The 57,671-nt window shown below is 37.7% G+C and carries 52 protein-coding genes (1 of these 52 running past the window's edge); 22 read left to right on the top strand and 30 right to left on the bottom strand.

Annotated features, from left to right (window positions below; all coding sequences use genetic code 11):
* From BMY14_RS14445 to BMY14_RS14470, 6 genes are all read right to left on the bottom strand, one after another.
* A partial coding sequence (locus BMY14_RS14445; protein WP_143063182.1) for a two-partner secretion domain-containing protein occupies positions 1 to 2,063 on the bottom strand: 2,063 nt, incomplete at its 3' end.
* Between the two features lie 50 nt (positions 2,064 to 2,113).
* The gene (locus tag BMY14_RS14450) at positions 2,114 to 3,790 is read right to left on the bottom strand and encodes a ShlB/FhaC/HecB family hemolysin secretion/activation protein (RefSeq protein ID WP_143063183.1); all 1,677 of its coding nucleotides are present in this window, start codon (positions 3,788 to 3,790) and stop codon (positions 2,114 to 2,116) included.
* A 795-nt stretch (positions 3,791 to 4,585) separates the two neighbouring features.
* The gene (locus BMY14_RS14455) at positions 4,586 to 5,098 is read right to left on the bottom strand and encodes an AAA family ATPase (protein WP_091833211.1); all 513 of its coding nucleotides are present in this window, start codon (positions 5,096 to 5,098) and stop codon (positions 4,586 to 4,588) included.
* A 24-nt stretch (positions 5,099 to 5,122) separates the two neighbouring features.
* Entirely contained in the window at positions 5,123 to 6,265 is a 1,143-nt protein-coding gene (locus BMY14_RS14460; protein ID WP_091833214.1) for an amidohydrolase, read from the bottom strand.
* Positions 6,266 to 6,295: 30 nt separating this feature from the next.
* A complete protein-coding gene (locus tag BMY14_RS14465) occupies positions 6,296 to 6,748 on the bottom strand; it encodes a YjiG family protein (RefSeq protein ID WP_019555564.1) in 453 nt (150 codons plus the stop codon).
* A 4-nt stretch (positions 6,749 to 6,752) separates the two neighbouring features.
* On the bottom strand, positions 6,753 to 7,409 hold the full coding sequence (locus BMY14_RS14470; protein ID WP_091833217.1) for a nucleoside recognition domain-containing protein: 657 nt from the start codon (positions 7,407 to 7,409) through the stop codon (positions 6,753 to 6,755).
* Positions 7,410 to 7,710: 301 nt separating this feature from the next.
* Between BMY14_RS14470 and BMY14_RS14475 the strand changes: the two genes are divergently transcribed.
* Genes BMY14_RS14475 through BMY14_RS14485 form a run of 3 tightly spaced genes read left to right on the top strand, consistent with a single transcriptional unit; the run spans position 7,711 to position 9,375 of the window.
* Positions 7,711 to 8,256 carry a PadR family transcriptional regulator gene (locus BMY14_RS14475; RefSeq protein ID WP_091833219.1) on the top strand — a complete coding sequence of 182 codons (546 nt, stop codon included), beginning with the start codon at positions 7,711 to 7,713 and terminating at the stop codon, positions 8,254 to 8,256.
* 4 nt (positions 8,257 to 8,260) lie between these two features.
* Positions 8,261 to 8,992 carry a flavodoxin family protein gene (locus BMY14_RS14480; RefSeq protein WP_091833221.1) on the top strand — a complete coding sequence of 244 codons (732 nt, stop codon included), beginning with the start codon at positions 8,261 to 8,263 and terminating at the stop codon, positions 8,990 to 8,992.
* Positions 8,989 to 9,375: a hypothetical protein gene (locus BMY14_RS14485; RefSeq protein ID WP_091833224.1), complete on the top strand. Its 387-nt coding sequence runs from the start codon at positions 8,989 to 8,991 to the stop codon at positions 9,373 to 9,375. The genes BMY14_RS14480 and BMY14_RS14485 overlap by 4 nt, the downstream gene beginning before the upstream one ends.
* 132 nt (positions 9,376 to 9,507) lie before the next feature.
* Here BMY14_RS14485 and BMY14_RS14490 read toward each other — a convergent pair whose 3' ends face one another.
* A complete protein-coding gene (locus tag BMY14_RS14490; protein ID WP_091833227.1) occupies positions 9,508 to 9,912 on the bottom strand; it encodes a GNAT family N-acetyltransferase in 405 nt (134 codons plus the stop codon).
* A 352-nt stretch (positions 9,913 to 10,264) separates the two neighbouring features.
* On the opposite strand from BMY14_RS14490, the gene dcuC reads away from it, so the two are divergent.
* The 3 genes from dcuC to BMY14_RS14505 all read left to right on the top strand — a co-directional run bounded on the left by dcuC (position 10,265) and on the right by BMY14_RS14505 (position 14,224).
* Positions 10,265 to 11,530 carry a C4-dicarboxylate transporter DcuC gene (gene dcuC / locus BMY14_RS14495; RefSeq protein ID WP_091833230.1) on the top strand — a complete coding sequence of 422 codons (1,266 nt, stop codon included), beginning with the start codon at positions 10,265 to 10,267 and terminating at the stop codon, positions 11,528 to 11,530.
* A 38-nt stretch (positions 11,531 to 11,568) separates the two neighbouring features.
* A complete protein-coding gene (locus BMY14_RS14500) occupies positions 11,569 to 12,873 on the top strand; it encodes an amidohydrolase (RefSeq protein ID WP_091833232.1) in 1,305 nt (434 codons plus the stop codon).
* A gap of 97 nt (positions 12,874 to 12,970) precedes the next feature.
* Positions 12,971 to 14,224, top strand: a complete 1,254-nt coding sequence (locus BMY14_RS14505; RefSeq protein WP_091833234.1) for an S-layer homology domain-containing protein — start codon at positions 12,971 to 12,973, stop codon at positions 14,222 to 14,224.
* Positions 14,225 to 14,279: 55 nt separating this feature from the next.
* On the opposite strand, the gene BMY14_RS14510 is transcribed toward BMY14_RS14505, so the two are convergent.
* A complete protein-coding gene (locus tag BMY14_RS14510; protein ID WP_091833237.1) occupies positions 14,280 to 15,590 on the bottom strand; it encodes a helix-turn-helix domain-containing protein in 1,311 nt (436 codons plus the stop codon).
* A gap of 307 nt (positions 15,591 to 15,897) precedes the next feature.
* Here BMY14_RS14510 and BMY14_RS14515 point away from each other — a divergent pair, with 307 nt between their 5' ends.
* Entirely contained in the window at positions 15,898 to 16,896 is a 999-nt protein-coding gene (locus BMY14_RS14515) for a Gfo/Idh/MocA family protein (RefSeq protein WP_091833240.1), read from the top strand.
* A gap of 192 nt (positions 16,897 to 17,088) precedes the next feature.
* On the opposite strand, the gene BMY14_RS14520 is transcribed toward BMY14_RS14515, so the two are convergent.
* The 10 genes from BMY14_RS14520 to BMY14_RS14565 form a co-directional block, all read right to left on the bottom strand.
* Positions 17,089 to 18,369, bottom strand: a complete 1,281-nt coding sequence (locus BMY14_RS14520) for an L-cysteine desulfidase family protein (protein ID WP_245741431.1) — start codon at positions 18,367 to 18,369, stop codon at positions 17,089 to 17,091.
* A gap of 62 nt (positions 18,370 to 18,431) precedes the next feature.
* Positions 18,432 to 18,758, bottom strand: a complete 327-nt coding sequence (locus BMY14_RS14525; protein WP_019553833.1) for a PTS lactose/cellobiose transporter subunit IIA — start codon at positions 18,756 to 18,758, stop codon at positions 18,432 to 18,434.
* A 149-nt stretch (positions 18,759 to 18,907) separates the two neighbouring features.
* Positions 18,908 to 20,251, bottom strand: a complete 1,344-nt coding sequence (locus BMY14_RS14530; protein WP_091833247.1) for a 6-phospho-beta-glucosidase — start codon at positions 20,249 to 20,251, stop codon at positions 18,908 to 18,910.
* Between the two features lie 42 nt (positions 20,252 to 20,293).
* On the bottom strand, positions 20,294 to 21,685 hold the full coding sequence (locus tag BMY14_RS14535; RefSeq protein WP_091833250.1) for a PTS sugar transporter subunit IIC: 1,392 nt from the start codon (positions 21,683 to 21,685) through the stop codon (positions 20,294 to 20,296).
* Positions 21,682 to 22,005, bottom strand: a complete 324-nt coding sequence (locus BMY14_RS14540) for a PTS sugar transporter subunit IIB (protein WP_091833252.1) — start codon at positions 22,003 to 22,005, stop codon at positions 21,682 to 21,684. The genes BMY14_RS14535 and BMY14_RS14540 overlap by 4 nt, the downstream gene beginning before the upstream one ends.
* Positions 22,006 to 22,187: 182 nt before the next feature.
* Positions 22,188 to 24,923, bottom strand: a complete 2,736-nt coding sequence (locus BMY14_RS14545) for a sigma-54-dependent transcriptional regulator (protein ID WP_177177613.1) — start codon at positions 24,921 to 24,923, stop codon at positions 22,188 to 22,190.
* Between the two features lie 524 nt (positions 24,924 to 25,447).
* Positions 25,448 to 26,029, bottom strand: coding sequence for a helix-turn-helix domain-containing protein (locus BMY14_RS14550; RefSeq protein ID WP_091833258.1), 582 nt, complete (start codon positions 26,027 to 26,029; stop codon positions 25,448 to 25,450).
* A gap of 134 nt (positions 26,030 to 26,163) precedes the next feature.
* Positions 26,164 to 26,631, bottom strand: coding sequence for a YbaK/EbsC family protein (locus tag BMY14_RS14555; RefSeq protein WP_091833261.1), 468 nt, complete (start codon positions 26,629 to 26,631; stop codon positions 26,164 to 26,166).
* Positions 26,632 to 26,684: 53 nt separating this feature from the next.
* The gene (locus BMY14_RS14560) at positions 26,685 to 27,665 is read right to left on the bottom strand and encodes an RDD family protein (protein WP_091833264.1); all 981 of its coding nucleotides are present in this window, start codon (positions 27,663 to 27,665) and stop codon (positions 26,685 to 26,687) included.
* Positions 27,666 to 27,823: 158 nt separating this feature from the next.
* Positions 27,824 to 28,585, bottom strand: a complete 762-nt coding sequence (locus tag BMY14_RS14565) for a 4-hydroxy-tetrahydrodipicolinate reductase (RefSeq protein WP_091833267.1) — start codon at positions 28,583 to 28,585, stop codon at positions 27,824 to 27,826.
* A 289-nt stretch (positions 28,586 to 28,874) separates the two neighbouring features.
* On the opposite strand from BMY14_RS14565, the gene BMY14_RS14570 reads away from it, so the two are divergent.
* The gene (locus BMY14_RS14570; RefSeq protein ID WP_091833270.1) at positions 28,875 to 29,126 is read left to right on the top strand and encodes a hypothetical protein; all 252 of its coding nucleotides are present in this window, start codon (positions 28,875 to 28,877) and stop codon (positions 29,124 to 29,126) included.
* 134 nt (positions 29,127 to 29,260) lie between these two features.
* Here the strand turns inward: BMY14_RS14570 and BMY14_RS14575 are convergent, their stop codons facing one another.
* The 3 genes from BMY14_RS14575 to BMY14_RS14585 form a co-directional block, all read right to left on the bottom strand.
* Entirely contained in the window at positions 29,261 to 30,067 is an 807-nt protein-coding gene (locus BMY14_RS14575; RefSeq protein ID WP_091833273.1) for a purine-nucleoside phosphorylase, read from the bottom strand.
* 144 nt (positions 30,068 to 30,211) lie between these two features.
* Complete coding sequence (locus BMY14_RS14580; protein WP_091833276.1) at positions 30,212 to 31,957, bottom strand: ABC transporter ATP-binding protein; 1,746 nt, start codon at positions 31,955 to 31,957, stop codon at positions 30,212 to 30,214.
* A complete protein-coding gene (locus BMY14_RS14585) occupies positions 31,954 to 33,687 on the bottom strand; it encodes an ABC transporter ATP-binding protein (RefSeq protein ID WP_091833278.1) in 1,734 nt (577 codons plus the stop codon). Before BMY14_RS14585 ends, BMY14_RS14580 begins: the two co-directional genes overlap by 4 nt.
* A gap of 155 nt (positions 33,688 to 33,842) precedes the next feature.
* Here BMY14_RS14585 and BMY14_RS14590 point away from each other — a divergent pair, with 155 nt between their 5' ends.
* The gene (locus BMY14_RS14590; RefSeq protein ID WP_091833281.1) at positions 33,843 to 34,712 is read left to right on the top strand and encodes a LysR family transcriptional regulator; all 870 of its coding nucleotides are present in this window, start codon (positions 33,843 to 33,845) and stop codon (positions 34,710 to 34,712) included.
* A 183-nt stretch (positions 34,713 to 34,895) separates the two neighbouring features.
* The gene (locus tag BMY14_RS14595) at positions 34,896 to 35,651 is read left to right on the top strand and encodes a C1 family peptidase (RefSeq protein WP_245741436.1); all 756 of its coding nucleotides are present in this window, start codon (positions 34,896 to 34,898) and stop codon (positions 35,649 to 35,651) included.
* Positions 35,652 to 35,793: 142 nt separating this feature from the next.
* Here the strand turns inward: BMY14_RS14595 and BMY14_RS14600 are convergent, their stop codons facing one another.
* The 8 genes from BMY14_RS14600 to BMY14_RS14635 form a co-directional block, all read right to left on the bottom strand.
* Positions 35,794 to 36,987, bottom strand: coding sequence for an MFS transporter (locus tag BMY14_RS14600; protein ID WP_245741432.1), 1,194 nt, complete (start codon positions 36,985 to 36,987; stop codon positions 35,794 to 35,796).
* Positions 36,988 to 37,246: 259 nt separating this feature from the next.
* The gene (locus BMY14_RS14605; protein ID WP_091833290.1) at positions 37,247 to 38,239 is read right to left on the bottom strand and encodes an NAD(P)-dependent oxidoreductase; all 993 of its coding nucleotides are present in this window, start codon (positions 38,237 to 38,239) and stop codon (positions 37,247 to 37,249) included.
* 128 nt (positions 38,240 to 38,367) lie between these two features.
* Entirely contained in the window at positions 38,368 to 38,799 is a 432-nt protein-coding gene (locus BMY14_RS14610) for a C-GCAxxG-C-C family protein (RefSeq protein ID WP_091833293.1), read from the bottom strand.
* 43 nt (positions 38,800 to 38,842) lie between these two features.
* The gene (locus BMY14_RS14615; protein ID WP_091833296.1) at positions 38,843 to 39,682 is read right to left on the bottom strand and encodes a pirin family protein; all 840 of its coding nucleotides are present in this window, start codon (positions 39,680 to 39,682) and stop codon (positions 38,843 to 38,845) included.
* Between the two features lie 223 nt (positions 39,683 to 39,905).
* Positions 39,906 to 40,859, bottom strand: coding sequence for a DUF6612 family protein (locus tag BMY14_RS14620; RefSeq protein ID WP_091833299.1), 954 nt, complete (start codon positions 40,857 to 40,859; stop codon positions 39,906 to 39,908).
* Positions 40,860 to 41,014: 155 nt separating this feature from the next.
* Complete coding sequence (locus BMY14_RS14625) at positions 41,015 to 41,659, bottom strand: hypothetical protein (RefSeq protein WP_091833301.1); 645 nt, start codon at positions 41,657 to 41,659, stop codon at positions 41,015 to 41,017.
* Positions 41,660 to 41,870: 211 nt separating this feature from the next.
* Positions 41,871 to 42,515 carry a YidC/Oxa1 family membrane protein insertase gene (locus BMY14_RS14630; protein WP_425438922.1) on the bottom strand — a complete coding sequence of 215 codons (645 nt, stop codon included), beginning with the start codon at positions 42,513 to 42,515 and terminating at the stop codon, positions 41,871 to 41,873.
* 206 nt (positions 42,516 to 42,721) lie between these two features.
* Positions 42,722 to 43,714, bottom strand: coding sequence for an aldo/keto reductase (locus BMY14_RS14635; RefSeq protein ID WP_091833303.1), 993 nt, complete (start codon positions 43,712 to 43,714; stop codon positions 42,722 to 42,724).
* Positions 43,715 to 44,051: 337 nt separating this feature from the next.
* Here BMY14_RS14635 and BMY14_RS14640 point away from each other — a divergent pair, with 337 nt between their 5' ends.
* The 6 genes from BMY14_RS14640 to BMY14_RS14665 all read left to right on the top strand — a co-directional run bounded on the left by BMY14_RS14640 (position 44,052) and on the right by BMY14_RS14665 (position 49,466).
* A complete protein-coding gene (locus BMY14_RS14640; protein ID WP_091833306.1) occupies positions 44,052 to 45,563 on the top strand; it encodes a CoA-acylating methylmalonate-semialdehyde dehydrogenase in 1,512 nt (503 codons plus the stop codon).
* A 197-nt stretch (positions 45,564 to 45,760) separates the two neighbouring features.
* A complete protein-coding gene (locus tag BMY14_RS14645) occupies positions 45,761 to 46,561 on the top strand; it encodes a transporter substrate-binding domain-containing protein (RefSeq protein ID WP_091833309.1) in 801 nt (266 codons plus the stop codon).
* A 70-nt stretch (positions 46,562 to 46,631) separates the two neighbouring features.
* Positions 46,632 to 47,300 carry an amino acid ABC transporter permease gene (locus BMY14_RS14650; protein WP_091833311.1) on the top strand — a complete coding sequence of 223 codons (669 nt, stop codon included), beginning with the start codon at positions 46,632 to 46,634 and terminating at the stop codon, positions 47,298 to 47,300.
* The gene (locus BMY14_RS14655; protein ID WP_177177619.1) at positions 47,284 to 48,024 is read left to right on the top strand and encodes an amino acid ABC transporter ATP-binding protein; all 741 of its coding nucleotides are present in this window, start codon (positions 47,284 to 47,286) and stop codon (positions 48,022 to 48,024) included. Before BMY14_RS14650 ends, BMY14_RS14655 begins: the two co-directional genes overlap by 17 nt.
* A gap of 446 nt (positions 48,025 to 48,470) precedes the next feature.
* Entirely contained in the window at positions 48,471 to 48,758 is a 288-nt protein-coding gene (locus BMY14_RS14660) for a sll1863 family stress response protein (protein WP_019553861.1), read from the top strand.
* Between the two features lie 105 nt (positions 48,759 to 48,863).
* The gene (locus tag BMY14_RS14665; protein WP_091833316.1) at positions 48,864 to 49,466 is read left to right on the top strand and encodes a hypothetical protein; all 603 of its coding nucleotides are present in this window, start codon (positions 48,864 to 48,866) and stop codon (positions 49,464 to 49,466) included.
* Positions 49,467 to 49,551: 85 nt separating this feature from the next.
* Here the strand turns inward: BMY14_RS14665 and BMY14_RS14670 are convergent, their stop codons facing one another.
* Positions 49,552 to 50,292, bottom strand: a complete 741-nt coding sequence (locus tag BMY14_RS14670) for a polysaccharide deacetylase family protein (protein ID WP_245741433.1) — start codon at positions 50,290 to 50,292, stop codon at positions 49,552 to 49,554.
* A 644-nt stretch (positions 50,293 to 50,936) separates the two neighbouring features.
* Here BMY14_RS14670 and BMY14_RS14675 point away from each other — a divergent pair.
* The 6 genes from BMY14_RS14675 to clpX form a co-directional block, all read left to right on the top strand.
* On the top strand, positions 50,937 to 51,944 hold the full coding sequence (locus tag BMY14_RS14675; protein WP_091833321.1) for an ABC transporter substrate-binding protein: 1,008 nt from the start codon (positions 50,937 to 50,939) through the stop codon (positions 51,942 to 51,944).
* An 87-nt stretch (positions 51,945 to 52,031) separates the two neighbouring features.
* On the top strand, positions 52,032 to 52,928 hold the full coding sequence (locus tag BMY14_RS14680) for an ABC transporter permease (protein WP_091833477.1): 897 nt from the start codon (positions 52,032 to 52,034) through the stop codon (positions 52,926 to 52,928).
* A complete protein-coding gene (locus BMY14_RS14685) occupies positions 52,915 to 53,709 on the top strand; it encodes an ABC transporter ATP-binding protein (protein ID WP_091833324.1) in 795 nt (264 codons plus the stop codon). The genes BMY14_RS14680 and BMY14_RS14685 overlap by 14 nt, the downstream gene beginning before the upstream one ends.
* A gap of 135 nt (positions 53,710 to 53,844) precedes the next feature.
* A complete protein-coding gene (locus BMY14_RS14690) occupies positions 53,845 to 54,408 on the top strand; it encodes a stalk domain-containing protein (RefSeq protein WP_177177615.1) in 564 nt (187 codons plus the stop codon).
* A 375-nt stretch (positions 54,409 to 54,783) separates the two neighbouring features.
* The gene (locus BMY14_RS14695) at positions 54,784 to 56,781 is read left to right on the top strand and encodes a methyl-accepting chemotaxis protein (protein WP_091833330.1); all 1,998 of its coding nucleotides are present in this window, start codon (positions 54,784 to 54,786) and stop codon (positions 56,779 to 56,781) included.
* Positions 56,782 to 56,992: 211 nt separating this feature from the next.
* Positions 56,993 to 57,671 carry the 5' portion of an ATP-dependent Clp protease ATP-binding subunit ClpX gene (gene clpX, locus BMY14_RS14700; protein WP_091833333.1) on the top strand. 629 nt of this gene lie beyond the right edge of the window, so 679 of the gene's 1,308 nt are visible here — the first part of the coding sequence; it begins with the start codon at positions 56,993 to 56,995; the stop codon falls past the right edge of the window.

The raw sequence follows: 57,671 nt of genomic DNA on the forward strand, positions 1-57,671 counted from the left end.
TTTCCCCCTGCCAATTTGGCACCACTGGCATTGGTTATTGCAGCTGCTGTCACGGTTACGTTATGAACCCCGGTAATGCTGCCCTCCGAAGTAACGGTATCAGCGACTATTGTTACATTGCGGTTCGCCGCAAAATCTCCGCCTACCAAATGGTGGATCGTTTTACTGGCGGTAAGGTTCATATCTCTTCCTGCCTTGGCACTGCCTCCGCCTTGTATAGTCTGCGCCGTCAGCGTGATATCTTGATTCGCTGCCAGCTTTCCATCTTTGTTATCTATATTACCTGTAACCGCCGCCGTTAAGCTGCCGCCGGAAATTACTTGACCTACTGCATTCTTTAATCCAGTACTGGTCAGGTTGACATTTCCATTGCCGCCGATCGTTCCTGCCGTATTATCGATTGCCTGCGTAGTTTGTACTGTCAAATCGCTGTTGTCCAGGCTAAGCAGACTGCCCTTGGTATTATTAACAGTTTGTGCTGCAACAAACAAATTTTTATCCGCTTGCATACTCCCCTGCTGATTCAGGAATTCGCCCTGAGCTTGTATATTGAGTGCTCCTTTTGTGAGAATCGTGCCCTGCGTATTATCTAAATCAGCCTGTGATGTAATATGAGTGTCATCCGTGCCTGTTTGTACAATCCGGCCCCCATGATTGCTAATATTACCTGCAGCAATACTCATTTGCCGAGCGGTTATTTGACCCGCCATACCATTTATAGCTTGGTCATTGATTAAAGCACCCGTCGTTGTTATGGTGACTTTATTATTGGTCTGCAAAGTACCACCTGTATGATTTATATCTCCTGCACTTGCAAGTAAGCCAATATCAAGACCTGCACTGCTTTTTCCTCCAGCTATATCAAGTGCGGCACCTTGAACCGTAAGATTGCCTGCCGCTATATTTTGTCCATTGATCGAGGCCGTCTTGTTTACCCGTAAGGTAAGGTCACCCGTATTTCCAACACTGCCATCCGTTTGTATCCCCGATCCGATCGTACCGCTCGACTGTGCGGCATCTGCGATAATGTTCATATTTTGTCCGGCAGTAAGTATGCCTGTATTGATCAGCATACCTTGGGCGTTAATCGTGGTGCTTTGCCGACTGCCTAAAGAACCTTGATTCATAATATTGTCATTTGATGTAAGTACCACGTTTCCAATAGCCGACGTACTACCTGCCATAATAATCTTACCGGTCTGATTTATCATCAGATCGTCGTTCAGTGCTGAGATTGTCCCCAGACTATTGACACCTACGCCTTGAGCGGTGCCAATGAGGCTGATTTTACCAGCGTACATGCCTCCTAACTGCCCTACATCTAGCGCTACGGTGGTCTTGGCATCATTTATTTTTTGTACATCTAGATTGTTATAATCTACCTTATTATTTCCTGTAATTACATTGAGTTTTTTCGCCCACATTCCGGCGTTAACCTGTACGGACTGGCTGATTAAATCGACACGGTCTGCACGGCTACCGTCAAGGCCGCTTCCTGCCACAGAAATTTGACCGCCTGTTACACGAAAAGCCTCCAGACTGCCGCTGCCTCCGAAGAGGGGAGTACCGGTGGTAAGTGTTGTGCGACCAGCATTGATAAACCCAAAGCCATTACCGACAATTCCGTTTGGATTGGCAAGGATAAGGTCGGCTTTTGCGCCTGCTATTTCTGTATAGCCGCGCAGATAACTGCGCCCCGTCCCGGTCACTTCATTTAATATCAGTCTCGCACTGCCACCCGAGAGATTGGGGTTGCCTGCAATATATCCTGCCAGCTGTGTTTGTGTAATAACCCTGGCATTATTCAGGATGAGCCCACGTGAATCTACATTAAACTGCTGATAGTAGTTATGGGATATACCTGTTTCCGAGGGTGTTGCAATATGTACAATGGTTATACCATTCGCTGTTTTATCTACAATTGGCTGTTTATTTTTAGCAGCATTTGCATCAGCCACCACGTCAGCAGCGGCTGCCAAACAAGGCTGCAACAAGTAGAGACACAGGGTAAACCATGCCGTGTATTTTTTTAGTTTACGAAACCTATTACGAATATTACTCATAATCGATACCTCCTACCTTGTCTATCTATTAGCCATGACTAAAAGCAACATTAGAGCTGATAGATGAGCTGAAACCCGATAGCCGGGGTGGCTGTCTGTATTTCCTTAGGTTGTTTTAGCGCCCAGGCACAAAAAATTTCATAGTTTACACCTTGGATCTGGCCGCGAAGCCCGATAGTCGTACCAGCCAGTGCCTTGCCAGAAAAAGATGCACTATCCGGTCCATGTACTTCACCATAGTCAAGGCCAACATAAACTTCCTGTTTACCTATAGGAACACTTAGTTCATTGCGCAAAAAGTATCCCTGTTCGGCAGCCAAGGTTTGCTCACCGTCAAAACCACGCACCGTATAACGATTGCCAATACTGAAATAGTCGACTGCATAGAGACGGCTATTGGTATCTTGCACCTGAAGGACTACGCTGTATTTCCCTTCTACCTTGCCAAGCATAACCGGTGTAGTATAATCGACCTCGGCTGTCCATAAGTTATAGCGAGTGGTTGGCGAGTCAGCCGCCGCCGCATCTGTCTGTGCTCCAAGCCAAGGGAGACCTCGTTTATAGGCTAGACGCCAATCGAGTACTTTTTTACCGAAATACTGGCGTCTCGTGATGGCCAGCTCTGCAGCTGTAGTATCCTTATGTTGTACATCAATTTCGGTACCCTCCGCATAGTTCCGGCTTTGTTTTTTAATTAATGAAAACTCTATATGCGTTTTGCTTGTCTGATCCCGATGAATGAGTTTAGCAATTTTAAATTCATTTGTGTAGCTATCCCCACTATAAAGTAAGTTTTGATTAATGGCTGCTATGGTTTGATGATAGTTGTGATGCTGCGTCAATAGCGTAAAGGTCCAGTTGCCACTTGGAAAGGAATAGTAAAGACTATAATCATCCGTTCCACGAAGGTTTTCTGAGCGATCCGCATCTTTATTAAATGACACATTAAACAGGTCATTGGCATTAAATGGATTGTCAAAAGCCATGGATATTGAAGATTGCAGTTTGCCCGTTGCTTTACTGCCTGAATCATCTAGCGAAAGTACATAACGGTTCGGCCTAGATTCTTTCATTTGGATGACAACATCACTTTCCCCCATCCGCTTACCGGGTATCAGCTTAAAGTCAGCATCCTGTGATGGAACTCGTTTTAACTGTTCAAGGCCTTGCTCCAAGTCGCGAAGGTTTAGAATATTTCCTGGTCTTGTCGGAAAAGCATTTTCCCAGTTCCCGCTATGCTGCACCTTGTCAAATCGAATTTGACTTATGATACCAGGAACAAGTACAAGCTGTAGTGTTCCATTGGAAAGGTCTTGTTCTGGAATGGCAACGCGAGTGGTAACATACCCCCGATTAATGAGTTCATTCGTTAATCGTTTGACAATGAGATTAATGCCTTCTTTACCAATCTGCTGATTTTTATATTTGTTTAGCATATCTTGCAGCCAGGGGAACTGTCCATCCCTGTCACCTTCCAGCATCAATGTATGAATAAGAAAACTTGGTGCTTCGGCTGGCAGGCGGTTGTCATTATCTTTAATCTGCTCCTGTTCTAGAAAGACATCCTTCTTTTGCTGCAAGTTTTGTCGTTGTGCCGCTGCTTCCCGCGAACGACGATTTAGTTCTTGATTATCACCAGGATGCGGTATTTCTGCCCAGGCCTGTGTATAAGGCAGCATGCATAGTACCACCAAAATCAAGACGACTTTTATCTTTGATAAGTGCACAAGGATGCTCCCTTCTTTCTTAAATCACTATAATACATTTTTTCCATCGAAACGATTGTTAAAGTTTTCACAATCATATGTATTCCTGTGATTCCTATTTTCTTGTTTCTAGATTGTTCGTTACCTTTCAGCTTACGACAACTCAATTTTTTTGTTGATTCTGCGGGTAAATCTAAAGAATTTCTCTGTTGGGACTGTCATTGCAAAAAAACATGTTTTCCATAACTGTACTCTTTTTTTTCAGCAAAACAATAAGTATGTGTGCGACACGCTATCTTGTTAGCGATAGCTGACCACAAGAAAATGCATTGTTCCATCCTTGGCTTTTCCACTTTCTCACTCCTTTTTTATTGTGTGGGGTATGATGCAGCGACTGATTGTTATCTGTCATCAGCCATGCCTTGATTATGCTATTTGATTCATTCCAATTATTGAAATTATTAAAATTCTACAAATTGGCAAAAAAAAATGACGTTATTTTTTATACCTAGTACTATCTTTCTAAAACCTCCACAAAAGCTGTTCCATGAAACTTAATACCTAGTATATTTCATAAGTCAGAATACAAATATACAATATTTATCTTTATTTATGGATAATAACATAAATCGAATCTGTAGACAATGAGTATTTAATCCTATAATCAATAAATTCAAAATCATCTGCTTATACTATTATTCTCAGAAAGCTGCTTTCAAAGTATCGGCTAAAAAAGCCAATAAATTTTTATATTTATTGGCTTCAAAGTCGAGATATTCTTTGAATATTAAGTATGGTCTTAAACCTAATTCTATTTTAAGAACCAGTTTCAGAAATGATCGTCGCTATTTTATTGGCAGCTTGTTTTGCCGTAATAGCACTGACATCAATTTTGATCGTATCCATGTTTTCGTATAAAGAAATTCTGGGGATACTTCGTTCCAGTACATCCGCGTGCCTTTTTTGATCCACAATATCTTTACCAACCCTTTTAGTCAGTGCTTCTTTCGATACGAGCAAGGAAAATTTATATACAGCAACATCCTTTAAAGATAATCGGCTTAAAATATCATCCATAATAGATTCTTGGTGCATAACCCAACAAAAAATAATATTTTCAAATTCGGAACATGCCAAAAAGTTGTTCAGACTAAAACAAATATTTTTCAAAACCAGCTCTTTTGTTTCTGCGGTGACCGTAAAAGGTTTCATGTTCCAGCACCAATCACCATCTAAAAAAACACCTGGCTGCACAATATTCAAAAGTTCATTACACGTTGCCGTCTTTCCTGCGCCCATCGTTCCATTTACCATGATCAACCGTTTCATTTTGCCGCCTCTTTATCCTATGATTTATTTGTTTATAAATCCCAATATTTTATTCACCATCGTGTTCATGATCTGCACACCATCCGCTAAAGACTCTATGTCAAAAGACATTTGGGGATTATGCAATCCCTCTTTCATATTGCACCCCAAACCCATAAAAGCTGTCTTTAAAGATTTTTTATGCTGCTTATAAAAATGAAAATCATCTACACCCGTCGTTACAATTGGATCGAGTAATCCACCCTCGCCCAAAACTTCTATAATAGCATCTTTCATTTGCTTGGTTAACTTCGCATCATAATCAGCCCCAGCAAAACCTTCTTGCAGTGTAATGTTAGATTTCGCCCCAACGGTAGCAGCTCCATTTTCAATTGCCTGGATTGTTTTATTCATCAGTTCTTCCATTACTTCATTCGTTTGTGCCCTTAAATCAAAAACAATATGTGCGATATTGGGAACTGTATTAACAGCTGATTCCGCCGCACTGATTTGAGTAACTTTTACACTGGACGAAACACCTGGATCAACACGAATGGAATTCACAGCCATAATAGCTGCTGCTGCACCATCGATTGCATTAATCCCTAAGTGAGGTCTTGCTCCATGTGCTGTTTTCCCTTTAATATCAGCCGCAATCGTATAACCTGCACCATGCCATAATGCTGGTGAAGCCTGTCCTTTTCCCGCCTCTTGCAGCGGACGCAGATGCAGCCCCAATAAAATATCAACATCATCGATCGCACCAGCTCTAGCCATACGCTGCGACCCGCTGCCATTTTTCGAAGCAACTTCCTCCGCTGGTTGAAAGATCAATTTCAGTGTCCCTTTTTTTATTTTTTGTTCAGCTGCGAATTTTGCCAAGGCTAAAACAATCGACATATTTGCATCATGTCCGCAGGCATGAATCACACATGGTTTTCCTTCAATAACATAGGGAAGGGCATCGATATCGGCACGAATCGCCAGCACAGGTCCTGGTTCAGCTCCTCGCAAGATACCAATTACGCCCGTTTGAGCACCCGTTGCTTGCTTTCCCGTTTGCACAACATAACCAAATTGCTGTAACAGTTTCGCGATATAGGCTGTTGTTTTTATTTCTTCAAAACCCAATTCCGGCATTTTATGTAAGTTTGTATAAAATTCAACTACAGAGTTTTTTATGTTCACAAAAATATGCTCCCTATTTTATGTATTTTATCAACTGAATATTTTCATAATAAACATAGCAACAATTGCATTAATAAAGCAAATCGCAAACATCACAGGATAAAAGCGTGTTTGCACCCCTGATGTGCCAAGGCATCGCCCCATATATTGCATCAAAGATCCCATTAGAAAAATCGCTGGCAGTAATATGGTAACTTGATGCTCATCCAAAATTCCAGATGTAACCAAACTCGTAACGACACCAACACCACCACCCATTGATAAAAAAGAGCTCACTAAAACCATAATTGATTCACCCGGCAGACCAAAAACAATCATTACAGGTGCAAAAACTTTACCTAAAATAGCCAATATGCCAAGTAATTTTAGAAATTCAATTAATACGAACGCCATCAAAACATTTGGCAGCATTGAATAAATACCAACATCCCAGCCCTCTTTGGCTCCTCTTGTAAAAGCATCCATCACATTTTCTTTTTTCATTATCTTATAGCTCCTCCAGTTTTACAACTTTTCTAATATATAATCTCATAAGATTGGCTCCCACCACTTTCAAAACCATAATTAAACATAAAGGAAAGATAATCGGAACCGTTGAAAATGCGAATAAGGCAATCCCCGTCGACAAAAAATTTCCAATAGCAGCACCTGCGGAAAATTGGAACGCAACAAAAACCGTTCTTTGTTCTTCGGTAATTAAATTTTGTTCGCGCAGCATTTTTGTCATACCGGCTCCGGCGTCTGTGCTTTGCGTACTTGATACGAGGGCTAAACCAACAACGCCAGGAAGCCCCATTAACGGTTGCAATAATGGTGTCAAGATACGTTGCGCTGCCCTTAACCCGCCCAAATGTTCAATGACCGCAACTACACCTAAAGATAACATGGTTGGTGGTACTAATGTAATAGCAAACATAAAACCATTTTTAGCTCCGGTTCCATCTATACCTAAAAAAGATCCACCTTCTTTGATTTTGCCAAAAGCACCGTTGATCGCATTAAAATCAAATGCCGCCTCAATTCCTTTTGCATCCGTGAATATTCCCGAAAAAAAGATAATTCCCAAAAACAAGACTATATAGCCTATAATAGGCACCTTTGATATTTTGTTAGGCTCAGCTTGCTCTGTTTTTTGTTCATCCATACAATTACTCCTTCTCACTTTTAAAATCACATAATATTATTATAAACGTTTTCGAATATAACATAATATAGGAAAAAACATTCATAAAAAAAGTTTAGCGGATTTAGATATATAAAGCAATGCGAAAATTAAAAAAGCGATCACCTTTCGTAGTCCAATATATCGTATCAAACCATTTAAGCAGTTCCGCTAAATGCTGGCGACTCCTTTTTCCATTATAAAACCGCTTTTATATTTGACAAGTTATATATAACTATGCTAATATAATTAAAATAATTCAAAATCACTAAGGAGGTCATTTATGTCATTAAGCCATACATTATTAGGTTTACTATCTTATAAGCCAATGACCGGTTATGAAATAAAGCAACTATTCGATTGTTCCATCCAACATTTTTGGAATGCTCATATAAGTCAAATATATCGTGAACTTACACGCATGGATGAAAAAGGATGGATTGTACATCATACACAAGAACAAACGAGTAAACCGGACAAGAAAATTTATTCCATTACCGATACCGGCTCGGCAGAATTTATGAAGTGGCTGCAGGATTTCCCTGCCGAGTTTGAAAAAGTGGAACGCAATGAGTTTTTAGTACGAATTTTTTTTGCGTCACGAATTGATAAAGCCGCTTTGACTTATGAACTGAAGCGTTATATAAGAAAAGCGCAAGAGCAGTTGGACAAGTATAACCAAATTGGAACAGGAATTCAAACCGAAGCCGAAAACGGTGAAAAAGATGCCTTTTTTTGGCGCATGACACTGCGGCGCGGTATCCTGTCAACCGAGGCCACAATGAAATGGGCCGAAGAATGTTTACTATTAATAGAAGAGGAGCGATAATCGTATGAAAATTACAGCAATCAATGGAAGTCCGAAAGGCAAGGCAAGCCACACAAATGTAATGGTTTCTTCATTTTTAAAGGGAGCCCAAGCAGCTGGAGCGGAAACGGTGAATATCTTCTTATCGGAAAAAGATATTCATCATTGTCGAGGCTGTTTTTCCTGTTGGGTCAATCATCCGGGACAGTGCGTAATTAAAGATGATATGTCCGAGGTATTAGCACGTTGTGCCAATAGTGATATTTTGATTTTAGCTACCCCTTTGTATTTTGATAATATTTCAGGTATGTTAAAAGACTTCATGGATCGACTCATTGTGAGTGGTGATCCGCATTTCCAAAAAGATAGTAGCGGTGAATGTCGTCATACACATCTTTTTAAACAAAAAACACCAAAACTCATTTTGATGTCAAACTGCGGGTTCTCTGAAAGATCTCATTTCCAGGTGATTTCACACTGGATTCAAAGAGCTGCCTTGAATATGCATACCGAAGTAATCGGTGAAATATATACACCGCAGGGAGGACTTTTAAACATTACCAGCGGAGAATTATCTACTATTATCCAGCAATATATACACCACTTAGAAACAGCTGGCAAAGAAATTGTAACCGATATGAAAATTTCTGCAGATACAGCAAAGCAATTAGAGCAGAATTTCATTCCCGATGAAATTTATGTCCAGCAGGCAAATCAATATTTTGACAGCATGTTAGCCAAACAGCCAATATTATGAGTATTTCATTTACATGCTTAGCAGCAGGTGGTATCTATCATCTATTTTTCGGCTTTTTCCATGCAAAATTCTGGACATTCGGTTTTTTAAACTGGCGCGAAGAATTACCACGCATGACGCCTATCAATCGTGCCGTAATTCAAATGTTAAATATAGCTGTTCTCGTCTTCATGTTTTTAATCGCATATATCAGTCTGCGATACACCCAGGAATTACTAACACCAGGTCTTGGAAAAACCATACTTTTTGGCGTAGTCATATTTTGGGCAGCACGGCTTGCGGGTGAATTCACCTTAAAAGACGGTACATCAGCTAATCGCAAGCTTGTAGCGGCATTGATCAGTGGTATTTTACTATATTTGATCCCTGCCATATTGATCTGAAATAGAGAAGCCTCATAAGGTCTCTCCCCAACAGATGATCCACTATAAAAAACATCCCTTAAAACTTTTTCACGTTGGTGTGAAAAAGTTCAAGGGATGTTTTTTTGATACAAATCGAAAAGGCCCGACATTCTACAATGCTTGCCGTCTCAACATGCCACATTTATTATCTGGCAAATATGCGAAATTGTATTTACGATACAGGGCATCTGCTGGTTTATTTGCGATAAGGCATACATAACTATCTTCAAAGGTATTTTCTTTTAAATAGGTATCAATGGCCTGCATGATCTGATTAGCAAAGCCTCTCCGCCAGTACTTTTCATCTACCATAATGTCACTGACCACATACGTGATTCCAGCATCACCAACAATTCGTCCAAAAGCAATCAATTGTTCCTGATCATAAATTGATACCGTAAATAAGGAATTTTCAATTGCTTTTTGGCTTCTCAGCAAATCTTTATCCCCCATACCAGAACGCATTCGTAAGCTAATATAATCTTCCGGTTTTGGTTTTTCATAAATCAAATCCATGAACAGTCACCTCTTACTATCGTTTCACATTTTATTTTCTTAAATATCAGTTTCTGACTAAACAGCTTTATAGCAAAGAACTCTGCTAACTAAAAGCCGTCTTTTGATGTGAATATAATCTGATTCTAGCATATTCTTTTCAGTGTTGCCATTTTTTTGTATAAAAAAGAATATTTCTACGTAATTTTTCACAATAACAAGTGTCTCCATTAGAATTTTTATCTAGAATTTAAAATTATATTGCATTCTTAATTTCATCCATCTATAATAGTATCTATTAAAGGAATTATTCTTTTATTATTCCTTTAATAGATACTATCAGAATATTCAGCAAAAATAAGGAGGTTTTCTTATGGTTTTAACTGGTGCCTTGATCGTCATTCTCACCTTATTTGCCATTGCAAAACGTTATGAAACACGCATGGTTTTATGTGCCGCCGGACTATTGATGGCAGCGATTGGTGGTAATCCGCTGGGAGCAATGACAGCTTTCGAAAAGACAATGGTCAACTCGGGGTTAGTCACCACAATTTGCACAGTTATGGGATTCTCATTTGTAATGAAATATACACAGTGCGATGCAAATTTGGTACATTTGCTGGCTGGTGGTTTAGAAAAATGCAGAATCATTTTAATTCCTGGTGCAATTTTGATTACATGGATATTAAATATTGCATTATCCAGTACTGCTGGTACTTGTGCGGCTGTTGGTGCAGTTCTTATCCCTACCATGATTCGCTCGGGCATTCATCCAGCCATGGCTGGGGCTTGTATTTTAACAGCTTGCATTTCGAATCCATTAAATCCAGGGTTTCCCCATGCAATTTTCATTGCCAACTTAGCACAGATTGATACGATGGAAGTTATCTCTGGTTATACGATTCCACTGCTTATCGTATCTACTATCATCTTAATCACAATGACAATTCAATCAATTTTACGCAAAGAAGGTGTTAATAAAGAACATATTCATCAAACAACGCATGAAGTAAACACGCCCGTTTTAAAAATCAATCCCATCAAAGCTGCAATTCCAATTATTCCTTTAATCATCTTAGTTCTCGCGATCCCGCAAGTTGCCATTTTACCTAAAATATCGATTCCACAAGCTATGATTATTGGTACATTATTAGGTTTTATCGTACATAGAAAAAACCCGCAAGATATCACCAAAGAATTTTTTAATGGTTTAGGCAATGCTTATGGCAGCATTATTGGAATCATCGTCGCCGCCGGTGTTTTTACGTATGGTATGGAAAGTATCGGTTTAACTACAGCTTTAATTGATTTAATGAAAAACAGTCAAGACTTAGCGAAGTATGCTGCATCGATTGGTCCAGCAGGTATTGCTATCATTAGCGGTTCCGGTGATGCTGCCGCACTTGCTTTTAATGGCGCCGTTACGCCTCACGCCCAAGTATTCGGTATGACAATTACAGATCTGGGTTCACTGTCCACACTTTCTGGCACACTTGGACGAGCCATGTCCCCGGTCGCTGGCGGCACTATTATTTGCGCAACATTAGCAGGTGTAAATCCAATTGATATCGTTAAACGTACTGCACCAGGGCTGCTCATTAGTTTAATTGCTCTGCTTATTATGTTCAGTATTCATTAATATTTTAAATAAATCATTCACATGAAGGGGTCTTAACCATGAACTTAGATATTAAAATCGCCGAGCTTGCAAAATCACTGGAAGAAAAAACAATAACCCGCCGTCGCGATTTTCATCGCTATCCTGAAACCGGTTGGACAGAATTCAGAACTGCCTCTATTGTTCTTGAAAATTTAATCAGCCTGGGCTACGACGTTAAATTTGGTGATGCTGTAATCGATGAAACGAATATGATGGGTGTTCCAAGTTCCACAATACTTGAAGAAAATATGAAACGAGCAATTTCTCAAGGTGCAAATTCTGATTTCGTTGCAAAAATGGCTGGTGGTAAAACTGGTGTGATTGGCATAATGAATTTCACAAAACCAGGTCCAACTGTTGCACTTCGTTTCGATATGGATTGTAATGATATTGTCGAAGCAGCCGATGAAAAACATCGACCAAGCAGAGATGGTTTCGCTTCCATGAATCCTGGCTGTATGCATGCTTGTGGTCATGATGGGCACACTGCCGCCGGACTTGCCATCGCCGAAATTTTATCTATATTAAAAGATGAGCTTGCTGGCACGATCAAATTGATTTTTCAACCTGCAGAAGAGGGCGTTCGTGGGGCAAAAGCCATGCTGGCAAAAGGTGCTGTTGACCATGTTGATTTTTTCCTTGCTGCACATCTCATGATGCCAAAAGTAGGTTACTTAGCCTATGATGTACAAGGTTTTCTCGCAACCAGTAAATTTGATGCAACGTTTACGGGTGTTCCTTCACACGCAGGTGCAGCACCAGAAATCGGTAAGAACTCCCTTTTAGCCGCTGCAATTGCCGCGATTAATTTGCAGGCAATTCCACGTCACAGTGACGGCATTTCCCGGGTAAATGTCGGTGTATTAAACGCAGGGACTGGTCGAAACGTCGTGCCTGCCAACGCAGTCATTAAAGTAGAAACTCGCGGTGCAACAAGTAAAATTAATGATTATATTTATGCATGTGCCGAAAAAATCATTAAAAGTTCTGCGGCCATGTATGACAATACCGTTACTATCAGCCAAATGGGTGGCGCGGCGAACGGAAGTAATTCTCCAAAGCTCACCAAAACAATTGGTAGTATTGCCAAACGACTTGGCATCTTTAATCAATATGAATCCCTTGCAAATATTGGCGGAAGTGAAGATAGTTCTTATTTCATGGATAAAGTACAAAAAAATGGTGGTCAAGCGGCATATATGATTATTGGCGCTTCTTTAACTGCCATCAATCACAATCTTTACTTTGATTTTGATGAAAAAGCATTAATACTCGAAGCGCAGCTCATTGCAACAATTACAAGTGATTTATTAACAAAATAAAAAATAAGGAGCGGGGAATATTCAAAAGCATTGCCTGCTCTATATTTAATAATCAAAATATAAAAAACGGAATATTCTGTATATTGGAGAGTGTATTATGAATAAAACTTTACTCCTAAGTATTTCAACCATACTGCTTACAATGACAACCCGCGTCTTGGCAGCAGAAAACCCGTTCAGTGATGTACCGGCCACGCATTGGTCTTTTCAAGCGCTTGCACAATTAGAAGCAGATGGTGTTATCGAGGGTAATGATGATGGCAGTTTTCGCGGAAATGTTCCTATAACACGCTATGAAATGGCTAAAATAGTCGCAAGAGCAATGGCTAAAGCCAATGTTCGTGATACTGACAAAGCAATAATCGATAAATTATCCACAGAATATGCGGCTGAATTGAATCAATTAGGTGTGCGTGTCAATCATTTAGAAAAAAAAGCGGATAACGTAAAAATAAATGGCTATGCTTATCTTAGAATGCAGAATCAAAAAACAACGGATAAAAGCACTGGAAAAAGTCAATCGACTTCACTTAGTAGATCTTATGAAGAACTTGTAATTAAAGGGAAAGTAAATGAAAATTGGGATGCTGTAGGTCAGATCCAAATGTATAAAGACTTAAAGACTGATATCGATTCTGATGACAATCTTCTGGTAAAAGGAATCAGTGCGAATGGAAAATTATTCGGTGCAAATGTAAAATTAGGTAAATTTGAACAAGTCACACAAAATGCTGTGGTCTATCATGAATATACGACTGGTGCAGAATTCTGTTTTGGCAATGCATTGAAAACGCGTATTACAGTTGGTAATGTTACAAACCCAATGAAACTCATTGGAGAAACAACCGAAAATGTATTTTACAAAGCAGCCGAATTTAATTACAAGCTAAGCAAATCAACCAATTTAAATGCAGCTTATTTTGATTTGGATGGTAATGAACTGCAATATACGCGTGGTAAAAAAAATCCACATATTTATGCAGCTGGATTCGACACGCGTTTTGATAAAAACTGGGGATTTAGAGGATTATATCTAAAATCAAGCAGCAATATTTCAAAGGGTAAAAAAGTTGAAGACATCGGGTATTTAGCAAGTCTTGAGTATAAAGGCGAAAAACTTAATAATCCAGGGTCTTTCGGAATCTATTTGAAATATATTCAACTTCCAAAATTGACGCAAATTTTTACGGATGTGGCACATCAATATAACTATAAAGGCTTTGAGATAGGAACGATGTATATGCTGGCACCAAATACGAGGGGACATTTGCGATATTACAAAGGAACGGATGTAGATAATAGTAATAAAGAAAAAAGTTTAGTTCGTGCAGAGGTTCGCTATTTCTTTTAAAATTCTATAAAAATCCCGTAACCACAAAAAGCTGTTCATCTGTGGTTACGGGATTTTATTTTAATTGATATTTTTTAGTTGGCCTGCCACGGCTTGCCAGCGCTTCTTCACCTATACATTCCACCAGTCCTACTTTTAACAAATCTTTCATAATGCGCCGTACATTACGATCTGTAACTTCAAGCTGTCCGGCAAGCATCGCTGATGTGAAATTTTCCCAGTTCATTTTTTTAACAATAGCAACAATTTTTTGATATGTTTTTATACCTACATTTGCTACAGTCAATTGTTGTAATAGTTCTTTATCAGCACTAAAAACAAGGTATCCCAACTCATTTTCCTGACCTGCCGCTTCAATGATTTGTCCATCATCATCAATCATAACAATACCTTGACTGCCGATACTTTTACCTTGATTCACCGCTCGATAAGCATTTAACTGTGCTGTAAAGACCGTTGCCCCAAAACCAATTCCCGCAACAATATCTGTAGCTAAGGCGATACGAACCTCATCAATCATGTCTTGCAACACTTGCACATGCTGCTCTAATAAGCCACGTGAACTAAAGATTTCGTAACGTCCATTTCCTTTTTCTGATAAATAGCCATTGATCCCTTGACACAACTTTAGCAAACGCTCTCTGATCTTGAGTTCTAACATTTGTAATTTATAAGAATCACCCGCTCTTTCGATGATTTTTTCAAAATTTTTTATTTCTATAATTTCTAAACCAACTTGACTATTTTTAAAATATAAACCATTGAGCTTTTCCATGAGTACCCGAACTGCTTGACGAATAGATGTCGTACTTGCCATCAATCGTCTAACAGGTACCTTGTTTTTTTTAAGTTCCAGCTCCACTGCATGTAATGTCGTCACGATACCATCAAATTCCCCTGATTTCCAACAGCTTAAATGCATCTTTACAATATCGTCTAAGACAAAAGGAATATTATATTCATAAAAAACAACCATTTCTTTCGCTACTTTTAATTCGTTAACGGATTCTTTATTCGTAAAAATATCGGAAGTTGGGCAATCCATTGAAATTTTAAGCTTCGTAGATTTCTTTTCACACGCCATTTCTAAAATACATTTAAATATTTCATTTCCAGTTATGCCACAAAAAACGGCATTATCGTCTTTACCCAAATATGGCTTCGCTGCAGTATAAGGATTTGGACCAGAAAAAATCCAGCCCCCCACTTTGTTTTTATTTGCTATTAAAATTTCAGAAACTTCGGCAATGTCCGTATAGGGAAAAGAAACCCACTCAACGGCCATTGCCACCTTCATAGATTTCGCTACGTTTATAATTCGTTCAATCATTTTCATCGACGAACTTACAACTCCAATTTTTTGCACGGCTCTACTCCTTCTATAATAAGTTTTTTATTTTTCCAAACATAGCTTTCACTAATTCACTAACTTTCTATCCATAAAATGAACTATATATTCAGCATAGTTATTATAATGTAATTAGCTGAATTCCCCAGAAATCCTGCCGGTACACGAATCTGATAATTTTGCACCACAAAAGATATATTTTCTACGAATCGAATTCAACGGAAAAATTTTCAAACATTATTCATCAAATAGAACGTTTATTGACAGAATTCTTTGTGGCAGGTATAGTGAGGGCGTAGATATTTTTTTGAGGAGGAATTTTGTGATGGCAGAAAAAAAAGCCCTGCGTTGGGCAATTTTAGGGACAGGCGTTGTAGCAAATGAAATGGCTCAGGCGTTGACGAATGCGGGTAAAGAAATTTATGCCGTAGGCAATCGTACATATGACAAAGCCGTGGATTTTGCACAGAAATATCACATCAAAAAAGTTTATCAGGATTTTCACGAAATGTTTACGGATGAGACTGTTGATGTTATTTATTTAACAACACCACATAATACACATATTGATTTTATGCGCGAAGCAATCAAGCATGGCAAACATTTGCTCTGTGAGAAATCAATTACCTTGAACAGCCGTGAATTAAATGAAGCGGTCGAAGCCGCAAAAGAAAAAAATCTTGTTCTTGGTGAAGCCATGACGATTTATCATATGCCAATCTATAAAAAATTGAGAAAATACATGGCTTCGGGAAAACTTGGTAAGGTAAATCTTATTCAATTGAATTTTGGCAGTTATAAAGCCTATGACATGAACAATCGTTTTTTTAATATGTCATTAGCTGGTGGTGCTTTGCTTGATATTGGAGTCTATGCTTTTTCATTGGCACGGAGTTTTCTTGATTCAAAACCAAATGAAATTTTATCGAAAGTACAGTATGCAGCAAGTGGAGCCGATGAAAAATCTGGTTTTGTTATGACAAACAAAGAGGGGCAAATGGTTGTCGCATCTTTATCACTGCATTCCAAACAGCCTAAACGTGCCGTTATTTCTTGTGAACACGGCTATATTGAAATCATGGAATACCCTCGAGCTGAAGAAGCTGTCATTATCAATGCAGAAACTGGCGAACGAACCGTTTTACGGGTTGGGGAACAGAAAAAGGCTTTGCAGTATGAAATGGAAGATATGGAAGCTGCTATTGCGGGTGACATTGCGCTTATGCGTTTAGCGGATACGATTGATGTCATGGCAATGATGTCAGAAATCAGAACCGAGTGGAACATGTATTATCCTTCCGAAACACCTGGAGAAATTTTATAAATCATTCGTAGTCTTCGTTTCACAACAAAATATTTTTTCTGCAAAACAAGCAAAACCGCTCACAAAAGCGGTTTTGCTTGTTTTGTTATTTAATCCAACGGCCTGTCATGCATATAGATAATGCACCATAAATCTTGCCTCAATTATAAATGGACCTACTCTATTTTAACGGTTCTTACTTACTCACAACCGTTACTCTTCCAACATGATTTTGATAATTTCCGTATCTGTATTTTTCATACCCTTACATGCAACCCGGCCAACAGCAGCAATCGTTTCTTCGATATTATTTTTTAAAATACCATCGCCTGGTTGGTAATTTCTTCCACTCATGGCTAATACATGTGCCATGTATGCAGCATCTAAAGAAGAAGCAATTTTAGCTGCACAAGATGGTTTAGCTCCATCGCAGATAATTCCCGACACATTGGCTAGTGTATTACGAATTGTTACATTAATTTTTTCCAAGCTGCCCCCTGCAAGATAAGTTATTGCTGCTCCGCTGGAGCAAGAGGCACTAACGCCCCCACAAAAAGCCGATAATCTACCGATCAATGTTTTCTGGTGAATTGTTAATAGGTTCGCTAGCACGAGTCCCCTATATAGTTTTTCTTCCGATAATCCCTGTTCTCTGGCATAAACAATAACCGGAACGGATGTCGCAATTCCTTGATTTCCACTACCCGAATTTGTTATAACTGGTAATGCACAACCACTCATTCTAGCCTCTGATGCAGCAGCTGTATAGGCTTTTATCTTGACTTGTAAAGGTACATCACTGCCGCCTATGCCCAATAATGTCTGACCAATATTCACACCATAATTTCCTGCTAACCCTGCCTCTGCAATTTTTATATTATAATCAATTTGCTGCGTAATAAGTTCACCCAATACATTTCGTGAAATAATATTAGCAAATTCATAAATGTCTTTCACGTTAAGGACACTACGATCCGTAAAGCTGCCTAAATATTTATTAGCATTGTCATCATTTTGATAAACACTTTTACCATTTTTCTCAATTCGACAAATATTCGTATGATTATACTTAATTTCTACTAACACAGAGTCCTGTCCAGCTGTTACTATCATAATGAGATGGAGATTAATTTCCGTTTCCAATAATTCTAAATCACCAAATTTACAATCCAATAACTCTTTTACCACAGCCAAATCTTCTTGCGTCAATTGCGACAAAACTTCCATTTTTTTATTTACTTGACCACCAACCAAACCGGCCAGCATACTGGCCCTAATACCGATCAATCCTTCGGTATTAGGTACTGTGACACTTTTTACATTTTTTAAAATATTCCCACTGCATTTCAATAAAACTTTTTCGGGAAAAGCGCCTAACATTTCTCTTGCTTTGGCAGCAATATAGGCAATCGCAATGGGCTCAGTGCACCCTAATGCCGGAACAAGTTCTTCCTTTAAAATTGCGATATAATCATCGCTGATTTTAGTATCCATCTTTATTGTCACCTCCATTTACTTGCACTACTTACAATAAAATTTGAAAACTACCTTACTTACTATTTATTGTTCTTTAATTCATTAATTTCATTTTGCATATAAATCATTTTTTCAATCAGATCTTTTGCCAGCATAGAAGTCATCAAGTGGTCTTGTGCATGTACCATTAATAAACTAAGTTCCAGCTTATCGCCACTAGATTCTTGCTGAATTAATTCTGTTTGAACTTTATGTGCGGCTATTAACCCTTCCTTTGCCATACCTATATAACGATTCGCTTTATCCATATTACCAGCTTGAGCTGCACCCAAAGCTTCAAAAACCGTACTCCTTGCATCCCCTGAATTCGTAATTAATTGGAAAATTTTCGATGTTAGTTCGTCCATAATAACCTCCTGGTAGTAAAATTTTTTGTCATAATATAAACAATCTTCCCTTCTGTTTGAAATAGTTTTATGACTATTCTTACAGCAAGGAAGATTGTTATCCTATCTACATAACTATATCATTTCTAACAATATCTTCTATTTTGTCTTTATAATGAACTGTTTTTTTCTATTTCTTTGATTGCTTTTGTAAATTGCGGCAAGTAATCTTTATGTGCCAATAACATTTCATTTAAAATTGTTTTAGCAATTTCTCCAGAAGGAATTAACGGATTCAAAATAAATGCTTGTAAAGCTTTCGCATAACTGCCAGTAACAGCAGCTTCAATCGTTACTTCTTCCATAGCTTTCATCAATTGCACCATGCCACGCATAGCTGGTTTAAATTTTCCAAAAGTGAGCGGTCTGGGTCCAATACCTGTTATGATACTACTTACTTCTACAACACATTCATAAGGTAAGTCCGTTAATGCTCCATGATTACGCGTACTTACAACCATCTCTGTCTTTTTATTGTTCAATATTGAACAAATAAGTTCACAAGCAGCATCTGAATAATGCGTTCCACCACGTTTCGTTAACTGTTCCGGCTTGTCTTTTAGGTTGGGATCTTTATATAGTTCAAATAACTCAGCTTCTAATTTTTTTACCAACTCGGCACGTGTAGTGTGGTTTTCATAATTGACTACTTCTTTTTTTACCATATCATCTGTCAAATAATAATATTGATGATAGCTGCATGGTAACATTCCTAAATCACGAATCTGTTCTTCACAGAAGGGAACAAATTCAATATTTTCCATGGTACTTTCTTTCTGTTCAAATAATTTTTCCATAACCAAGGCTGTTAAATCATCGCCCGACTTATCGTATATTTTGTGCCAATGATGATGATTTAATCCTGCATATTGGAATATTAATTCATCCGGTGATTTTCCGATTAGCTTAGACTCCCGAAAATTATGATTTATTGGCACATTGCACAAGCCAACCACTTTTTCGAAATTTCCATAATTAAGAACTGCTTCTGTTATCATCCCAGATGGATTTGTGAAATTAACAAGCCATGCATTGGGGCACAATTTTTTCATATCATTAACAATATCTAAAATTACAGGTATTGTCCTTAAAGCTTTAAAAACTCCTCCGGCTCCATTCGTTTCTTGTCCTAATACACCATATTTTAATGGTATACGTTCATCTTTAATTCTAGCATCTAAGAGTCCGACTCGAAATTGGGTCGATACAAAATCAGCATCTTTTAATGCTTCTTTTCTATCCAAAGATAAATGAATCTCCCAATCCAGTCCAGCTTTTTTGACCATGCGTCTTGCCAGATTGCCGACAATTTCCAATTTTTCTTTTCCAGCTTCAATATCAACTAACCAAATTTCTTTTATTGGCAGTTGATCTTTTCTAACAATAAATCCTTCTATCAATTCCGGAGTATAGCTTGAGCCTCCTCCAATAGTAACAATTTTAATTTTTTTCATAATAGGTTCCTCCCCTTATCAACTTTTCGCATGATAAAAACTTTATTTATTGACGTCATTAACGCTTTCAGCTTCTTGTTTTATACATTGCTTCTCATAAATTTTAAAAAATGGATAATATATTACAAAGTCTATTACAATCAAGCATAATATCAAGACTGCTGCATGCCAATCCATTGTAGAAAGGAATGCCCCTATCGGTGCAGGCGTTGTCCATGGCGCAGTAACAAAAGTAGCACCGACTAGTCCCATCTCCGTAACCACATAGGCAATAACACCATTAATTCCCTGAACAAAGACAAAAGGTAAAAATAAAATAGGATTAAAAATCAATGGCAAACCAAAAATAATCGGCTCATTAATATTAAATAAACCAGGTAATAATCCAATACGCCCTATTCCTTTAAGTTGTTGCGATTTACTCCACAATAACATAAAGACTAACGCTAAAGTAGCCCCGGATCCGCCTAATTGCATATAGAAATCTTGAAATGGTGTCGTATAAATATGTTCCAAAGGCAGCCCTGCAATTTTATCAGAAGCATTCGCTAAAAGATTGCTATCTAAAAACGGTCTGCTTACTCCACCGATAATGGCAGGTCCATGTAATCCTATAAACCATAACAAATTCATCATAGTCGCTATGACAAAAGTGCCACCTGCACTATCTACAGCACCAACAAATGGCGCCAGACTTTTCATTATAGCTTCCGGTATAAGCATTCCAAAAGTCGATTCACATAATAAACTAATCAGATGAAAACCAAACACACAAATAATCAATGGAATGAGTAATTCAAAAGAAGAAGCAACGGCTGGTGGTACACCTTTTGGCATTTTTATTACAATATTTTTCTTTTTTAACCACCGAGCAATTTCAACGACCAGCAAGCCTACTAGAATTGCCGTAAACATCCCTTTAGCATCCATAAATTTCAAAGGTAATGCATCTTGTCCTAATTTGCTTATTAAGGGATAACCCATACTATCATTTATTTTAGAAAGAACTACGACGCTTTGAGAAGGCGCCGCAACCAGCAAAAAAGTCGCAGCTGCCGTCATCGCACCAGAAAGTGGATTCATCTTGTAAGAAATCGATAAATTATACCCTACTGCCATAGCAACAAATAAAGCCATAATTCCCATAGTCATATTAAATGGTGCCAAAATTGTTGCCATATTGGCACTTGCCCAGCTATGCCACACTAAAAGCATTTGAGTGAAAATATTCGGATTATCATTTACCCGCGTAGGATCAATTGGTGGAAAAGCCATTATCAAGCTTATCCCGCCCACAATTGTCAAAGGGACAGCGGCAATAACACCATTACGCACAGCTAAAATATGCTTTTGATTAGCAAATGAAGCAGCCATTGGACCAATTTTCAGTTCCAAAAACTGACTAAATTTTTCAAAAATGTTCATGTGATTCATGTTCTTGCTCCTAATGCCTTATTTTTATATAACTCTTTAGCAGCCTGCAAAATATGATCTCCTCTGCAACGTCCATAATCCATAGTATTAATTACGGCTACAGGAATATTTACCCCCGCAATCTCTTGAAACTCATCCTTTTTAAATCGAACTTGCGGACCTAATAATACGACATCATATTCACTTACCACCTCATGAAATTGCTCAGATGGCTCCGCTGAAATCACCCAATCTTTTTCCGCTTCACTTAAAGCATCCTGCATACTTTCTGCAACTAAACTAGTAGACATACCCGCAGCACAAACTAATAGTATTTTCATGTTTACACCCTCTTTTCTATATGAATTTATCTATACTTACTTATATTGCAAATATCATGCCAACTTTCTAAGTAAAAAAAAGCGAGAGTTTTCCTAACGAAAACACCTCGCTTTTCCTGGTGAATCATACACAATTCATACACTATTGCTTTTTCTACCGATAAATATACACTATTAATACACTATGACTGTTTTATAATTTGCAAAATAAAGCATATCTCATCCATATTAATATCAAGCGAATAGGCTTGTTCAATAACCGCTAGAGTCTGCTTTATTTTATCAATCTCTACCGTATATTCTTGTAATATATTTTTTTTATTTTTACACTCACGAGTTTTTTTACCATCCAACAAAATATCAATCGCACAAGTTACATGAAAAATCAATCCCACCATAGTATCTTTATCTATAACAATATGCAAAGTATCTTCCAAATTTTTTATAAACAACTCAAAATATTGCTTGAATTCATCAACATCAATATATTTTAATTTGTCTTTAATAGCATCAAAAACTTGATTTTTGATTTCCATCATGTCCGTTGCACTAACCTCTGTAATAACTTGTGCACTTTTTACTAAATCCCGAATTTTATCATAACGGTTAAACATAATTAAATCTGATAATGAAATAAATGGAATCCCATAAAAATGTGGATTTATTGTACCTACAATTGCAATAATTGTACGATCATTTGCAATTTTTTGTAATCTTTTTTCCAGTTCCTGATCATCACTAATAGACATTGGTAAAATTTCTACATGTTCTGTCTTAACATCCACATTATCTTCAATTAAGTTTTTAATTTTCACAGCACTACCTTCACCAGTTACACAAAGAGTAATAATGACAAATTCACTATTTACTTTAAAGTCCTTAAATAGTTCTGTGCCATAACTTAATGACATTGGAACTGTATCACGAAGTGATTGACATATAAGATCAATATTATTTTCTACCGCTACTTTCCGTGCCGCCTCTAATGCCATAACCGTAGTAACTAAATGAATCACTCGCAAATCAATGCCTAATTCTTCACTAATTAATTCGCCAAAGGTTCCAAGAGATCCCATATCAACAAGTAAAATCACACTGCAAGGGTTATTAACTTTTATTAATTGTTTAAGTTCCTCATAGCAAATCTTTGAACTTTTATCCAGGTTCATATCATAAGCTAGCACATACTGAATTCCCAACAGGCAATTAACCACTTCAGCCATTGAACTGGCTGTGCTTCTACCATGCATAGCTATAACTAACAACGGATGATTTTTTTGGTATTCACCTTCTATTTTATCAATACTTAAGAACATTGTAATAAAGGCAATTTCCTCTACAGGTATTTTCACATCATATTCGTGTTCTAATTTGCGACAATAATCATGGACAACTTTAAATTCTTCTGGGTACTTTTCTAAAATCTCGCCAAATTTATAATTAATGATTGGTTTCCCTATGCGCATTCTTTCCAAACTGGCCTGCATATGTAAACATAAACTGTGGAAAACTTTAACAGGAAAAACCTTGTGCAATTCTTTGCCAGCATAACCTAATAAACCATCAACAAATTTAATTGTATTTGCATTTACAATTTTAGAAATTTCCATTGTATAGTCATCAAAATTTCTGATATATTTATTAAAATAACCTTCAATTTCCGTAGTCATTATCAGTCGAATATCTTCTTCACTATATTGACGGCTATGCAACTCTTCCAATTTTTTTTCAATCTGCCCATAAAAGTTGTTTTTATATTTGCTTATATCTATTTCATTAGAAAATTCTAACTCTTTGCCAGCAAAAGAAAACCAGTGCTTATTTTGAATAATTTCTTCTATTTTTTCAGAATGATCCTTCAGATACAACATTCCTTGTTTAACATAATCAGGGAGATGATGTAATTCAATTGTAAATTTTTTCTGCATCTCGCCAATACAATCTAAAAACGCATTTGCACAAGTTAATTTAATATCACTTTTTAATTGTCCTATATTGCCTATGCACGGATATAATAATAAACTTTTTATTACTTCATCCGTTACAATGATTCGCCTATTTACCTGTCGTGACTCTTTTTGAAAAAAATCACTGATTAACAAAAATCGTTCTTCCAATGTCCGCTCTTTTAACGACGGAATACAAATCGTCATAGGAATTCTACGTTTAAATGTTTGCAATAAGGATGTATCTACTTGTTCTGTAGTCGCACACACCAGAAGAATATTGACTTTCTTTTTTACTGTATCTCCCAACGAGCAAAATTCACCCTTGTCTATTAAATAAAACAAAAGCTCCTGCCCTTCCGCAGGCAAACGATGAATTTCATCCAAAAACAGTACGCCTCCATCAGCTTTTTCAACTATGCCATGATGTTCTCGTTCTGCACCAGTATATGCACCTTTTTTATATCCAAATAATTGTCCTATGAGTAATTGTGGATTATTTGAATAATCTGCACAATTGAATTCTATAAATGGAGAATTCAAAGGCATCACACCATTTTCACTAGCAAACTTATGCATTAAGCTGGCAAACATGGTTTTCCCGACACCTGTAGGTCCTAAAAGTAAAGTATGAATTCCCTTTGGAGGATATAACACTGCGGCCTTCGCCTGACGAATTATTTTTTTTAAGCTGCCGCTGCTTCCAATCAATGTAGAAAAATCAACCTCATCGTTGCTCCTATAGATTGTTTTTTCTATTTCATCGGAAATAACATATCTAACGGGACGACCCTCTATTTTTTTAAGTTGTCCTTTTCGATAAAGCTTATTTAATACGGCACTCACATTACTTCGAAGTGATCCTACATATCGTGTAATCTCATTCGTTGTATGCCCTTGTCCGATTTTATTGTTTACACTCTTTATCTCTAAAAATTCAAATATTTTTTCTTCTAAACTTTTTTTCTCCATAAAGTCCTCCATATTTCCCCTAAAGCACCTATACTGAGTTAAATTAATGGGGTGAATTGGCAACCGTTCGTTGGGTTTTTACATAATTAGTTGAATATATACTTTATTTAATTGTAATAAATTGCATTTTTTATTGCAGTGATATCTTTGGTTATACCATAAATGAAATCGATCTGCAACCTGAAAAATAGCCGTGGATCAATACTTAGACTATCCGTATTGATCCACGGCTATTTTTCTTTACAGACTCGCTTTATCTTTTCATACCACTAAGAGATCATTTCAACCAGCTGTTATATAAGGAACATCGCGTATCAGAAGCTTATTTCTTAACAAAAAGAGATCACCTATAGATTTTTTAATTTCTACAAGTGACCTCACTTACCGCAAAAATAACTTCATGTCTTGCCTTACAGTCTAAATTTTCCATAATACTTTGCCTAAGTTTCATACAACCTGACTACATTTCTTCCTCATGAAGCATAATAACAATGGTCACCATATGAGAATCAGCAATAACTATACTATTGATTAATCCATAGTCCGTGTTCTTTACAGCAATAATAAAGTGTTCCACGCTGGCGTTTTGGAAAACGCACTTCGCCGCCCTGCTCTGGATACAACTTAATCAGAAGCACCCTGTCACACGTTACGTAAGCAAAAAAAGTGAGGTAATGCTTTTTTGTCATTTCATGTTTAAATGTGATATAAAAATCCTCCTCAATTTCTTCTACATTTATTTTGTGCATATCATCGGCTGTTTTTGCTACGAGTGGCAAAAGTTTCCGACCACAACAAGAAATTGCTGCCTCACCTGTGCCTGTTAAGATATTTCCACAATGAGGACATTCATAAAATTTAATTCGTTTCATATTGCCTCCATCGATATCATTCGGATCTAAATTTCCTAATAGGATTTTTTCAATATGTACGCCCAAGATATCAGAAAGAGATTTTAATAAAGATACATCTGGACAGCCCAAGCCACGTTCCCATTTAGATATAGTTTTATCGCTGATATTCATTGCATCTGCCAGTTGTTTTTGCGTCATCTTTTTTTCTTTACGCAAATCAAAAATCAATTTTCCAACCCTGCTGCAATCCATCTTGCTCACCCCCATGCATTTATCATAACCGTATAAGCCTCACGATTCAATAAACGTTCCGTAGAGTTATCCAAATACTTGATATCGCCTGAAACATCTAAAAGTATAATAAAAAATAACTATATTCATGAAATTTAATGGATTTTACAAACATCAACCCACCCCAAGCCGCGAGAATATTCTTCCAGCTCATGAATGGTCAGTTCAATAGCACTATTTGAACTTCCGCAGGCGGGAAATACGGTATCAAAGCGTTTTAGAGACTCATCTAAATAAATTTCAACACCTTCATTCACAGCGAAGGGACAAACGCCGCCAACTGCATGACCGATCAAAGGCTCGGCTTCGTCGAAAGAAAGCATTTTCGCTTTTTTACCGAAGTATTCTTTATATTTATGGTTATCTATCTTGGTATCACCAGCAGCAACAATCAATACAACCCGATTATCAATATGAAAAGAAAGTGTTTTGGCAATGCGACAGCCTTCACAATGTAAAGCCTGTGCCGCCAAATCAACAGTAGCACTCGATGACGAAAATTCTTGTATCTTGCCGTCCATTCCTTTTTCACGAAAATATTGTTTTACTCTTTCAAGTGACATGTTCATCCCTCCGTATAAGTATAAGCCTTTATTTTATGATTGATTCGTATAAATTAGAAGACTGTATTTTCAATTGCATGACCCCGTCGTTCTAAATTTGCCGGTGAAAAAGCTGTTACATGTGTCTGATATTTTTTTGCGATACCAATATTATAGCCATAAACTATTCTGACTTGTATTTCTTTTGTGTGGCTCGCTAGTGGATATTTTTCTAAAACAATATTTATGATATTATCTTCCATCACCTTAAGATCAAGTTTTGGATCATGTGTGTAAACCGTGACATTCATATTTTGAATTGTATTTCCATCGTTTGATTGCACCTGATTTCCAACATAAACACCAGTCGTATCTACCCCTTCGATCTTGGCCAAATCTGCTTGTAAATTCGTCAGCATCGTCATCGTTTCAACGTTAGCCGGTTGATGCTGTAAATAAATAACGTATCCGCCCCAACACAAGACAACCATTACCAAAAGAGAACATATCACAAAATGGGCCCGTCCCATAATGGTACGAATTGGTTCTTTAACTCTATTCGCCTGCACTACGAAAACCTTCGTTACAATATCATGAAAACCTTGGCGCGTATTACGGTTAAATAAATAAAAATATATTACGGCTACTGATATAGAAAAAAAGAGTAATCCTATAATAAGCTGGACAAAAGCTGGTAATATTGGTAGATATAATACATTCAAGCAGATTGGAACCCCTAATATTGCTGCACGAGCAAAAGATCGTGTCAGCGTGATAAATTCTCCATCCTTATTTACAACACAAATCCTAAACAGTTTATTTCCAATACTTTGTCCTTTCCCAACATAGCTGTCGAGAACCCCAAAATAAAGTACCGTTATCACAAATCCAATCAATGGGCCGCTTTCTCCCAGAATAGCCAATTGATGCTCAAGCGCTGTTCCAATAGCTATCCCAATTAGCCCCAATATAATAAGATCAATAACAAATGCCAGACTCCGGCGCCAAAACGCACTAATCGTTTGATCCTTTTGAATCGTTTCTTTCGTTTTCATTTACAAATTCCCCTCTTGCTGCTTCTTTCTATTAAGTTGACTAAATTTTACCAATAACAAGTGTCACTGCTGCAAATGTAGTTTGATCAGCTTTTAAAATATTCTATGCTATTTCTGTTTTTTTCATTCCTGTATATTGAAGAATGATCCACCCTTCTTCAGTATACAGGGATATGCTTTTTAAACATCTCCGATACAATCTGCTCCATTGAATATAAACCGGGAGATTGTTTTATAAGAAATTTTGCTGCAAAAATAGCACCTTGTCCAAAAGCAGCTCGATCAACACTTTCATGCATAAGTCGAAGTGTCTGGTTGGGAAAGCCAAAAATAATATCATGTTTTCCAATCGTTTTTCCCACTCTAATAGAATGTATATTGTTTTGCTTTAAAGAAAGTACTTCTGCCATTTTTTTTGCGGTTCCAGAAACTTCTTTCTTTTCTTTAAAATGCTCTTCGACAATTTCAATGTCCGCATGCGGAGCAATATTTTGTAAGATTTGTGCTGCTACCATCAATATATTAATGCCTACGGTAATATTCGGTGAATATAATACTGCTGTTTTTGTCGCATAAGATTTTAGTGCAGCCAAATCTTCCGGTTCATATTTTGATATAGCGGATACAATCGGAATTCCTATTTGTGCTGCAGCATAATATTCATAAACTGCCTTGCCAGATGAAAAATCAATAATAACATCGACTGGATTTTTACAAAAAAAGTCTTCGGTAATATCATTTTTTCCAAAAATCTTCCCTTGTTTAAATTCATAACCCAAAAGTTGGCTGGCATATTTCGGCTCTTCTTTATGTTGACGTATAACCCATTCCAAAATACAATCTGTTTCACCCATAATTTGATTTGCCACTATTTTACCAGTTTTCCCAAATCCAAAAAGTCCCATCTTGATTTTTCCCATAACAGTCCCTCCTATCATTAATGATCCATAAGTATAATATTTTTTAGAAATAGAGCCTAAAAATTGTGATAATCTTTCTTTTAAATCACAAAATATATGACGAGAATAGCATAACATCATTGTACCTGAAATCTAAAATTACTGCAAAATAAATGTAGATCATAAATTCAACTGCCGTATAAGAAATGGTTTTCTAAAATAAAGAAAAATATTGGATAGTGAGAACTTTTTCGTATTTTTAGTGTATAATGAAAAGTAGTTTGATTTAAATGTTAAAGGAGGTTTTCTCATGGGTATTTCTTCAATTAGCAGCACCCTTCCCAGTGCCTCTGTAAAAACCCAAGTGAATGGACAGTGTGTTCTAGGTAAGGGAACTTGTACCAATTGTGGGCAATGCGGCAAACCAGTCAGTAATGCAAACACTACCAGCAGTGCTGCAAACATAGGTCCGGCAGCGGTATTAACATTAAGTGACAAGTCAGTTGCTGCAGCCGCAGCCGCCAGCAATGCCATCAACCCTTATGAAAAAATGAATTTATAAAAAGTAAGCTGCCTCATGTTGAAAGCATAAATGTGAGCACTAGCTTATTCTATCTAAAATATATGAGCAGAAAATATGCAGTTTATCAATTCCACTGCATGCTTTCTGCTCTTTTTTATGTCTAAAATTTTCAATTACATGTTTGAAACGACTTTCTTGACCAAACTCATAAATTTTTCTTTGGCGATCTCTGCTGTTTCCATGACTTCTTTATGATTGAGTTTTTGCCTGGAAATGCCTGCTGCCATATTGGTCACGCAGGAAATACCGAGGACTTTCAAGCCGCAGTGAACGGCTACGATTACTTCCGGCACCGTTGACATCCCAACAGCATCCGCACCGATCATTTTCGCATACTTGATTTCAGCCGGTGTTTCATAGCTAGGTCCACTCATCGCAACGTAAATCCCTTGCTGTAAGTTGATTTTAAGTTCATCGGCAGCAGTAAGAGCCAGCGTACGTAGTTCGTTCGCGTAAGCTTCTGACATATCCGGAAATCTTTCCCCAAACGTTTCTTCATTTTTTCCGCGCAAAGGATTAACGCCCAAAAGATTAATATGATCTCGAATCAACATCAAATCACCTGGCATAAAGTCTGCATTGATGCCTCCGGCTGCATTCGTAACGATAAGCTTCGAAATACCAATTTTTTTCATCACACGAACGGGCAGTGTAACCTGTTGTAAATCATAACCTTCATAGTAATGGAATCTTCCATCCATACAAACAACGGCTTTCCCTGCTAAATAGCCAAAAATAAATTGGCCCTTATGCCCAACCACGGTTGATTGGGGAAAATGTGGTATTTCACTGTATGAAACCACCGTTTGTTCTGTGATTTCCTGCGCCAGCATACCAAGTCCTGAACCTAAGATAATACCAATTTCCGGCGTAATTTTCACTTTGCTCTTTAGATAAACAACGATCTCCTCATAATTCACTATAATTCCTCCTCATATAATATATGTAACAAATTAAATGGATGCACTGATTTCCAATTTCTAAATTGGAAGCATTCTATAAATATTCTTGCTTTCCCTGCATTTTCCCTTGTTTTATTCTATCTTGGCGATGTTGTTTATTTTTCAAGCTTCAAGTTCATGGGCAAACTGGCTGTTGTAAAGTTTGGCATACGTTCCATTTTCACTTAATAGTTCTTCATGGTTTCCTTTTTCAACAATACTGCCCTGATCCATCACTAAAATCACATCGGCTTCCTTGATTGTCGACAAACGATGCGCAATGACAAAGCTTGTCCGACCTTCGAGCATTTTTGAAAAAGCTTTTTGTATCCGTAATTCCGTTCTCGTATCAATACTGCTTGTTGCTTCATCTAAAATAAGCATCGCCGGATTTACCAACATAACCCGAGCAATCGTCAACAATTGTTTTTGCCCTTGTGAGAGGTTGGCTCCTTCGTCGGTGATTAAAGTATCATATCCTTTTGGCAGCCTGCGAATAAAGCTGTGTGCATCAGAAGCTTTGGCCGCCGCAATCACATCGGCCTCACTAGTATTCTCTACACCATAAGCAATATTGTCACGAATTGTCCCCGCAAAGAGCCAGGTATCTTGAAGAACCATCCCAAAATTACGGCGTAAACTATCTCGGGTAACATTTTTAATATCAACATCATCAACTATAATGGATCCTTGATCAATTTCATAAAACCGCATCAGCAAGTTAACCAGGGTTGTCTTACCAGCACCCGTATGTCCAACAATGGCGATATGTGTTCCCGGACTTACCGTCAGGTTAAAATCACGAATCAATGGATTGCCTTCTGTATAGGAAAAATATACATTTTTAAATTCTATATTTCCTTGACTATGCTCCAATTGAATTGCCGACACTTGATCTTGAACTTCTTCTTGTCTATCCAAAATATGAAAAATACGCTGTGCTGAGGCCAATGCACTTTGAATTTGTGTAAAAATACCTGTTATATCATTAAAAGGTTTAGCAAATAAATTGGAATAAATAAGGAAACTAGCTATATCGCCTACGGTAATTTGCCCTGAAATCGCAAGAATGCTGCCAATTACACTGATTACGCCGTAGGTAATATTGTTGACAAGACGCGTCGTCGGATTCGTGAGTGATCCATAAAATTGCGATTTCACACCCATTTGATATAAATCATCGTTCATTTTTTGAAACTCGATAAAAGACCGCTCTTCATACGTAAAGGCTTTGACTAGTTTCTGTTCTGAAATCACTTCTTCGGCATATCCATTTAATGCCCCGAGACATTTTGCTTGTGCCTTAAATAATTTTTGCGACCGTTTTGTAATAAAACGTGCCACAAAATAAGCAACGGGTGCCGACAAAAGAACAACGAGTGTCATTGAGCCGCTGATATAGAGCATAAAACTAATTGCGCCAAAAATCGTTATAATACCAGTTAACATATTGGCGATGCCTTGTACCATACCATCGGAAATAATATCAATATCATTTACAAAACGACTAACAATATCACCATGGGAATTCCGATCATAGAATTGCAGCGAAAGCTTGTTGATTTTTTCAAACAGTTCGTGCCGCATTGCATTGACTGTTTGGTAAGATACCTTATTCGTAAAATAGGTTAAGCTCCAGCCAAACAAACTATTGATGCTGTAGACCAAAACTAAAATCATTAAAATCCAGCGAACCGAATCAAAATCCACCTGATTGGTCCCTATCATATAATCTACAGCCTGTCCGATAAACATCGGCCCTAGTAAACTGGCTATAACACTCACGATTGCCGAAAGAATTGATAGAATCATATATTTTTTATATTTTGCAATATAGATGAAAACTCGTCTCATACTATTCGTATTCATTGGACTGCCTCCTTACTGGAAAGTTGCGATAAACAGATTTCCTGATACGTTGGACACGTTTCCATCAAGTCAACATGTGAACCAACCCCCACCAAAGAACCATCTTCAAAAACAAGAATTTTATCTGCGTGTTTGATACTGCTGGCACGCTGCGACACTAAAAAAACCGTCATGTCTTGACCATTTTCACGCAAGGCAGCGCGCAAGGCAGCATCCGTAGCAAAATCCAATGCACTGGATGAATCATCCAAAATTAATATTTGCGGTTTAGCAACTAAAGCCCGCGCAATCGTCAATCGCTGTTTTTGTCCGCCGGAAAAATTCAAGCCGCCCCGAGTCACCGCCGTTTGATAGACATCCGGAAGCTTCTCAACAAACTCATGAGCTTGGGCAATTTTAGCCGCTTCGATGATTTCGTCAAGGCTGGCATGCTGTTTTCCCCAGCGAATATTATCTGCAATGCTGCCTGTAAACAAAACCGCTTGTTGCGGCACAATACCTATTTTATTTCGCAATGCACATAATGAATATTCTTTTACATTGATGCCTCCCAGAAAAATTTCACCTTGATTCACATCATAAAAACGGGGAATCAAATTGATAAACGTGGATTTTCCCGATCCCGTACTGCCAATAATCCCTATGGTCTGACCACTTTCAATCTGAACGGAAACATGATCAAGTGCCATATCCCCTGTTGTATTATATTTAAAAGACACATCTTTGAATTCAATGATTGGCTGCGATACCTGAATTGACAGAGGATCTTGTCCATTACTAACGATAGAAGAATTCGTAGCAAAAATATCCTGAACACGATTCGCCGAGGCAGCCGCTTTCGTAAAAATAACCACCAGGTTGGATACAACGATCAGTGCCAGTAAAATTTGCGTTATATAATTGGTAAAGGCGATAATTTCTCCCTTTGACAAGGTACCTTCATTGATATGCATACCACCAATCCAAAGAATAATGACAATTGCTGCATTCATAATAAAAGAAGTCATTGGATTTAACAGTGCTGATATCCTGCCGATATGAATGGCTGTCACCATCAAATCATTATTCGATTTACAAAACCGCTCTTTTTCCTGACGAGTTTTAGCAAAAGCACGAATGACCCGCACCCCTGACAAATTCTCCCGAAGTACAATGGCCAACCGATCAAGATTTTTCTGATACAAACGATATAAAACGGAACTTTTTGTCATAATGAAATACAAAATGAAGGCAAAAACTGGTACCGCCGCAACCAAAATCATGGCTAATTTAAAATCAAGAAACATTGCCATCAAAATAGCCCCAATACAGATAAACGGCGCTCGCACGACCAGTCGAATCATCATGGCCACCGCTAGCTGCAGTTGATTTACGTCATTGGTGATCCGATTAATCAACGACGCTGTACCAAATTTGTCAATTTCCGCATGAGAAAAAGACGCGATATGCTGATATAACGCATTTCTAAGACTCGTTCCGACACCTTGCGACGCCCTGGCTGCATAATATTGACAAACCATCGAACAGGCAAAACCTAAAATTGACATAGACAGCATGATACCGCCCATTTTTAAGACATAGCTTGCATCATGATTGGCAACACCATTATTGATTATAAAAACCATCATGGTCGGTAAAAGCAATTCTAAAATAGCTTCAAATAATTTAAAAACCGGACCAATTATACATTCTTTTTTATACGATGCTAAGAAAACCGCTAATTTAAACAAATTTATCATCCTTTATCTATAGTAATCACTACACTAAACCTATTGCATGGATTGCAATTTCCAGCTATGATTATATCATCTTGTTTCCCATATTAAAAATATCTGTTTAATCTATATATCATATGAAAAAAGTATGCATGAAAGGAGCTCTCCGCATGGATATACGACAACTAAAATACTTTCTTACCATTGTCAATGAAGGACAAATTACAGCCGCTGCCCAAAAGCTGCAAATGGCACAACCACCGCTCAGTCAACAATTAAAGCTTCTCGAAAATGAACTTGGTGTAAAACTTTTAAATCGGGGGCCGCATCAGGTAGAACTTACCGATGCTGGCAAGCTACTGCTTGATCGGGCACGCCAAATTCTAGAATTATCAAATTCCACTATTAAAGAAATTGATGATTTTAAACGAGGTTTTAATGGTACACTGAAACTAGGCACTGTATCCTCATCGGGTGGTATTCTTTTAACAAAAGGTCTAGCCAATTTCCACAAAGACTATGCCGGTGTCAAATTTGAAATTCATGAGGGCAATACCTTCTGCCTGATTGATTTACTAACAAAAGGAATCATTGAAGTCGGTATTGTCCGCACACCATTTAAAGGTGCAGCTTTTCATTGTAAATATTTGAGCTCTGAACCCATGATTGCTGCTATGACAAAGGAATATGACTGGAAGCCGAAACAACTCTCCATCGATTTTTCCGAACTCAACAACCGTCCCCTGATTATCTATCGTCGTTTTGAACCACTGATCCATGAAATGTGCGCAGAAAATAATTTTGAACCAAACATTACTTGCAAAAATGATGATGCCAGAACTACCTTACTTTGGGCAAATGCCGGTTTTGGTATCGCAATTGTACCAAAATCGGCCTTTTATCTTACTGCAAATCAAAATTTATCCTATAAAGAAATTAAAAATACAAAAATGCAAACAAAAATTGCCGCAATCTGGGTTAAAGATCGCTATCTTTCCTCTTTGGGCGAAAAATTCATTGAAAACTTTGCTATGTCCTAGTCTGTTATTCGCCTCTAAGCAGTAAAAATTTCTAAATATAATAAAATATTTTTTAATATTAAATAAAAATCCAATAAATCTTTGCTAAAATAAATAAAATATTAATTTGGCTGCATTGCTTTTAATATTGAGGACAAGTACAATCGTTACTATTATAAGTATGAGGAGGAATATATTTTGACTATGCACAAATATGGATTAAAAAAAGACAAACCAGATTTAAGAGATCATATTTTCTACTCAACAAAATTTAAAACGGCTCTCCCAACACATGTTGATTTACGTACGGGCTGCAGTCCTATCGTTGATCAAGGTAATCTCGGCTCATGTACAGCAAATGCCATCGCCAGTGGATTACGTGAATATCAGCTAAAAAAAGATAACAACTGGATTGCGTTGTCTCGTCTTTTCCTATATTGGCAGGAACGAAAAATTGAAGGTGACATCGAAGATGATAGCGGTGCCCAACTTCGTGATGGAATGAAAGCTTTGCATAAGATAGGTGTTTGTCCTGAAGTAGATTGGCCCTATGATATCACTACCTTTGCAAATACTCCCACAAGCAAAGATAATACGGATGCAGCGGCATATAAAATCAGTGAATATCATCGCATCAGTTCGCTTGATCTGCTTAAAGCTGCACTTGCCGAAGGGATGCCTGTAGTCATAGGCATCACCGTCTATGATTCTTTTGAAAGTGCGAATGCTATTTCTACAGGCATTGTTCCTGTTCCGAATCTAAAAACAGAACAAATATTAGGTGGACATGCAATTTGTTGTATAGGCTATGATGATACCAAATCTGCCAATGGGCAAACAGGCTATGTAATATTTCGCAATAGTTGGGGCACCTCATATGGAGAACAGGGTTATGGATATTTACCATATGCCTTTTGGGCGCAAAATTTAGTTTCCGATTGCTGGACAAGCAAAGATTAATATTAGAATAAAAAGAGTATCAAATCACTTATAAGATTTGATACTCTTTTTTACTATACACTATAAAATTCATAAGCAGTATTAGCACCTGCTAAAATATTTTTAACAATATCCATCTTTAAGCTACAATAATATATGAGCATCAATTCCTATTATGCGAAAGCGGTTTTGGCACATATTTTTCCTTTGTTAAACGTCCCGGTTCTTTTATAAATAAAGTAAGAACAAATCCCAAGATTGGAAGTACCACCAGAATATCAAATACAAAAAGAATACCAAAATGATCTGCTACCCAGCCTAAAGCTAATACGCCCATAGTACCAAGACCAACACTAAAACCAAGTGTAAAACCCGATGCCATCGCTACATTTTTTGGCATCATTTTTTGCGTCAAAAGTAAACTGCTCGTTGCTGTTGCTGATAATAAAATACTGGCAAAAATCAAAATAACAAAGACCCACATGCCTGCAGCTGTCAAAAATGCATACATCAAAAACGCAATCGGTAAAATAGAATACAGCATTACCTGTTTGCTGCCATATTTATCGCTCAAAATTCCGCCGAACATCGTTCCTACAGCCCCGGCTGCTAAATATACCGTAAGCAGCGAACTTGCATAAATAGAACTGCCTCCCAAGTGTGAAACATAATACAGCGGCACAAACGTACTAATACCGGATGTAACCGTGGCTCTAGTCAAAATCATACCAAGTAAAGCTAAAAGCGGCCAATTAATGCATTCTTTAAGTGTCCCCAAGCTCCCACTTGTTTTAACTGCCTGATGCGGTATATTCTTCCTTTCATGCAATAAAGCAGCACCAATAAGCAAACTTGGAATTGTATATAACAAGATCAGCGGCGTTTCACCATCTACCAAAAGCATCGCCAGCAGCATAGATCCCAAGGCTACGCCAACATACCCACCTAATGAAAACAAACTGACAGCTTTACCTTTTTCTTTTCCTCCCATAAAATTGACTGTTTTGGCGGCTTCTGGATGGAAAGCAGAATTTCCCAAACCACTGACGGCCGTACAAATCATAACCATATAGAAACTCGGAACCAATAACGATGCCGCCATAAAAACACCCGTAACGATACACCCGAGCGGCATCAGCCACGGACGATGTTTTTGGTCACTCAAATAACCAAATAAAGGCTGGCTCACCGATGAGGCAATGTTTTGCGTCAATACAATCGCCGTAACTTCGGCATAGGATAAGGCAAATTTTGCTTTTAAAAAAGGTAACGCCACATACAAAGCTCCCGGTGATAAATCTGCCGCTAAATGCCCGAGAGCAATCAACCAAACAATTTTGGGAACATTTTTAAACATACTAAACAACGCACAACACCCTAACACGAAATAAAATTTCAAAACCAAATCTATATAATTTGCATTAAATATTTGATATGGCAATCGCTAGGAATTAGGTATACACTATACCCTATTCCTGGCAGCCTACTAATAGGTTAGATGCAATTTCTTTAATGCATTCTACATAATCTAATTTTTTTGATTATTAAACTATATGCCACTGACAAAATTCTGTCAATGGCATATAGTTTAAATTTAAATGAAATTTATGTTTAAATCAATTCGATCGTGTAACCTCATATGGGTTTTCAGCGCCTTCAAGCCCATATTTCAGTGATAAGATTCCGCAGCGCACCATTGATTCTGTTGCCTCTTCTGTAAAAAATGCATAATGCTGGGTAAAAACAACATTGGGAAACTGCTTTAAATATAAAAGCGACCGTTTATCCAAAATCTGTGCCCCAATGTCAACATGCATCACACCGTCTTCTTCTTCAATCGTATCAAGACCGGCGCCACTGACTTTCTCTTTCTCCAAAGCATGTATTAAAGCTTCTGAATCCATTAAACCACCACGTGCTGTGTTGACTAAAAGCACACCATCTTTCATTTTTGCAATTGTATCCTTATTGATCATATGATAATTATCATCTGTCAAAGGCATATGCAGGGAAATAATATCACTTTGGGCATACAATTCATCCAATTCCACATATGTTGCATATTCTTCTACTGCTTTATTTTTATATTTGTCGAAAGCAATGATTTTACAACCAAATCCACTAATATTTTGAATAACAGTAAAACCAATTTTTCCCGTACCAATGATGCCAATTGTCAAGCTCCGCATTTCGCGGCCTTTTAATCCATCCAACGAAAAATCATTCACCAGCGAACGGCAAACAGAAATTTTGACTTTTCTAAGCAACATCAGCATCAGCATTACTGTGAAATCAGCTACGTTTGCCGGCATATATCTGGCATTGCTCACATGTATCCCCGTTTTTTCTGCAGCCTTAATATCAATGTTGTCAAACCCGACCGTTCTGGTTGATAAATGAACAATCCCCATTTCTTTGAGCGTTTTCAGCATTTGAGCATCGACCCGACTGTAACCCATAATTGATACTGCATCACATCCAGCTGCAAGTGCTATATTTTCGGGCAGAAAATTTTCAGTTGAGCAGCAAAATTCTATTTCCAATTCTTGTTCTAGTTTTTTCAATACGGTTTTTTCATAGTCAAGTACGTCATATACCATTATTTTCATAATAAATTCGCCCCTTTTTATCCTATAGAAACTCTTTTTAAAACGTATCCATCCATAATTTACTATATTTATTATAACATGAAAAATAAGCAGCAGGCGTTTTGTGCCTGCTGCTTATTACATATAGATCAATAACCTAATTCTTCTAATAATTGAATGCCGCTTGCTACGAGATCGTCACAAGGTCTGACAGTATCTGTTTTAGCCCTTGCCGCCCCTTCCTCAGTTGATGGATCAAAACCCAATAAATCACGACAAACAATAGACTTATGCTTTTCTTGAAAAACCCTTATGAATTCTTTGGTTTTTTCACCGCATAATGCTTTTGCAGTTGTATCTGCTAAACTTTCATTTCCATATTTCAGTCCAATGACCATAGCTGCGCCGGAAACAACACCGCAAATTTCACCTGAACGAACGCCACCGCCAAACCCACAAGCAATTTTTAAAGCCACCTTAGAATCAAGTCCATATTTTTCTGCAAAAACCGTTAGTACGGATTGGCAGCAATTGCCACCACTATTAAAAATCTTCGCTGCGTTTTGCATATTTTGACTCAAAATAAAAACCCCTTTTTTAATATTTATCGGTATGACACCGTCTTTACTTAATAAATGTAGAATCTTCCAGTTCCTTGAATGCCAATTTTAATTCAGCTTTCGTATTCATAACAATAGGTCCGCCCCATGCAATCGGTTCTTTCAAGGGACGTCCGGCCAGCAACAAAAATCGCATTCCATTATCATCTGCTTTTACCATAAGCTGATTTCCTTTATGAAATAATATGGCCTGCTTTTTTGAAATGGCACTATTTTCTGGCAATACAGCCCCTGTTCCCTGTAAAACATAAATAAACATCGTAGACTCTTGATCGATATCAATCGACCACTCAGCATTCTTCTTCATTTCGACATCTAAATATAGCGGTTTCACATAACCACCTTCAAAAGCTCCCTTAATATCGTGATAGGTGCCACCAATAATGTGTATTTTCCGATTTCCCTCATTGCACACGGGAATATCAACCTTCCTTATTTCATGATAGTGTGGGGTGGTCATTTTATCTTTTGCCGATAAATTTAACCATAACTGCACGCCGAGCATCCTTGGACTGGCTTTTGGCATTTCCTGATGGATAATACCGGAACCCGCTGTCATCCACTGGCAATCTCCATCCAGAATACTTCCCTTATTCCCCAGATTATCGCCATGTTCAATATCCCCTTCAATAAGATACGTTATCGTTTCTATCCCGCGGTGAGGATGCCAGGGAAAACCTTTAATATAATCGGTCGGGTCTGTCGAGTCAAAAGCATCTAACATCAAAAAAGGATCTAATTCTTTTGTTTCTTTATAGCCAAAAACACGAACTAAGTTCACTCCCGCGCCATCAACAGTATGTTCTCCTATAATGATTTTTTTAATCACACATATCTGTACCATGCTCAGACCTCCTCTTATTTCTTATGTTGCCCAGACTGAAATTTACACAAAAGGAAAAAATGCTTTACAATTCCAGAATACTATTGATAATGCACTTTTACAATATGTTTATTGTAATTTTAGCTCTATTATAAAAAAGCCGACTGGATAAATTGATTTCATCCAGCCAGCTTCAATATGCTTTAAATATTTTATATGGAAATCGTCAGGAATGGAGAGAACGTTATTCTTTGCCGCTTACAGCGATATCGGTCTTTTGTAGTTTAGGCAATTTGGGTGAGATAGCCGTTGTTTTTACTTCTTTAGCTGTATCACGCACCATCTGAGGAATTTCGATCGGATCGACTTTGTTATATTGCGAATACTTTACCTGCATCGTAAGCGTCGATTTTGTTAAAAAATCTTCCATCTCTGCTGCATTTTTGGGCTGGCTCATATCGAGAAATAAATTTCCTGCTTTTCGAATGGGATTTGCTAAATTCATAGCAACTTCTTGTATCATTTGCGTTGTTTTATCAATTTTAACATTATATTTAATGTCACCCGCAGCTAATAAGCCAATCCGAGCGAATGCCGCCATACTCAATACATTTTTATCCTGATTCTTGTTTTCCCTAACCATTTCATCTATGGAATCACTGATTTTCATGCTGTCCAACGTGACTTCCATATATTTATAAGATGGTGTTTCTCTCGTAAGTTTCACAGCTTTCACCATCTGCATCATAAGCAGCTCCATTTTGCTGTTTTCATCGGCAGTAAGTTCTTTGTCCGCAGAAAATCCAACTGGCATGGTTTGTTTCATCCATTTGTTGTTACTCAATGAATAAATGACCACTGTATCCTTATTTTGTTCAATATACTGCTGCAATGTCGTTGTAGTTTCCTTTCCTTTTACATCACGGAACAAAAAAACTGCATCGTTTTTATACAACATCGGTTTCATTTGTCCATCACCAGCCATTGTAACATTTACATCGCCCATAGGTGTTTGTGCCGTTAACAAAATATCATAATGTACATTTTTGACATCAAGCATATTTTTATATACAGTTTCTAAATACTGTTTTTCCATTGGAACCTTATCGGCCGCCAAAACCAAGGAACTACTCATCGTCACAAACAACATTCCCACTACGAAAATAAAACAAAATTTAAATTTTTTAAAGTAACTCATTTCTTCATCAATCTCCTATTTTATAAATTTGGACTATACGTACGCCGGCAGTTCTATAACATGCAAGTAAAAAATACTGACAGATATCTATTTTTTAGATGCCTGTCAGTATTCCTCATTTTATTTACAATAAAATGCAAAATTATCTTAACCAATCAATCAATGTATTTTGAATTACTATTATAGGATGCCATCGCCGATTGAATTTTTTGCGTTAAAAGGTCCGTTTCATCGGACGAGGAGGTATCATTTGACGCAGCATCAAAAAAAGTTCCCCCAGACTGGAGCTTCTGATTTAAAAAATATTGTTTCAACATATCCGATGTCGTTGAGGTCACCGTAGTTGAGCTGGCGGTTTGTGAGTTCGTTGCATCCGTTGCTTTCACATAGGCCGTCAAATCACTAATAATCTGTGTACCAGATTTCACGGCAGTCGTACCAGCAGATTTCGATGAATCTTTGGAATTGATATACGTATTCAATTCACTAATGAGGGCAGTTCCCACTTTACCAACATTCGAAGTACTTGAATCCACTGAATTGATATAATCTGTCATATCTTTGAGTACGCCAGTCGCTGTTTTTTTATCATCCGCACTAGCAGCCGTTTTGCCATCGACTGACTTAACATAATCCGTCAACTCTTTAAGCAATTGTGTAGAAGTCTTGATTTTACTCGTACCGGTATCCTCTTCCGTTGCTGTCGTGGTATTACTCTTTGTTGTATTTTGCTGTGCCAAAGCAGCAGCATAGCCTGAAACAACCTTTGCATAGTCTGTTGAATATCCAGCAATCCTCATATAAAATCCCTCCATTATTATCTTATAAAAATTTATCCCCATCGGTGGAGTAAGTAACTTGCTTCACTTGATGACAAAACTTATTTATAATATCGTCATTTATCGTTTTTTTCTTAAGTCTATTTTATTGAACAAGAATACGATTCGTTTATTTTAACTGGACAGACAAAAAAATCCGCCTTAACAAAAGGCGGAAAATAAGGAATTGTGTTTACACAACTGGCGCTTCTTTGGTTTGCAGTAGTCGCATTTGGATAAGCTGCATCACATTGCTGACAATCCAATAGAGTCCCAACCCAGCGGGGAAACGCAGCGTCATAAAGCCAATAAACAGAGGCATTACAAGAAGCATAGCTTTACCGCCCGGGTTTGAATTGGCTGCACCTAAACTGCTTTGTCTTGATGAAAAATATGTAGTCAGAACCGCAAGTACCGGCAGAATATAAAAATGATCTACTGCTGATAGATTACGAATCCACAAAAAACCGGGATGGCTTAAATATTTGAAGCTTTGCAGTGCATAAAACATGCCACTGAGAATCGGCATTTGAACAATCATCGGCAGACAGCCTGCTAATGGATTGATCCCTGTTGTTTTATACAATTCGGCAATCGCTTTTTGCTGCTCTTGTTTATCATTTTTATATTTTTCTTGCAAAACTTTCATTTGCGGTCCCAGCAATTTCATCGCCTGCATTGATTTCATTTGCTTCGCTGTTAAGGGAAATAATAAAGCTTTGATAACGACTGTAAACAATATAATCGCTAATCCATAACTTGGAAAACCAAAATCCGCTGTAATATCATAAAAAAAAGTCACCAGGGATTGCATAAATCCAATAAAATAATCGAACAACCAACTTCACGTCCTTTATATTTTTAACTAAAATAACAGGTAACAGAATAAGCTTCTATATAAAAAAGGCTTCTGAATCAAAACTATTCAGAAGTCTTTTCTTCTTACATTAAAGCATATTCAAATTATCGTAGCTAAAGAATACTATTTACCAGTATTCTTGTCAATGTTTTCTTCCTGAAATCAGCAAATAAAATCTCGAAATTCTATTTGCTAATTTCATCAATTGCTTTGATTTCTGCTGGTGAGAATGTTGTGTAATCGACAATTTTACAATTTTCGATAATTTGCTCTGGTTTTGATGCTCCAATAAGAACACTAGTCACAGCACCATCTTTTAATACCCAGCTAAGTGCCATTTGTGCCAATGTTTGACCACGCTCCCCAGCAATTTCATTAAGGGCAGCAATCTGCGCCAGTTTTTCCGCGGTCAATTGATCCGCATGCAAAAATTGACCACTTGTTTTAATTCGGCTATCCGCTGGAATACCATGCAGATATTTATCACTTAACAGTCCTTGTGCTAATGGACTAAAAGCAATAATACCGCAGCCATTTTCTACAGCTGCTTCTTTTAAACCATTTGATTCAATATGGCGGTCAAAAATAGAGTAGCGGCTTTGGTTGATAACAAATGGACATTTTAGTTCCTTTAAGATTTTCATAGCCTGTCTCGTATGTTCCCCATCATAGTTGGATATTCCCGCATATAATGCTTTCCCACTTTTTACAGCTGTATCCAATGCCATCATACTTTCTTCAAGCGGCGTATCAGGATCCATGCGATGATGATAAAAAATATCAACATAATCAAGCTGAAGTCTCTTTAAACTCTGATCTAAACTAGCGAGTAAATATTTACGACTGCCCCAATCACCATAAGGACCATCCCACATGGTATAACCAGCTTTTGTACTGATAATGAGCTCATCGCGATATGCTCCCATTTCTTGCTGCATGATTCGACCAAAATTGCTTTCAGCACTGCCCGGCTGCGGCCCATAATTATTTGCTAAATCAAAATGTGTGATACCTTGATCAAAAGCAGTAAAACACATTTTTTTCATATTGTCATAATCTGCACTTGTACCAAAATTATGCCAAAGTCCCAACGAAACCTGTGGCAATTTCAGACCACTTTTCCCACTGCGACTATATCTCATATGTTCATACCGTTCTTTATTTGCCTTATAGGTCATTGAAATCCCTCCAAATTTTTTAATAAAATCTCTCTATATAAATTACATCCAGCTTTAGAATATTGTTTTTTAATTTCGTGAAAACTATTCCAAGACCTTTAAATAAAAAAAATATCGTACAAAATATCTCAAATTTCATCCTATAAAAAGCATGATTGATACGATCAACGAAACAGTTCATGCTTCCCATTGAGTTTAAATCCATTATATTATCATAATATATCCATAATATTATCAATAAAATAATAAACTTAATAAAAATACTTGTTTTACTATACTCAAAATGTTATCATATTAACAGAATATTATTACTTTTTAGGAAGAAGGGTGTTTTACTATGCAAGAAGTTAAAAAATTGCAGTATTACGTAAATGGAGAGTTCAAAACTTCCAAAACCGAAGTCTATTCGGATGCCTTTGATCCAAGCACTGGAGAAATCATCGCCAAAGTACCGCGTTGTACTCCAGATGAAGTAACAGAAGCCATTGCCGCAGCTAAAGCTGCCTTTCCCGGCTGGTCATCGACACCAGTCATTAAAAGAGTTCAGATCTTACATAAATTTCGGGAACTCTTAATAGAAAATATGAATGAGTTAACTCATTTAGTCGCTTTAGAAAACGGTAAAGCCTGGGGCGAAGCCGAAGGTGATGTTCTTAAAGCAAAAGAAGGAACGGAACAGGCTCTTGCTGCACCGTCCTTGATGATGGGTGAAAGTTTACTTGATGCTTCTAAAGGATATGATACTGTATCGTATCGTGAACCCTTAGGTGTCTTTGCCGGAATTATTCCATTTAACTTTCCAGCAATGATTCCAATGGGCTGGATGACACCAATTTGCATTGCCTGTGGTAATACAATTGTCTTGAAAGCCGCAACATTTACACCTCAAACCTGTTTCCGTATCGTTGAATTGTATAAAGAGGCTGGTCTTCCCGATGGTGTTATTAATATTGTTACCTGTTCACGTCACGAAGCCGAAATTCTACTGACACATCCTGACGTAAAAGGAATTACCTTTGTTGGTTCTACTGAAGTTGGGAAACATATCTATTCCACAGCTGCCGCTTCCGGGAAAAGAGTCCAAGCGTTATGTGAAGCCAAAAACCACGCTCTTGTATTAGCGGATGCCCCCATCGACCGGACAGCCGCTGGCATCGTCAATGCTGCCTTCGGCTGTGCTGGAGAACGCTGCATGGCCTTACCAGTAATTGTAGCCCAAGACAGTATTGCCGATGAATTAGCACAAGCTATTATAAAACAAGCAAAAGCTTTAATCGTCGGTGCTGCCTACAATAAAAAGACACAGTTGGGACCGGTCATTAATGAAGCACATAAAAAATCCGTCTTAGACTGGATTCAGCAGGGAATTGACGAAGGTGCAAAACTAGTTCTCGATGGTCGCAATATAACAGTAAAAGGTTATGAGCATGGTTTTTATGTGGGACCTACGATTTTCGATCAGGTAAAACCCGGCATGACCATCGGCGATAGAGAAGTCTTCGGTCCTGTTCTTTGTATAAAACGAGTAAAAACTTTTGAAGAAGGTTTATCTGTGATGAATGCAAATCCATTTGCCAATGGATCAGTTATTTTTACTCAAAATGGTCACTATGCCAGAGAATTCGTGCGCCATACAGATGGCGGTATGGTTGGCGTAAATGTTGGTATTCCTGTTCCTGTAGGTGTTTTCGCTTTTAACGGACACAAGCAATCCTTTTTTGGTGATCTGCACTGCCTCGGTAAAGATGGCTACAGATTCTATACCGAAGGAAAAGTTGTCACTACGCATTGGTTTGATGAAGCTGAAAAAAAGTCAAAAACAGTCAGTACCTGGGATGGTACAATTTAAAAAACATTGTTACAACAAACTGGTATTGCATAGTGCAATACCAGTTTGTATTTGATTAGGATTTATGTTGACAAAAAAAAATGATAATGCTACAATACATCCATTGAGGTCTCGTACCAATGAACAATGAAGTTCACAGATATTATTATCTGTGGACTTTTTTTGTTACATTTTTTAAATTCAGAGGAGGATTTTTTATGAAAAACACGCGTATTTTAGCTCTCGTATCAACTTGTATAATGATTTTAGCTCTATTGGTTAGCGGCTGTGGATCAAGTCCAGCAGCTGAAAAAAGCAGTTCCAGTTCAGCTTCCAATGCCGCTGACAAAGAATTCATTATCGCTTGTGATGCGAAATATGCTCCTTTTTCCATGGAAATTGATGGGAAATATAAAGGTATTGATGTTGAGCTCTTAGATGCTATCGCCAAGGTAGAAGGCTTTAAATATCAATTAAAACCAATGGATTTTAGTGGCATTATCCCTGGTATCGTTTCTGGACAACTAGATGGTGCTATTGCCGGCATGAATATCACCGAAGAACGTGCTAAAAGTGTAGATTTCTCAGATGGATATATCAGTTCCGGTTCAGCTATTGTTGTAAGTAAAACAAACACAACGATCAAAACCATTGAAGACATCCAAGGAAAAACAGTTGCCGTAAAAAAAGGAACGACCGGCTCAACCTTTGCTGAAGACAATAAAGATAAATATAAATTAAACGTTACGTATTATGATGATTCTCCAAGTATGATGATGGCCGTAGCAAATGGTGCTGCTGACTTTCTCATTGAAGATTATCCTGTTATCAGCTATCAGATTAAAATTGGTGAACAAGACAAACTGCGCGTTGCAGTTGATGCGATCAACACGCCTCCACAATATGGTTTTGCTGTAAAAAAAGGCGACAATGCTGAATTGTTGAAAAAATTTAATGAAGGCTTAGCAAAAATTAAAGCCGATGGAACCTATGATAAAATCGTAAAACAATATTTATAATGAAACAGTCTCTTTGACTTAGTGAACAGTGTGCCCCCTTTTGGGGGCATATATAGATAGGAGTACTCACATGGCTGCATATTTTAGTTTATTTATCGAGTGTCTACCAACTCTATTATCCGGTTTAGAAATGACTCTATTCATGGCTGTTGTTTCTTTGATTTTCGCCTGTATTATCGGTGTAATACTTGGTATATTCAGTATTAGTAATATCAAATGGCTAGAGAAAATCGCCACATTTTATATCTATGTTGTCCGCGGTATTCCACTTATGGTGTTGGGTTTTTTCATTTTTTTTGGTATCGGCGGCGGACTGAATTTACAATTTTCCGCATTAACAGCAGCGGTTATCTCTTTAACAATTAATGCCAGTGCTTATATGGCTGAAATTTTCCGTGGCGGTATCCAGGCAGTTGATATTGGGCAGGTAGAAGCCGCTCGCAGCTTGGGATTAAGCTATATCCAGGCTATGATGCGTGTCGTTTTGCCACAAGCGATCAAAATCATGATTCCTGCTATTTTAAACCAATTTATTACAACAATTAAAGATACCTCGATTCTCTCAGCAATCAGTGTTCGTGAACTGGTTATGAATGGTGAAATCATTGTGGCAAGAAATTTTAAACCATTTGAAGTGTATTCTTATCTGGCAATTATGTATTTAATTGTAATTACAATCTTGTCATTGATTACAAGAAGAATCGAAAGGAATATGAGTTATGATTCTAGAGGCAAATAACATAAAAAAGTTCTTTGGCAAAAATGAAGTTTTAAAAGATATTTCTTTTAATGTAAAAGAAGGCGAAGTAATTTGTATTATCGGACCATCGGGATCGGGGAAAAGCACGTTATTACGTTGTTTAAATCGTCTGGAAGAAATACAAGCCGGAACGATTCAAATCCTCGGGGAAGAAATTACCGCCATGAAAAACATCAATAACCTGCGAAAAGAAATCGGCATGGTTTTTCAGCTTTTTAATTTATTTCCAAATTATACTGTGCTGGATAATATAACCATGGCGCCAATTTTATTGAATAAAATGAGTAAGAAAGAGGCTGAAACAAAAGCTCTGGCGCTCCTTGAGCAAGTCGGGTTAACTGATTTTAAAGATGTATATCCATCTACCTTATCTGGTGGCCAAAAACAGCGTGTCGCCATTGCCAGAGCTTTGGAAATGGGTCCTAGAATCATGCTGTTTGATGAGCCAACAAGTGCACTTGACCCGGAAATGGTCGGCGAAGTATTGAAAGTTATGAAAGATTTGGCCCAGGCTGGCATGACCATGGTCGTTGTAACTCATGAAATGGGTTTTGCTCGTGAAGTCGCTGATCGAGTCATTTTCATGGATGGTGGATATATTGTCGAAGAAAACACACCCAAAGAGCTGTTTAGCCATCCACAAAGTAAACGCTGCCAAACCTTTTTATCCAGCGTCTTACATCCAGCTGGTCTGGAAGGATAAGGTCTTAGTAAAAATTTACAAATTTTTATTATATCACAAGTTTTACAGTTAATGCAAGTATAAAATTTGACAAAATAGAAAAAATATTATATACTAGATTGTAGACAGAGTGATCTACACTATAGTATCTAAATCATATATTCGTGAACCGCTTTGGGCATACAACGATTACGTGTAAGAGACTTCGTACTCATTATCACATATCCGTATTCACCAACGCGGTTTTTTGTTGTCTAAAAAGCAAAGAACCCCGACAACGCTCAGATATATGGCAATAGGAAAAAAAGTATAATTACAACTCGCCTATTGTTAAATGCAAAAAAGTATTCAAAATATTCAGAATTAATTAATTTTTGCTGTTTTTCACATTTTAATCAATGGAATAATTTTACACACTATTGTTTCAGAAAAAACTGAATCGATTCAAAAGACAGGCGGTGCAAACTATGGAAAAACGAAATGAGTATTTAAAAAAACTTGAAGAAAAGCTTGCTGACTACGATTTGAAAATAGCGGAAATCAAATTCAAGGTTGCGGAAGTTCAGGATGACATGAAAACAGAATATTTATCACAAATAGAAAACTTGGAAGAAAAACGCGATGAATTAATCGTAAATTACGGTCAGCTCAAACAATCAACCGGAAATGCTTGGACAGATATAAAAACCGGAACTGAAAAAGCTTGGCTGAGCCTTGAAAAGGCTATCGAAAAAGCGAAAACTCGGTTTAAGTAAGCTAAGATTATATCTGCCACGAAAAGGATGGTGGTATAGATGATGTAAAGTTCTTTATAACCAAAAACCAATAAAATATAAAATATATTATCGAGGAGATTTTTTATGAAAAAACATATGATTACTTTATTAGGTGCCTTATTCGCGTTATTTTTGATGCTTCCAGCAGGTTTTGCTCAAGCGAAGACCCCAGAAATAAATGATTACCAGTGGGCTTTCTCTTCCGACCAAACCAATTATTATTTTGGCAATAAAAAAATGTCATACGCACTTGACGAACATGGAGATATTGATAAAAGCCGTCTGCTTTTTTCCACTATCATGACCTATGAACCACCAAAACCACAGGCGATCATCACTCAGCGTGAAGCTCGCGGCCAAAAATTGTCCGGATATGCTAATTTCCATGGCATTATCGAAGTCAGAGAAATCGACTTAGATAAAAAAACCGTTTGGATTCGCAGCCATAATGATATAGACACAGTTTTTAATATTTTATCATCAGAAAATTCTGATCAACTTTATGATCTTAAGGTATTGCCAAAAGATCAGCCTGAATATATTTTTGCACAACAAGTCATCGATTATGCAGCAAAACATAAAGATGATTTAAAAGATAACTCAAAAGCTATGCAAAAAGAATTAAAAGCTGCTCAAAAAGCTGCCGCTAAAAATAAAGATAGCAATAAAGATAACACTACAAAATAAATAAACAAAAACTCTAAAACAACAAAAAAGTTTGAGTCGAAGCAATCGCTTCAGCTCAAACTTTTTTATTGTAAACTTTTATAAATTACGGGATATAAATTAATTGCGCCAGTGAAGGTTTACCCGTTTTCAGTAAAAATGCTTTTAGATTTTGCAGCGAATCAAAGATTTGTGTAAATTTAAGCCGAAGCCAAAAATGCATAAAGGTATGCGTTCCTCCACCAAAAACCGGAATTCTGTTCAAGGAATATAAGGTTGAACTAGTTGTATCGCGCCCAAGATTAATCGTAAAAGCTGCCCGATAGCCAGCCGCTTTCGTAAAATCAATCACATGCTGATTATAAAAACCACACGGATAGGCCAAATACTGAATTTTCTTTCCCAGCCGCCACTCTAACGCTTGTTTTGATTTTTCCAGTTGATCTTGCAGTTCAGCATCAGACACTGCCTGTGTCAAAACCAAATGGCTCATCGTATGCCCCTCAAAGTTAATGCCGCCTTGCTCCATCTCATGAATTTCATCCCATGTCAAATACCGATCGTATGTATTAACAAAATCAGAAATCAGAAATATGGTTGCACTTAAATGATATTTCTGCAAAATTGGATATGCATTGATATAATTGTCCTTATAACCATCATCAAATGTAATTAAGATCGATTTTGCCGGAACCTCTTTATTATATTGCAAATAATCGGCGAGTTCATCCGGGGTAATAGACGTATACCCCTCTTTCGCCAAATATTTCATTTGTGCTTCAAATTCGCTGCTACTGAGTGTTAATGAATTATGATCCTGATCATTGATTTGATGATAATTTAACACTGGAATGCCTTGAAAATAGTTTAACGAAATGTAAAATGCACCGAAAACTAAAATAAAGAGCAATAAAATAATCTTCCATAAAACTTTTTTTGTAGGTAAAAACAGAATAACACAGCCCCTTTTGAAAAACTAAACTTCACGAAATGATTAACCAAAATAGCTAGCATCATTCAAACGTGAAATTATATATAGTATACTACAAATCGCTGAATTTTTGCTGAATCCAGCAAAGAAAGGTTTCATGTTTGCATATATTCCAAGAAAAGTCAAAGATATTTCAAATGAATTTCAACCTTATTGACAGTATGTTTTTGCAATTTTTTCTAAAAAAGCTTCTGATATCTTTCAGAAGCTTTTTTGTTGTGGATAACTTGGCGAAATATCAAATATCTATGAAGTTATACACAGAAGCACTGTGTTTATCCTCTGTTTTCTGTGTATAACTTGCATTTATTGAAAAGTTTCAAACCATATAATAAAATCCCTATCTATTTTCACACAAAACTTTACAAAAAATACAACAACCTGTTTACAAACTTACATAAAATGCAGTAAAATTGCAGGAGGGTGTTTTTATTTGTCGAATAAATGTAATTTGTAGCGACTTATAAAACAGCACCTTGTAGCATGGAAGGATGGTAAGAATGATTAAAAAGACAAAACAAAAATTACTCTGTATCGGTTTAGCAGCAATGACTGCAGCCGTTGTTTTATCTGGTTGCGGCAATTCGGATGCAACAAATGGAGCCGCTGGTAAAAAATCAGCAAAAGTAGGTATTGTCCAACTCGTCGAACATAACGCTCTCGATGCAGCCAACAAAGGTTTCGTCGACGGGCTTGCATCAAAAGGATATAAGGAAGGCGAAAACATTTCCTTTGACCGCCAAAATGCCCAAGCTGATCAATCCAATCTGCAAAACATCGCCCAACGTTTTGTAAACGACAAAGTTGACTTAATCTGTGCAATCGCCACACCAGCGGCACAAACAGTCGCAAATCTTACAAAAGATATTCCCATCACAGCAACAGCGGTTACAGATTATGAACAGGCAAAACTGGTTGCCAGTAATGCTGAACCAAAAGGTAACGTGACGGGAACTACGGATATGAACCCAATTAAAGAACAAATTGATCTTTTACTAAAACTCGTACCAAATGCAAAAACGATTGGTACTGTCTATTCTTCCAGTGAAGTAAATTCTCAAACGCAAGTCAATATTATGAAAGCTTATGCTGAATCAAAAGGCCTTATTGTCATCGAATCAACTGTCTCAACAGTCAATGACATCCAGCAGGCAGCACAAAGTCTGGTTGGTAAAGTAGATGCAATCTACGAACCAACTGACAACGTAATCGCATCGGCCATGCCAACACTCGTATCCATTACAAATCCGGCAAAAATACCGGTAATTTGCGGCGAACCCAACATGGTCAAAGCTGGTGGTTTAGCAACGTACGGTGTTGATTATTATAAATTAGGCTTCCAGACAGGTGAAATGGCGGCAGACATTTTATCCGGCAAATCAAAACCAGCCACCATGGCGATCCAGTCAGCCAAAGAAATGCAAATCACCATTAATGAAAGCAACGCCCAAGCACTTGGCATCACAATTCCACAGGAATTATTAAATGGTGCTGACCTTGTAAAATAACTTTCCGCAATAAGTGCGAAGGGTTCCTCGCCATGAGGATACCCTTCGCTATTTTTTAAATATGAAACACAAGGAGGATCTATCATGTTGGATTTACTTATCCCAACCATATCACAAGGCCTGTTATGGTCTATTTTAGCTCTTGGCGTATATCTGACATTTCGTGTCCTCGATATCGCCGACCTCACCGTAGAAGGCAGTTTCCCTTTGGGAGCAGCCGTTGCTGCCGCGATGCTCGTTAACGGGTCCAGCCCCTTCACAGCAATTTTGTGTGCCGGCATTGCTGGTATGCTGGCAGGTGTAATCACAGGTTTTCTGCACACAAAGCTTAAAATACCGGCCTTGCTTGCAGGCATCTTGACCATGATTGCTTTGTATTCTGTCAATCTAAGAATCATGGGCAAAGCCAATTTATCTTTGCTGCGGATTGATACCATCTTTTCTTTATTCAATAGTTACGGATTCGATACACAGACAGTTGTACTCTTAGTCGGCATCATCAGTACTCTTTTTTATATGGTTCTCATGTATTGGTTTTTCGGGACAGAAATCGGTTCAGCCATCCGTGCCACTGGCTTTAATGTGCAAATGATTCGTGCTAATGGCGTTAATACGGATTTTACAATCATCCTGGGGCTTCTACTCAGCAATGGACTCGTTGCTGTTTCCGGGGCACTCGTAGCACAAAGCAATGGTTTTGCCGACGTCGGCATGGGGGTTGGAACGATTGTCATTGGACTTGCTTCTGTCATTATCGGTGAAGTGCTTTTTGGCACGCGTAGTTTCAGAAACTGTCTGATTTCCGTTGTTTTGGGCTCTATTATTTACCGCATTGTCATTGCCCTGGTTTTGCAATTAGGAATGCCGCCAAATGACTTAAAACTGTTCACGGCAATCTTGGTTGCACTTGCACTTTCCATGCCACTGTTCAAAAACAAATGGAATGAACAGAAACGAAGGGGTATAAAATATGCTAAAAATTGAACATATAACAAAAACCTTTAATCCTGGTACAATTAATGAAAAATATGCTTTAGAAAATCTGAGTCTTCATCTCACTCCAGGTGAATTCGTCACCGTAATCGGTGGCAATGGCGCTGGAAAGTCAACTCTTATGAACTCAATTGCGGGTGCATTTTTTGTTGATGAGGGGAAAATCACGATTGATGGAAATGACATAACGAATGTCCCTGAGCATAAACGTGCCAAATTTATTGGACGCGTTTTCCAGGACCCCATGATGGGGACAGCGGCGGGAATGATGATTGAAGAAAACTTAGCCATTGCTTCGCGCCGTGGTAAAATACCTACCTTGCGTTGGGGATCACGCAAAGAAGACCACCAGCAATTTATCGAAATGTTAAAAGAATTGAACCTTGGTCTCGAAGATCGTTTAACGAGTAAAGTGGGGCTATTATCGGGCGGACAGCGGCAAGCCTTGACACTTTTAATGGCAACGATGGGTAAACCAAAATTATTGCTCCTTGATGAGCATACGGCAGCTCTTGATCCTAAAACTGCTGAAAAAGTACTGGAGCTGACCAATAAGATTGTCAACCGCCACAAACTTACCACGCTTATGATTACACACAACATGCGCGATGCTTTACGTTTTGGCGGACGCTTGATCATGCTGCATAATGGAAAATTGATTATCGATGTGGCTGGAGAAGCTAAAAAAAATCTAACCATTCAGGATCTGCTTAAAATGTTTGAAAAAGCAAGCGGTGATACACTGGCTAATGACCGAATGCTGCTTGGTTAAGTGCTGATTATCAATAAGCAGGGACAGCTCTATTGATAATTTTTCCAGCTTGTTGTATAATTTTCTTTGTAGTTTTGTGGATGCAAATTACCCAAAAACGAAGTATCCGCAAAAAATTTGAAAGGAAGAATGTTAATGAAACGATTTTACACTAGTGTATTATGCTTCGCTGTAATTCTCTCCATCAGTATCGCTGCAGCTCCGCCTGCCTTTGCAGCAACAGCATCTGTTCAAAAGAAAGCCTCTATTAAAGCAGCTGTATCAACTCCACAAAAATTGTCGATCGCCTATTATACTTTGCAAGTCAACGGGCAAGATATTGATCTCGCTGGAATCAATATCTATACGAAAGGAACCACAATTTTGGTTCCCTTGCGGAAAAGTGCAGAAGCTTTAGGATTCACACTTACGTGGAATCCTAAAACAAAATCAACAGAACTTGATAATGGAACGATAAAAACCAGTATCACTGTTGGTTCAAATGCATATGCTTATACAAGCAGCAACGCAATTGGCATAAGTGAGCCAATAACGCTGGGTTCAGCACCGATTATGATCGGTGGTAATACATATATCCCGATTACACTTTATAATATACTCTACAACAACCCGGGAACCATACAAATAACCGATACAAGTCTCAATATAAAAAAACCAGCAACTACTATAAAAACAGGCACAGGTGAAGCAGCTTTATAAAAATAAAAAAAGTACCTGTAGATTCAAAACACACCAAGGTGTTTCGTCTACAGGTACTTTTTTATACACTATAAGTAGATATTATATGCAGCCTATCAGTCTGCCAGGAATGGGATGATATAAACTATTTCATTCAACTTATATATATGAATTAAGTAATTAAATAAACTTTTGTGTTTACCTTCTTTTCGCTGATCAGTAGGTCTTTAGTCCATGTACAGGGGTGTTTTATTTATATATAGTATAGTATAATATATATACAGTTTCTCTATACTATATTATATTGTTGAAATATTCATTTTATTTTTGCAATATGATAAATCTATGTTAGCTTTCGAAAAGGCATGGCTATTTTAATACAAAGGGGTTGCACTTATGAATATAAAAACGATTAAAACCAAATTTTTACTTTTTCTTTTACCTTTATTCTTGATAAATTTCATTATCTTATCTGGAATCAGTTATTATCTTGCCCAGACTTATTTAGAAGAGAGTTCTGTCGAGACCGCTGAAACCCTTGGGAATGAATATGCTGCAGATGTTTCCAATGAAATCTCCTCTCGTTTAATTCATCTTGAAGATATCGCCGCCTCGAAAGACAGTAAATCACTTAGTGAGTCTTTAGTCTTAGAAAATTTAAATGCAGAAAAAAGCCGCCGGGCAAATTACACCACTCTTTTTTTTGTAAATCTTAAAGATGCTGGCGTTAATTATGGCATTACCGCGGAAGGGAACCATTTTGATTATAAACAGCGCTCTTATACACCTGTGATTCAAAAAAATCAAGAATCTTATGTGTCCGAACCGAATATTTCTTCTTCCACAGGAAAGTTATCGATCATGCTCGTCACACCGATAAAAAACAATGGGAAAATGGATGGCTTCATCGGTGCTACTTTGTCTACAGATTTATTATCGAAAGCAATTGAAAATATAAAATTCCAAAAAACGGGATACGGCTACATCATCGACAACACAGGACTCGTGATTGCCAATCAAAAAGATCCGAGTGTTGCGGGTAAGCTTAAATTGCAGGATACACCTTTAAGCGAAATATATCAAACTGTAATGACGAGCGGAAAACAGCAGCAAGCTACGTATCAAAATGCACTAGATAACACCATGCACATGGCAATCCTTACACCAATCGAACTTGCTGGGAATCGCTGGGTTATGGTAGTCACTGCCCCAACGAGTGAAATCAATGAAAAAGCTGGAACTTTAGCCAAGGTAATGATTGGTGTTTCAGTATTCTTCCTGCTTCTAGCCAGTGTACTCATTTTTTATTTTGCCCAAAAAATGACCACACCGATACAAAAGGTACGTGATGCCTGTGCATTACTCGGAAAAGGCGACTTACGTGAACATGCGTTAGATATAAATTCCGAAGATGAAGTTGGTCAAATGGCACAAGACTTCCACCAGATGCGTCAGACGATTGGAAAGCTCATCATCAATGTACAGTCACAAGCGGAACAAGTTGCCGCCTCCAGTGAAGAACTGACCGCTGGTGCGCATCAAGCTTCCGAAGCTTCTGAGCACGTTGCCGCATCTATCATCCAAATTGCCGAAGGTGCTGATCAGCAGTCTAAGCTTGCTAAAAATTCCGATCAGGCAGCACGTGAAATGTCAGATGAGACGATTCGTATCTCACAAAAAACAACAGCAATTCAATCTATTACACAAAAGACCGGCCAGGAAGTAACCGCCGGACGAAGTGAAATTGCTAAAGTAGTAGAGCAAATGACTTTAATTGAAAGCGGTTCGCAAAATGTCGAACATTCTGTAACAGAACTCGCCGCTTGTTCTAAGGAAATCAGCACCATCGTAGATTTAATTTCTAATATTGCCGGACAAACAAATTTATTAGCATTAAATGCTGCAATCGAAGCTGCTCGTGCCGGTGAACAAGGTCGTGGTTTTGCTGTTGTAGCCGAAGAAGTTCGAAAACTTGCTGAAGGATCACGTGCGGCATCCGAACAAATTGGCACACTCGTAAAACGCAATGAACAAGATATGGAAAATGCGATACTAGCTACACAAGCTAGTACACAAGGTGTAAAATTCGGTATGACCGCCGTCAACTCAGCCGATGAAACATTCAAAAACATCGTACTCGCTATTGATAAACTGGCTGGTGAAATAACGGAAGTCGCCCAAGCCATTGATTCCATGAGTCAGAAATGCACTACTGTGATGCAGTCAATTTCTATCATAGACAATGTCAGCAACAAAAATGCCGAAGAGTCCCAAAGTGTATCCGCTGCCACAGAGCAGCAAGCTGCTTCAATGCGTGAAATTGCCGATGCCAGTCATGGTCTGGCTGAACTTGCAACCGTGCTGCAAAGTGAAGCGGCAAAGTTTAAAGTTTAAAATCAGACAAAAAAAAACAGCAGTAAAAGGCATTTGCCTACTGCTGTTTTTTATTTACATTTGAAATTCCTTCTCATATCCTTCAGGATACTTTATAATAGTATATAATATAGCGAATTAAAGGATTATGGGGTATAGCGCCAAATTCTTTAATTCATCTTATAAAATTTTGAACAAATGAACCCCCTACAACGAAAGGATGTATACATACATGGCTAAAAATACGACCACGACCGTAGATCCGGTCAAACATCAATGCAGTTTTTGCAAAAAGACCATTACGATTAAAGATCAATATGACATGCCGATTTTTGACCCGCAGACGGGTTTTGCAATTTGTAACTCTTGCATTCGAGAAATTTATCACTTTATCTCGGAAGTAGATACAAAACAAAAGCAAACGGAAAAACAAAACTTTTCGGTCGAACTTGATGAAATTATCGCCCATAACAAACCCCATAACATCAAGGAATACCTTGATGAATATATCATCAATCAAGATAAAGCAAAAAAGATCCTGGCTGTTGCTGTCTATAATCATTACAAACGCATGCGTTATGGCTATAATCAAGACATTGACGGTGTTGAAATTGAAAAATCAAATGTTATCATGCTTGGTCCATCCGGCTGTGGTAAAACAGCAATGCTGCTCCATTTAGCAAAACTACTGGATATTCCCTTCGCCGTAACGGACGCATCAAGCCTGACAGAAGCAGGCTTTGTTGGTGCTGACGTAGAAGTAGCTGTACGCAATCTTTATTATGCGGCCAACAAAAATATTGACAAAGCCGAGCATGGCATCATATATCTTGATGAATTTGATAAAATTGCTCGAAAATCCGGTATCAATAATTCTATTACCGCTGATCCCGGTCACGAAGGTGTGCAGC

It is taken from the genome of Propionispira arboris (assembly GCF_900109225.1).
GTDB classification, from domain to species: Bacteria; Bacillota; Negativicutes; order Selenomonadales; family Selenomonadaceae; genus Propionispira; species Propionispira arboris.

Coding starts and splice junctions, on each gene's coding strand:
- BMY14_RS14455 (WP_091833211.1), bottom strand. CDS start 5,098: ATGAAACGGTTGATCATGGTAAATGGAACGATGGGCGCAGGAAAGACG.
- BMY14_RS14465 (WP_019555564.1), bottom strand. CDS start 6,748: ATGAAAAAAGAAAATGTGATGGATGCTTTTACAAGAGGAGCCAAAGAG.
- BMY14_RS14470 (WP_091833217.1), bottom strand. CDS start 7,409: ATGGATGAACAAAAAACAGAGCAAGCTGAGCCTAACAAAATATCAAAG.
- BMY14_RS14475 (WP_091833219.1), top strand. CDS start 7,711: ATGTCATTAAGCCATACATTATTAGGTTTACTATCTTATAAGCCAATG.
- BMY14_RS14480 (WP_091833221.1), top strand. CDS start 8,261: ATGAAAATTACAGCAATCAATGGAAGTCCGAAAGGCAAGGCAAGCCAC.
- BMY14_RS14485 (WP_091833224.1), top strand. CDS start 8,989: ATGAGTATTTCATTTACATGCTTAGCAGCAGGTGGTATCTATCATCTA.
- BMY14_RS14490 (WP_091833227.1), bottom strand. CDS start 9,912: ATGGATTTGATTTATGAAAAACCAAAACCGGAAGATTATATTAGCTTA.
- dcuC (WP_091833230.1), top strand. CDS start 10,265: ATGGTTTTAACTGGTGCCTTGATCGTCATTCTCACCTTATTTGCCATT.
- BMY14_RS14500 (WP_091833232.1), top strand. CDS start 11,569: ATGAACTTAGATATTAAAATCGCCGAGCTTGCAAAATCACTGGAAGAA.
- BMY14_RS14505 (WP_091833234.1), top strand. CDS start 12,971: ATGAATAAAACTTTACTCCTAAGTATTTCAACCATACTGCTTACAATG.
- BMY14_RS14515 (WP_091833240.1), top strand. CDS start 15,898: ATGGCAGAAAAAAAAGCCCTGCGTTGGGCAATTTTAGGGACAGGCGTT.
- BMY14_RS14520 (WP_245741431.1), bottom strand. CDS start 18,369: ATGGATACTAAAATCAGCGATGATTATATCGCAATTTTAAAGGAAGAA.
- BMY14_RS14525 (WP_019553833.1), bottom strand. CDS start 18,758: ATGGACGAACTAACATCGAAAATTTTCCAATTAATTACGAATTCAGGG.
- BMY14_RS14530 (WP_091833247.1), bottom strand. CDS start 20,251: ATGAAAAAAATTAAAATTGTTACTATTGGAGGAGGCTCAAGCTATACT.
- BMY14_RS14535 (WP_091833250.1), bottom strand. CDS start 21,685: ATGAATCACATGAACATTTTTGAAAAATTTAGTCAGTTTTTGGAACTG.
- BMY14_RS14540 (WP_091833252.1), bottom strand. CDS start 22,005: ATGAAAATACTATTAGTTTGTGCTGCGGGTATGTCTACTAGTTTAGTT.
- BMY14_RS14545 (WP_177177613.1), bottom strand. CDS start 24,923: ATGGAGAAAAAAAGTTTAGAAGAAAAAATATTTGAATTTTTAGAGATA.
- BMY14_RS14550 (WP_091833258.1), bottom strand. CDS start 26,029: ATGGATTGCAGCAGGGTTGGAAAATTGATTTTTGATTTGCGTAAAGAA.
- BMY14_RS14555 (WP_091833261.1), bottom strand. CDS start 26,631: ATGTCACTTGAAAGAGTAAAACAATATTTTCGTGAAAAAGGAATGGAC.
- BMY14_RS14560 (WP_091833264.1), bottom strand. CDS start 27,665: ATGAAAACGAAAGAAACGATTCAAAAGGATCAAACGATTAGTGCGTTT.
- BMY14_RS14565 (WP_091833267.1), bottom strand. CDS start 28,585: ATGGGAAAAATCAAGATGGGACTTTTTGGATTTGGGAAAACTGGTAAA.
- BMY14_RS14570 (WP_091833270.1), top strand. CDS start 28,875: ATGGGTATTTCTTCAATTAGCAGCACCCTTCCCAGTGCCTCTGTAAAA.
- BMY14_RS14580 (WP_091833276.1), bottom strand. CDS start 31,957: ATGAATACGAATAGTATGAGACGAGTTTTCATCTATATTGCAAAATAT.
- BMY14_RS14590 (WP_091833281.1), top strand. CDS start 33,843: ATGGATATACGACAACTAAAATACTTTCTTACCATTGTCAATGAAGGA.
- BMY14_RS14595 (WP_245741436.1), top strand. CDS start 34,896: ATGCACAAATATGGATTAAAAAAAGACAAACCAGATTTAAGAGATCAT.
- BMY14_RS14600 (WP_245741432.1), bottom strand. CDS start 36,987: ATGTTTAAAAATGTTCCCAAAATTGTTTGGTTGATTGCTCTCGGGCAT.
- BMY14_RS14605 (WP_091833290.1), bottom strand. CDS start 38,239: ATGAAAATAATGGTATATGACGTACTTGACTATGAAAAAACCGTATTG.
- BMY14_RS14615 (WP_091833296.1), bottom strand. CDS start 39,682: ATGGTACAGATATGTGTGATTAAAAAAATCATTATAGGAGAACATACT.
- BMY14_RS14620 (WP_091833299.1), bottom strand. CDS start 40,859: ATGAGTTACTTTAAAAAATTTAAATTTTGTTTTATTTTCGTAGTGGGA.
- BMY14_RS14625 (WP_091833301.1), bottom strand. CDS start 41,659: ATGAGGATTGCTGGATATTCAACAGACTATGCAAAGGTTGTTTCAGGC.
- BMY14_RS14635 (WP_091833303.1), bottom strand. CDS start 43,714: ATGACCTATAAGGCAAATAAAGAACGGTATGAACATATGAGATATAGT.
- BMY14_RS14640 (WP_091833306.1), top strand. CDS start 44,052: ATGCAAGAAGTTAAAAAATTGCAGTATTACGTAAATGGAGAGTTCAAA.
- BMY14_RS14645 (WP_091833309.1), top strand. CDS start 45,761: ATGAAAAACACGCGTATTTTAGCTCTCGTATCAACTTGTATAATGATT.
- BMY14_RS14650 (WP_091833311.1), top strand. CDS start 46,632: ATGGCTGCATATTTTAGTTTATTTATCGAGTGTCTACCAACTCTATTA.
- BMY14_RS14660 (WP_019553861.1), top strand. CDS start 48,471: ATGGAAAAACGAAATGAGTATTTAAAAAAACTTGAAGAAAAGCTTGCT.
- BMY14_RS14665 (WP_091833316.1), top strand. CDS start 48,864: ATGAAAAAACATATGATTACTTTATTAGGTGCCTTATTCGCGTTATTT.
- BMY14_RS14675 (WP_091833321.1), top strand. CDS start 50,937: ATGATTAAAAAGACAAAACAAAAATTACTCTGTATCGGTTTAGCAGCA.
- BMY14_RS14685 (WP_091833324.1), top strand. CDS start 52,915: ATGCTAAAAATTGAACATATAACAAAAACCTTTAATCCTGGTACAATT.
- BMY14_RS14690 (WP_177177615.1), top strand. CDS start 53,845: ATGAAACGATTTTACACTAGTGTATTATGCTTCGCTGTAATTCTCTCC.
- BMY14_RS14695 (WP_091833330.1), top strand. CDS start 54,784: ATGAATATAAAAACGATTAAAACCAAATTTTTACTTTTTCTTTTACCT.